Annotated in this window: 57 protein-coding genes and 1 tRNA gene (1 of these 58 cut by a window edge); 34 read left to right on the forward strand and 24 right to left on the reverse strand. The window is 61.5% G+C overall.

From position 1 onward, the window contains the following. The first annotated feature begins 246 nt into the window (after positions 1–246). The 4 genes from LSO07_RS09465 (at position 247) to LSO07_RS28345 (ending at position 3,984) form a co-directional block, all read left to right on the forward strand. Positions 247–1,335 carry an EAL and HDOD domain-containing protein gene (locus LSO07_RS09465; RefSeq protein WP_318526568.1) on the forward strand — a complete coding sequence of 363 codons (1,089 nt, stop codon included), beginning with the start codon at positions 247–249 and terminating at the stop codon, positions 1,333–1,335. A gap of 1 nt (position 1,336) precedes the next feature. Further along, on the forward strand, positions 1,337–3,382 hold the full coding sequence (locus LSO07_RS09470; RefSeq protein WP_151093530.1) for a putative bifunctional diguanylate cyclase/phosphodiesterase: 2,046 nt from the start codon (positions 1,337–1,339) through the stop codon (positions 3,380–3,382). Between the two features lie 93 nt (positions 3,383–3,475). Then, positions 3,476–3,565: transfer RNA gene (locus LSO07_RS09475), tRNA-Ser, on the forward strand. 287 nt (positions 3,566–3,852) lie between these two features. Further along, complete coding sequence (locus LSO07_RS28345) at positions 3,853–3,984, forward strand: hypothetical protein (RefSeq protein WP_263643045.1); 132 nt, start codon at positions 3,853–3,855, stop codon at positions 3,982–3,984. Between the two features lie 65 nt (positions 3,985–4,049). Here LSO07_RS28345 and LSO07_RS09480 read toward each other — a convergent pair whose 3' ends face one another. After that, a complete protein-coding gene (locus tag LSO07_RS09480) occupies positions 4,050–4,712 on the reverse strand; it encodes a hypothetical protein (RefSeq protein ID WP_151093532.1) in 663 nt (220 codons plus the stop codon). Positions 4,713–5,383: 671 nt separating this feature from the next. Between LSO07_RS09480 and LSO07_RS09485 the strand changes: the two genes are divergently transcribed. From LSO07_RS09485 to LSO07_RS09495, 3 genes are read left to right on the forward strand one after another with little or no spacing between them, the layout of a single operon-like run. After that, positions 5,384–5,773, forward strand: a complete 390-nt coding sequence (locus LSO07_RS09485; RefSeq protein ID WP_225317231.1) for a DMT family transporter — start codon at positions 5,384–5,386, stop codon at positions 5,771–5,773. Position 5,774: 1 nt separating this feature from the next. Continuing rightward, the gene (locus LSO07_RS09490; RefSeq protein ID WP_151093534.1) at positions 5,775–6,365 is read left to right on the forward strand and encodes a TetR/AcrR family transcriptional regulator; all 591 of its coding nucleotides are present in this window, start codon (positions 5,775–5,777) and stop codon (positions 6,363–6,365) included. Then, entirely contained in the window at positions 6,358–7,191 is an 834-nt protein-coding gene (locus LSO07_RS09495) for an NmrA family NAD(P)-binding protein (RefSeq protein WP_151093536.1), read from the forward strand. Before LSO07_RS09490 ends, LSO07_RS09495 begins: the two co-directional genes overlap by 8 nt. 1,064 nt (positions 7,192–8,255) lie before the next feature. Here the strand turns inward: LSO07_RS09495 and LSO07_RS09500 are convergent. Further along, entirely contained in the window at positions 8,256–8,405 is a 150-nt protein-coding gene (locus tag LSO07_RS09500) for a hypothetical protein (RefSeq protein WP_225317232.1), read from the reverse strand. An 8-nt stretch (positions 8,406–8,413) separates the two neighbouring features. Further along, positions 8,414–8,740 (reverse strand): DUF4265 domain-containing protein, encoded by a 327-nt coding sequence (locus tag LSO07_RS09505; RefSeq protein WP_225317233.1) that lies wholly within the window; start codon positions 8,738–8,740, stop codon positions 8,414–8,416. Positions 8,741–8,817: 77 nt separating this feature from the next. Between LSO07_RS09505 and LSO07_RS09510 the strand changes: the two genes are divergently transcribed. Further along, positions 8,818–9,510 carry a DUF4274 domain-containing protein gene (locus LSO07_RS09510; RefSeq protein ID WP_151093539.1) on the forward strand — a complete coding sequence of 231 codons (693 nt, stop codon included), beginning with the start codon at positions 8,818–8,820 and terminating at the stop codon, positions 9,508–9,510. 402 nt (positions 9,511–9,912) lie between these two features. Beyond that, positions 9,913–10,245 carry a GFA family protein gene (locus LSO07_RS09515; RefSeq protein ID WP_442905275.1) on the forward strand — a complete coding sequence of 111 codons (333 nt, stop codon included), beginning with the start codon at positions 9,913–9,915 and terminating at the stop codon, positions 10,243–10,245. Between the two features lie 524 nt (positions 10,246–10,769). On the opposite strand, the gene LSO07_RS09520 is transcribed toward LSO07_RS09515, so the two are convergent. Further along, a complete protein-coding gene (locus LSO07_RS09520; protein WP_151093543.1) occupies positions 10,770–11,153 on the reverse strand; it encodes a hypothetical protein in 384 nt (127 codons plus the stop codon). A gap of 321 nt (positions 11,154–11,474) precedes the next feature. Here LSO07_RS09520 and LSO07_RS09525 point away from each other — a divergent pair, with 321 nt between their 5' ends. The 5 genes from LSO07_RS09525 (at position 11,475) to LSO07_RS09545 (ending at position 13,882) form a co-directional block, all read left to right on the forward strand. Continuing rightward, positions 11,475–11,936: a GNAT family N-acetyltransferase gene (locus tag LSO07_RS09525; protein WP_151093545.1), complete on the forward strand. Its 462-nt coding sequence runs from the start codon at positions 11,475–11,477 to the stop codon at positions 11,934–11,936. 152 nt (positions 11,937–12,088) lie between these two features. Then, positions 12,089–12,496 carry a GNAT family N-acetyltransferase gene (locus LSO07_RS09530; protein WP_151093547.1) on the forward strand — a complete coding sequence of 136 codons (408 nt, stop codon included), beginning with the start codon at positions 12,089–12,091 and terminating at the stop codon, positions 12,494–12,496. 29 nt (positions 12,497–12,525) lie between these two features. After that, complete coding sequence (locus LSO07_RS09535) at positions 12,526–12,984, forward strand: hypothetical protein (protein ID WP_151093549.1); 459 nt, start codon at positions 12,526–12,528, stop codon at positions 12,982–12,984. A gap of 138 nt (positions 12,985–13,122) precedes the next feature. Next, a complete protein-coding gene (locus LSO07_RS09540; RefSeq protein ID WP_151093551.1) occupies positions 13,123–13,323 on the forward strand; it encodes a DUF3079 domain-containing protein in 201 nt (66 codons plus the stop codon). Positions 13,324–13,387: 64 nt separating this feature from the next. Beyond that, entirely contained in the window at positions 13,388–13,882 is a 495-nt protein-coding gene (locus tag LSO07_RS09545) for a prolyl-tRNA synthetase associated domain-containing protein (RefSeq protein ID WP_151093553.1), read from the forward strand. A 10-nt stretch (positions 13,883–13,892) separates the two neighbouring features. Here the strand turns inward: LSO07_RS09545 and LSO07_RS09550 are convergent, their stop codons facing one another. Next, positions 13,893–15,038, reverse strand: coding sequence for an MFS transporter (locus LSO07_RS09550; protein ID WP_208672488.1), 1,146 nt, complete (start codon positions 15,036–15,038; stop codon positions 13,893–13,895). Between the two features lie 236 nt (positions 15,039–15,274). Between LSO07_RS09550 and LSO07_RS09555 the strand changes: the two genes are divergently transcribed. Further along, positions 15,275–15,892 (forward strand): TetR/AcrR family transcriptional regulator, encoded by a 618-nt coding sequence (locus LSO07_RS09555; RefSeq protein WP_070255220.1) that lies wholly within the window; start codon positions 15,275–15,277, stop codon positions 15,890–15,892. Here LSO07_RS09555 and LSO07_RS09560 read toward each other — a convergent pair. Beyond that, positions 15,889–16,359: a GNAT family N-acetyltransferase gene (locus tag LSO07_RS09560; protein WP_099387083.1), complete on the reverse strand. Its 471-nt coding sequence runs from the start codon at positions 16,357–16,359 to the stop codon at positions 15,889–15,891. The genes LSO07_RS09555 and LSO07_RS09560 overlap by 4 nt on opposite strands. Before the next feature lie 49 nt (positions 16,360–16,408). Beyond that, a complete protein-coding gene (locus LSO07_RS09565; protein ID WP_208672457.1) occupies positions 16,409–17,068 on the reverse strand; it encodes an XAC2610-related protein in 660 nt (219 codons plus the stop codon). 165 nt (positions 17,069–17,233) lie between these two features. On the opposite strand from LSO07_RS09565, the gene LSO07_RS09570 reads away from it, so the two are divergent. Then, entirely contained in the window at positions 17,234–17,890 is a 657-nt protein-coding gene (locus LSO07_RS09570) for a tetratricopeptide repeat protein (protein WP_151093559.1), read from the forward strand. A 124-nt stretch (positions 17,891–18,014) separates the two neighbouring features. On the opposite strand, the gene LSO07_RS09575 is transcribed toward LSO07_RS09570, so the two are convergent. The 7 genes from LSO07_RS09575 to LSO07_RS09605 all read right to left on the reverse strand — a co-directional run bounded on the left by LSO07_RS09575 (position 18,015) and on the right by LSO07_RS09605 (position 27,216). Then, a complete protein-coding gene (locus LSO07_RS09575) occupies positions 18,015–18,983 on the reverse strand; it encodes a ribonuclease Z (protein WP_151093562.1) in 969 nt (322 codons plus the stop codon). Between the two features lie 46 nt (positions 18,984–19,029). Then, positions 19,030–20,529, reverse strand: coding sequence for a metal-dependent hydrolase family protein (locus LSO07_RS09580; protein WP_151093564.1), 1,500 nt, complete (start codon positions 20,527–20,529; stop codon positions 19,030–19,032). A gap of 155 nt (positions 20,530–20,684) precedes the next feature. Beyond that, a complete protein-coding gene (gene fdhD, locus LSO07_RS09585) occupies positions 20,685–21,536 on the reverse strand; it encodes a formate dehydrogenase accessory sulfurtransferase FdhD (RefSeq protein WP_151093566.1) in 852 nt (283 codons plus the stop codon). A 15-nt stretch (positions 21,537–21,551) separates the two neighbouring features. Next, a complete protein-coding gene (locus LSO07_RS09590; RefSeq protein ID WP_151093568.1) occupies positions 21,552–22,472 on the reverse strand; it encodes a bestrophin family protein in 921 nt (306 codons plus the stop codon). 27 nt (positions 22,473–22,499) lie between these two features. Then, complete coding sequence (locus LSO07_RS09595; protein WP_151093570.1) at positions 22,500–23,480, reverse strand: cytochrome d ubiquinol oxidase subunit II; 981 nt, start codon at positions 23,478–23,480, stop codon at positions 22,500–22,502. Between the two features lie 30 nt (positions 23,481–23,510). Further along, complete coding sequence (locus LSO07_RS09600; protein ID WP_151093572.1) at positions 23,511–24,890, reverse strand: cytochrome ubiquinol oxidase subunit I; 1,380 nt, start codon at positions 24,888–24,890, stop codon at positions 23,511–23,513. 13 nt (positions 24,891–24,903) lie between these two features. Continuing rightward, on the reverse strand, positions 24,904–27,216 hold the full coding sequence (locus LSO07_RS09605; RefSeq protein WP_151093574.1) for an FdhF/YdeP family oxidoreductase: 2,313 nt from the start codon (positions 27,214–27,216) through the stop codon (positions 24,904–24,906). A gap of 166 nt (positions 27,217–27,382) precedes the next feature. On the opposite strand from LSO07_RS09605, the gene LSO07_RS09610 reads away from it, so the two are divergent. Next, positions 27,383–27,658 carry a helix-turn-helix domain-containing protein gene (locus LSO07_RS09610; RefSeq protein ID WP_099388509.1) on the forward strand — a complete coding sequence of 92 codons (276 nt, stop codon included), beginning with the start codon at positions 27,383–27,385 and terminating at the stop codon, positions 27,656–27,658. A gap of 102 nt (positions 27,659–27,760) precedes the next feature. Continuing rightward, complete coding sequence (moaA, locus tag LSO07_RS09615; RefSeq protein ID WP_151093576.1) at positions 27,761–28,843, forward strand: GTP 3',8-cyclase MoaA; 1,083 nt, start codon at positions 27,761–27,763, stop codon at positions 28,841–28,843. 18 nt (positions 28,844–28,861) lie between these two features. Here the strand turns inward: moaA and LSO07_RS09620 are convergent, their stop codons facing one another. Then, on the reverse strand, positions 28,862–30,283 hold the full coding sequence (locus LSO07_RS09620) for an aminotransferase-like domain-containing protein (RefSeq protein WP_070278540.1): 1,422 nt from the start codon (positions 30,281–30,283) through the stop codon (positions 28,862–28,864). A gap of 160 nt (positions 30,284–30,443) precedes the next feature. Between LSO07_RS09620 and LSO07_RS09625 the strand changes: the two genes are divergently transcribed. The 6 genes from LSO07_RS09625 to LSO07_RS09650 all read left to right on the forward strand — a co-directional run bounded on the left by LSO07_RS09625 (position 30,444) and on the right by LSO07_RS09650 (position 36,830). After that, entirely contained in the window at positions 30,444–31,406 is a 963-nt protein-coding gene (locus LSO07_RS09625) for a Dyp-type peroxidase (protein ID WP_191909610.1), read from the forward strand. Between the two features lie 44 nt (positions 31,407–31,450). Then, on the forward strand, positions 31,451–31,834 hold the full coding sequence (locus LSO07_RS09630; RefSeq protein WP_139179371.1) for a hypothetical protein: 384 nt from the start codon (positions 31,451–31,453) through the stop codon (positions 31,832–31,834). 108 nt (positions 31,835–31,942) lie between these two features. Continuing rightward, positions 31,943–33,778: a lipid A export permease/ATP-binding protein MsbA gene (gene msbA / locus LSO07_RS09635; RefSeq protein ID WP_151093580.1), complete on the forward strand. Its 1,836-nt coding sequence runs from the start codon at positions 31,943–31,945 to the stop codon at positions 33,776–33,778. Between the two features lie 154 nt (positions 33,779–33,932). Further along, entirely contained in the window at positions 33,933–35,063 is a 1,131-nt protein-coding gene (locus tag LSO07_RS09640) for a toxin-antitoxin system YwqK family antitoxin (protein ID WP_191909611.1), read from the forward strand. A gap of 79 nt (positions 35,064–35,142) precedes the next feature. Then, positions 35,143–35,637, forward strand: coding sequence for a MarR family winged helix-turn-helix transcriptional regulator (locus LSO07_RS09645; RefSeq protein WP_034786664.1), 495 nt, complete (start codon positions 35,143–35,145; stop codon positions 35,635–35,637). A gap of 77 nt (positions 35,638–35,714) precedes the next feature. Further along, positions 35,715–36,830, forward strand: a complete 1,116-nt coding sequence (locus LSO07_RS09650) for a toxin-antitoxin system YwqK family antitoxin (RefSeq protein ID WP_151093584.1) — start codon at positions 35,715–35,717, stop codon at positions 36,828–36,830. Here the strand turns inward: LSO07_RS09650 and LSO07_RS09655 are convergent. From LSO07_RS09655 to nhaR, 3 genes are all read right to left on the reverse strand, one after another. Next, complete coding sequence (locus tag LSO07_RS09655) at positions 36,827–38,149, reverse strand: chloride channel protein (RefSeq protein WP_151093586.1); 1,323 nt, start codon at positions 38,147–38,149, stop codon at positions 36,827–36,829. The genes LSO07_RS09650 and LSO07_RS09655 overlap by 4 nt on opposite strands. A gap of 86 nt (positions 38,150–38,235) precedes the next feature. Next, a complete protein-coding gene (locus tag LSO07_RS09660) occupies positions 38,236–38,691 on the reverse strand; it encodes a LysR substrate-binding domain-containing protein (protein WP_208672458.1) in 456 nt (151 codons plus the stop codon). Between the two features lie 26 nt (positions 38,692–38,717). Then, positions 38,718–39,617 carry a transcriptional activator NhaR gene (gene nhaR, locus LSO07_RS09665; RefSeq protein ID WP_034786371.1) on the reverse strand — a complete coding sequence of 300 codons (900 nt, stop codon included), beginning with the start codon at positions 39,615–39,617 and terminating at the stop codon, positions 38,718–38,720. A 159-nt stretch (positions 39,618–39,776) separates the two neighbouring features. On the opposite strand from nhaR, the gene LSO07_RS09670 reads away from it, so the two are divergent. Beyond that, complete coding sequence (locus LSO07_RS09670; protein ID WP_151093588.1) at positions 39,777–40,739, forward strand: TerC family protein; 963 nt, start codon at positions 39,777–39,779, stop codon at positions 40,737–40,739. Between the two features lie 66 nt (positions 40,740–40,805). Beyond that, complete coding sequence (locus LSO07_RS09675) at positions 40,806–41,207, forward strand: tellurite resistance TerB family protein (RefSeq protein WP_034786369.1); 402 nt, start codon at positions 40,806–40,808, stop codon at positions 41,205–41,207. A gap of 6 nt (positions 41,208–41,213) precedes the next feature. Here LSO07_RS09675 and LSO07_RS09680 read toward each other — a convergent pair whose 3' ends face one another. After that, on the reverse strand, positions 41,214–41,567 hold the full coding sequence (locus LSO07_RS09680) for a YnfA family protein (RefSeq protein WP_034786368.1): 354 nt from the start codon (positions 41,565–41,567) through the stop codon (positions 41,214–41,216). An 89-nt stretch (positions 41,568–41,656) separates the two neighbouring features. Here LSO07_RS09680 and LSO07_RS09685 point away from each other — a divergent pair, with 89 nt between their 5' ends. Next, positions 41,657–42,925, forward strand: a complete 1,269-nt coding sequence (locus LSO07_RS09685) for a glycerate kinase type-2 family protein (RefSeq protein WP_151093591.1) — start codon at positions 41,657–41,659, stop codon at positions 42,923–42,925. On the opposite strand, the gene LSO07_RS09690 is transcribed toward LSO07_RS09685, so the two are convergent. Beyond that, on the reverse strand, positions 42,926–43,942 hold the full coding sequence (locus LSO07_RS09690; protein WP_151093593.1) for a zinc-binding alcohol dehydrogenase family protein: 1,017 nt from the start codon (positions 43,940–43,942) through the stop codon (positions 42,926–42,928). 226 nt (positions 43,943–44,168) lie between these two features. On the opposite strand from LSO07_RS09690, the gene LSO07_RS09695 reads away from it, so the two are divergent. Beyond that, positions 44,169–45,083: a LysR family transcriptional regulator gene (locus LSO07_RS09695; RefSeq protein WP_151093595.1), complete on the forward strand. Its 915-nt coding sequence runs from the start codon at positions 44,169–44,171 to the stop codon at positions 45,081–45,083. Positions 45,084–45,127: 44 nt separating this feature from the next. Here the strand turns inward: LSO07_RS09695 and LSO07_RS09700 are convergent, their stop codons facing one another. Then, a complete protein-coding gene (locus LSO07_RS09700) occupies positions 45,128–45,505 on the reverse strand; it encodes a c-type cytochrome (protein ID WP_151093597.1) in 378 nt (125 codons plus the stop codon). A 258-nt stretch (positions 45,506–45,763) separates the two neighbouring features. On the opposite strand from LSO07_RS09700, the gene LSO07_RS09705 reads away from it, so the two are divergent. From LSO07_RS09705 to LSO07_RS09715, 3 genes are all read left to right on the forward strand, one after another. Next, on the forward strand, positions 45,764–47,308 hold the full coding sequence (locus LSO07_RS09705; RefSeq protein WP_151093599.1) for a DUF1800 domain-containing protein: 1,545 nt from the start codon (positions 45,764–45,766) through the stop codon (positions 47,306–47,308). A 20-nt stretch (positions 47,309–47,328) separates the two neighbouring features. Next, entirely contained in the window at positions 47,329–48,528 is a 1,200-nt protein-coding gene (locus LSO07_RS09710) for a DUF1501 domain-containing protein (protein WP_151093602.1), read from the forward strand. 89 nt (positions 48,529–48,617) lie between these two features. Continuing rightward, positions 48,618–49,790: an AI-2E family transporter gene (locus LSO07_RS09715; protein ID WP_151093603.1), complete on the forward strand. Its 1,173-nt coding sequence runs from the start codon at positions 48,618–48,620 to the stop codon at positions 49,788–49,790. A 106-nt stretch (positions 49,791–49,896) separates the two neighbouring features. On the opposite strand, the gene LSO07_RS09720 is transcribed toward LSO07_RS09715, so the two are convergent. Beyond that, a complete protein-coding gene (locus tag LSO07_RS09720) occupies positions 49,897–50,121 on the reverse strand; it encodes a hypothetical protein (RefSeq protein WP_010396348.1) in 225 nt (74 codons plus the stop codon). Between the two features lie 141 nt (positions 50,122–50,262). Here LSO07_RS09720 and LSO07_RS09725 point away from each other — a divergent pair, with 141 nt between their 5' ends. From LSO07_RS09725 to LSO07_RS09735, 3 genes are read left to right on the forward strand one after another with little or no spacing between them, the layout of a single operon-like run. Beyond that, complete coding sequence (locus LSO07_RS09725) at positions 50,263–51,021, forward strand: phosphatase PAP2 family protein (protein WP_225317234.1); 759 nt, start codon at positions 50,263–50,265, stop codon at positions 51,019–51,021. An 11-nt stretch (positions 51,022–51,032) separates the two neighbouring features. Further along, on the forward strand, positions 51,033–51,941 hold the full coding sequence (locus LSO07_RS09730) for a diacylglycerol/lipid kinase family protein (RefSeq protein ID WP_151094139.1): 909 nt from the start codon (positions 51,033–51,035) through the stop codon (positions 51,939–51,941). Between the two features lie 9 nt (positions 51,942–51,950). Then, complete coding sequence (locus LSO07_RS09735) at positions 51,951–52,769, forward strand: metallophosphoesterase family protein (protein WP_034786361.1); 819 nt, start codon at positions 51,951–51,953, stop codon at positions 52,767–52,769. A 223-nt stretch (positions 52,770–52,992) separates the two neighbouring features. Here the strand turns inward: LSO07_RS09735 and cls are convergent, their stop codons facing one another. Beyond that, positions 52,993–54,369, reverse strand: a complete 1,377-nt coding sequence (gene cls / locus LSO07_RS09740; protein WP_370385374.1) for a cardiolipin synthase — start codon at positions 54,367–54,369, stop codon at positions 52,993–52,995. 11 nt (positions 54,370–54,380) lie between these two features. Beyond that, positions 54,381–55,406, reverse strand: the 3' end of a protein-coding gene (locus tag LSO07_RS09745) for a site-specific recombinase (protein WP_151093605.1). 1,086 nt of this gene lie beyond the right edge of the window; only the last 1,026 of its 2,112 coding nucleotides appear in the window; its start codon lies off the right edge, out of view; it ends in the stop codon at positions 54,381–54,383.

Below are 55,406 nucleotides of genomic sequence, written 5' to 3' on the forward strand. Positions count from 1 at the left end.
GGGGAATGTTCTTTTTGAATATTTATTGCCAAAATTAAACTGTTTCATGGGTGAGATTCGGATAGAATGATTCTCGCTGTCGAAATGGCATCCCTGTCGGGCCAGGGTTGCCAATGCTGGTCAGTTTATTTACTATGGCGCCCTACCCACACTGAGATACCGATGTCAGCGTCTGAATCAAACCTGTTTCCGTTGGTGGGATTACAAGCAGTTGCCAATGCTCATAACGAGTGGGTCGCTGTCACCTTGCATGTACCGCAGGCCTCGACGGCGCCGCTGCTGGCGGCGCTGGCCGCCGCCGATGCGTATGCCTTCCTGGCGCCGCTCGACTGCATTATTCCCCTGGCCGATCCGCATGGCGTGGACGAGGCCGTGCTGGCGCATCTGGCGCCGCAACGCACCATCTTCCGTTTGCCCGCCCATCTTGCCGGCGACAAGCAGATCCAGAAAAAATGCCAGCAATGGCGCGACGCCGGCTACCGCCTCATCCTCGATGGCGCCGATGCCGGTCCCGTGGCGGCGGCGCAAGTCGACGCGCGCGCGCTGAGCTTTGACGCGTCCGGCGCGCGCCCGGCCCTGCACCAGTTCCTGCCCTTGCCAGGGCCGCACCTGGCCTACAACATCGCCGACGCGGAGCAGCTTGCTGTCTTGCAAGAACTCGGCGTGAGCTGGTTTGCCGGCGACTACGCCCTGCACCATGCGCGCCAGCAAAGCGAGCCGGAAGACGCCACGTCGCGGCGGCGCCTGCTGGCGCTGCTGGGCTTGCTGGCCCGCGATGCCGACGCGCACGAGCTGGAAGTGCCGCTCAAGCAAGATCCATCGCTCAGCTATCATTTATTGAAACTGGTCAATTCAGCCGCCTTCGGCTTCACGGCGCCGATTACCAGCTTCAGCCAGGCCATCACCCTGCTGGGCCGGCGCCAGCTGCAGCGCTGGCTGCAACTGCTGCTGTATGCGCGGCAACAGGACGATGGCAAGATCCACGCGCTGCTGCCGCTGGCGGCCGTGCGCGCGGCGCAGATGGAAGCGCTGTGCCAGCTGCGCGGCGGCGACCGCGACGCGCAGGACCTGGCCTTCATGGCGGGCGTGTTTTCGCTGCTCGACGTCCTGCTGGGCATGCCGATGCAGGAAATCATCGCCACCCTGAATCTGGCGCCGGAAGTGAGTGCCGCCTTGCTCGAACGCAATGGCGAACTGGGCACCTTGCTGGCGCTGGTCGAAAGCGCCGCGCCGCCGCCCGAGGGCTTGCGTCGCGCCGGCATCGATGGAGAAACCTATTGGCGCAGCCTGCTGCAGGCCTACCAATGGGCCATCCAGGTCAGCCGGAACCTCTAGCATGACCCTGTTTCCGGTGTCGGATTTCCTCGGTGACAGCGCCGCCCTGTGCGACGCCGTCGTGCGTTTGCGCGGCCCTGCGCTGGTGGCCGAGCTGGGCCGTATCGCCAGCGCCGTGATGGCCAGCCCGCATGGCAGGTTCCTGCCGGCGGCCAACATGGACGCCGCTGCGCCGGTCGCGCTGTTTCCCGACGATACGCCCGCCTTGCTGCAGGAAATCAGTTTCGACGGCCACTGCTTCGGCCATTACAGCGTGGCGGGGCGCCCGCTGTATAACGACGCCGACCGCCGCCACCTGGCCAGCCTTGCATCGTTGACGGCCGGCGTCTTGCAAGTGCATTCGCTGGCGCAACGCTCGACCCATGCTTACGCGCAAGTCGAAGCCTTGCTGGCGCAGCAGACGCAAATCCTCGATCAATTGCACGAATCCGTGCTGACGATGGACTTGACCGGCTACATCACCAGCTGGAACAAGGGCGCCGAGCGCCTGTTCGGTTACACCTCGGTGGAAGCCGTGGGGCGCAACATCCTGTTCCTGTATGACGACGAAGACACGGGTTTCCACGACGCTTTCCTGGAGCAGGGAGGGCGCCTGATGGAGGTGCGCCGCCGAAAGAAGTCGGGCGAGATCTTCTGGGCCAGCCTGTCCTTGTCGCCGCTGCAAGACCTGGACGACAAGCCCATCGGACTCATCGCCTACCTGACGGACATCACGGAGCGCAAGCTGGCCGAAGAGCGCCTGCACCACCTGGCCTATTACGACCCCCTGACCAGCCTGCCTAACCGTACCTTGCTGGCCAAGCTGGTCGACCAGGCCCTCAGCGTGGCGCAGCGCAGCAAGATGCTCGGCTGCGTGCTGTTCATCGACTTGAACCGTTTTAAACTGATCAACGATACCCTGGGCCGGCGTATCGGCGACGAACTGCTGCGGCAAGTCTCGCTGCGTTTCCGCCACGCCTTGCGCGACCAGGACCTGGTGGCGCGCCTGGGCGGCGACGAGTTCGCCGTCGGCCTGTTCGACATCGGCCAGCATTTCGAGGCCAGCATGGTGGCGCAAAAGCTGCTGGCCTCGCTGGTGGAACCGTTTTTGATCGAAGGCCACGACTTGCGCGTGGGTGCCAGCATCGGCATCAGCGTGTATCCGCAAGACGGGCAGGACGCGGAAACCCTGCTGCGCCTGGCCGATATCGCCATGTACCGGGCCAAACAGGACAGCGGCGGCGAAGCGGAAAGCGTGGCCTTCTACAGCCAGGACATGAACCTGGGCATGCAGGCGCGCATGCGCCTGGAAACAGGCTTGCGCCAGGCCCTGTCTGAGCAGCAACTGCTGCTGCACTACCAGCCAAAGTATGCCTTGGCCAGCGGGCGCATCATCGGCGCCGAAGCCCTGGTGCGCTGGCACCACCCGCAGCACGGCATGATCCCGCCCGCCGAGTTTATTCCTTTGGCCGAATCGACGGGGCTGGTGGTGCAAGTGGGCGAATGGGTGCTGGAAGCGGCCTGCGCCCAGGCGCAAGCGTGGAAACTGGCCGGCCTGCCGCCGATCCGCCTGGCCGTCAACGTGTCCGCACGCGAATTCACGGCAGCCCTGCCCGCCAGGGTGGCCGCGACCCTGGCCCGCTACGGCCTGGAGGCGGCCTGGCTGGAGCTGGAAATCACGGAAAGCACCCTGATGCACAACATCGAGAGGGTCATCGGCATCATGGACCGCATCACGGCGCTGGGCGTGGCCCTGTCGCTGGACGATTTCGGCACTGGTTACTCAAGTTTGTCCTACCTCAAGCGTTTCCCCATCGACACATTAAAGATCGACCGCTCGTTCACCACCGGCATTCCGACAGATGCCAGCGACTGCGCCATCGCCAGCACCATCATCAGCATCGCCCAGCAGCTGCACCATAAAGTCATCGCGGAAGGCGTGGAAACGGCGGAGCAGCTGGCCTTCCTGAAGAGTTCTGGCTGCGACGAAGTGCAGGGCTACCTGTTCTCGCGGCCGTTGCCGGCGGGGGAGTTCGAAAGGGCGCTGCGGAAAAACTGGGGCGTGTAAGGCAGGCGTGTCCGCTGTTTCCTGTCGCGGAAAACGCCGTGACGGTACTAGCCATTGGTAAGCCACGGACCTTTATGTATAATGCTGCCATCTGGAAGCGTGGCCGAGTGGTTGAAGGCACTAGTCTTGAAAACTAGCGACGGGTTAAACTGTTCGTGAGTTCGAATCTCACCGCTTCCGCCAAGAAATAAAAAGAAGAGCCGCCCCTTTGGGCGGCTTTTTTTTTCTTGGCGGAAGCGAGCAGGGCGGCGCCCTGCGTGTGAGATTCGAAGGGCTGGGCCTACCGGCCCAGCCCTTCCTGAATCCTCCAACCGCTGCCGCTGCGCGGCAGCCCCGCGCGCCGTGGGCGCGCGTTCGTGGTTCCAATCAACTTTTCAACTGACCCAGCTGTCACAGCCGGCAACGCCTCAGTCCGTGTCTGAACGCCGCACCTGACCCTCGCGTCGTGGGCCTGGACAAGAGACAGCGCAATGAGCGACCATATCGACAACAACGGCAAGACCATTTTCGCGGAAGTGGCGCGCGGCTTGGCCGCCGTGCGCGGCACATGGCTGCTGCCACTACTGCGACGAGGCGCAGGCACCTGCGTTGCTGTTCTGTAGCGTGGAGTGCCGAGACGAGTATGACAAGGAACTGGCTTGCAAAGGCGCGCGCCGGCCACACAGGATTAATCACATGCCAGTGAATGATCTGGGAAATGACTCAACTTGAATTTTTTCAATTCTTGTGTGACGGACTCTACAAGACGTTGAGGCTCTAATAACGTCTTGATTTCACGCTCCCAGCCTATAGCTCCCCCTACGTGATGGGTTACACCTTCCGGCCATCCCTGCAAGATGAGTTTGTAATACTCAATACGTTCGGCGACCCTTGCCTCCTTTTTGCACCAAGCCAGCAACAAGACATTGTCGGTCATGGCTTGTATCGGGAAGTTATGCGTACTTGCTACAGCATTTTGATACAGCGTGTCCAGCGTGGAGCAGGAAAGTGTGTCGAGAAATGCAGTAGGGCACTGCAATCGAAACCGTTCAACTAGCTCATCAAACTTGCTTGAGTGGCGCAAGGGACTTATTGACTCATCTACGCCTTTACCATTCAATAAAGGACTCGGTGTGGCCAGCGAAACCACAGGAAACGGCGTCATCAGTGAGTGCGTGTGGAACACGGGAACATAATGTTCCTCGCCATACACAGGTTGTAGATAAATGCCAGTCAGCAGAGGGCCGTTACGCTTCAATAAGTGAAGTGGCTTATATATTTCATACGCACCAATCGCTTCTTTCCAGTCTTGAGTAATCGCCTTTTTTTCAGTCGCCGTCATCTTTTTCATAAGGTGTCTCAGGGTATATCGCTTTCAGCGAGGAGGTGTTATCGAGAGGTTATCATTGTTGGCCTCCGATTGTACGCTGGCCCGCCACTCCGCTACCCGTTCCTTCCGCACCTTCTGCCACTCCACGTTTGACACCGTTGCCTCCCGTATTGGTCGAGGAATAGTTTGGAGATAACGATCAGGAATTCTTAAACGGGATGGCTGGGCGCTTACGCACAGGATGACCGCCACACCGCTATAGTCGGCAGGGCAGAGTCCCGGACGTTCCCTGCACGCTGGAGATCCCTAGACACCGTGCAAGCCGCCCACGAGGCGGCTTTTTCACGCCCCAGCGAATGATGTTGCATCGGATGTAAGAAAAAAGCCCATTTCGGCCCGGCGCGCGCAGTTGCCCCCCCCTTCCACACCTGCCCGCTATACAGGGGTCTTTTGACTCAAATGTGCGCCATGGCCGAAGGCGCATGAGGACTGGCGCGGCGGGGCGAAGAGGGGGCATGCGATTTGACGCATTTTGACGCACTGTGAGCGGTTTTTCGTACAGGTGATGTGATGGCGTGAAACGGATGATGTTTGTGTGCTGAAGAGGCTGTATCGCAGCCGCATAGAGGTTGTAGTGAAGGGCTTTGATGATGGTGATAGTACACACTTTCAATTGAAAGATACCGGGCGGTATGTTATCTTTGCACCCATCTTCAATTGTGAAAATTTTTCTTCAAATGAATCCAAATTTATTATCGTGGGTGGCTTTGGGCGGCGCCATTGCATGCGAGGTGGCCGGCACCGCGTTTCTCAACAAGTCCGAGCAATTCAGTAAATTGGCGCCGACCTTGATCTCCCTCGGGCTGTATGGCGTCTCATTCTATTTACTGGCCCAGGCACTTAGGACTTTGCCGATTGGCGTGGCATATGCGATATGGGGCGGCCTGGGCATCGTTCTTACCGCGATTGTCAGCATCGTGGTGTTTAAGCAGCGGCTCGACTGGATTGCCATGGTCGGCATCGGCTTCATCGTGGCCGGGGTGATTATCGTCAACGGCTTCTCTAAAGCAAGCGGGCATTGACATGGCATCTGCTTACGAACGTCGAAAGGATCCCGAAGCGGTGCGTCGTGCCTTGCTCAATTGTGCAGCGTTGATCGCTGGTAGCGAGGGTCTCGCTGCCGTGACAGTTGCAGGTGTGTCGGCAGCTGCAGGCGTGACCAAGGGCGCGCTCTTCCACCATTTCGCTAATAAACAGGCGATGGTCGATGCGATGGTCAATGAGCTGATGCAGGAGTTGGACGCGGCGCTTGACGACTTGATCGCCGCCGATCAGGAGCCGCGCGGCAGCTTTACCCGCGCCTATGTTCACGCCGCACTCTCTATGGATGACGACACCACGCGCATTTGGTCTGCTCTTTTTAGTTCGCTGACTGCGGAGACGTTGATGGCAGCCCAATGGCACGCCTGGCTGGCGCAACGATTGCGCCGCCATGCTGACACCGACGCTGGAGAACTTCTAGAGGTCGTCAGACTGGCGGCCGATGGCGCTTGGTTTACTTCGCTGAGCGTTGGCGCTTCGGCAAGGGTTCTGGACCTGCCAGCGATCAGAGCGCGTTTGATAGCCATGACTTTTTTAACCACCGCAACACCATCAGGAGAGCATCATGTCTGACAGTCCAATTCTCGTCATCGGCGCCACCGGTAAGACCGGCAGCCGCGTCGCCGCCAATCTCAGGCAACGAGGGTTCGCCGTCCGCGCCGTTTCGCGCAAATCGGCCGTGCGCTTCGACTGGGACGATGCCTCGACCTGGCAACCGGCGCTGCAGGGCGTACGCGCTGTGTACATCGTGCACCCCGGTTTGGGCTTTGACGGCGCGACTGAGCAAGTGGGAGATTTCGCCCGTGCCGCCGCTGCTGCCGGCGTGAAAAAGACTGTGCTGGCTTCGACTCCGGACGACGGTAGCGAGTTTTCACAGGCCATGCGCGCTGCAGAGCATCATATAGTCAGCGCCGGCTTAAACCTGACCAGTCTGCGTCTGCGCTGGTTTTTCCAGAATTTCAGCGAGGATTTTCTGCTCCAGTCCGTACGCTCGGGCGAGCTGCGTTTGCCAGCAGGGTCCGGAAAGGAAGCGTTTGTCGATGCGGATGACATCGCTGAAGTGGCGGTCGCCGCGTTGACGGATGATCGCCACAACGGCTGCAAGTACGATCTGACTGGCCCTGGCCTGCTGAGCTTTGCAGAGGTGGCGCAGGAAATTACCTCGGGGGCGCAACACCCTCTCTCGTATGTGCCGGTCGATCCTGCTATCTACGTCGCCGAGCAAATCGCGCAACAGGTGCCGGAGGAGTGGGCCTACTCTTTCAGCGTTCTCTATCAGGACATCGCTAACAATAAGCTGGCGCAAGTCTCGGGTGACGTCGAGGCTGTGCTTGGCAAGCCGGCGCGCGATTTTTCCACTTTTGTTTCGGCGATGGGGAAGGCTGGAGTCTGGAAGTGATCCGGCCTGCTTCATAGTGTTAACGCCTAGGTGATTCCGTAGTGGCTCCCCCAGTCGCTACGTTTCATGCGCAGTACCATCCAAGCCAGTGGCACGCATCCATGCGTGTGCCAGCTTGGTGTCATTGCGCTTCAGGTACGCAAAGGCTTTTTTATATCGATGTTTGTGCGTAGGTGGACGCTGCCACTGCGCGGCAGTTCCGCGCGCCGTGGGCGCGCGTTCGGGGTTCCAATCAGCTTTTCAACTGACCTAGCTTTCACAGCCGGCAACGCATCAGTCCGTGTCTGAACGCCAAACCTGACCCTCGCGTCAGTGCGCGTGGTGTGTCCTAGCCAAGGGATTTGCAGGGGAAGTGGGAGAGTCTCCCTTACAATACTAGGTGTTTTGCCCCCATGCTTCCTTACGTTCTTGTCAGCATGATTTTTGCTTGTTAATAGTTAATTTTTTACTTTTTCAACAACTTGATTAAAGAAAATATTTACTCAAAAATGGAAATTTAAGTTATCTTTAAGACAAAAAAGGAGACATTTTTCTCTTTTATTGATGAGGCAAAAATGCACGTTAACAACCTTGATGAACCCATATTTGCTATTGCAGCCAACCAAAATTATGACTGTTTAAGGCATGACGGTCTAACAGCGCAAAAAGTCGATGTCGGAGTCATTTTTCAAGAAATGCTAGGCACAGCGACTGCGGCCGCCTACTTGGCGAAAAACAACGTTCCTATGCACATAGCGCTCAGGGTCTTGACGCAAACCCATCGCAAGGCTACGAAGTGAGGGGATGGCTGTTGTTGCTGAGTCGCTAACGTACGAAACAAAGCTGTCATTTTGTTGTCATTCCCAGGCTAAAACACCCCAAAAACACCTCAAATAATGACAGCTTTCTTCTAGCTGCCTAGTTGATTCTAAAATTCAGTGGTGGAAACATCTGGGACCGAACTTGCCTCGCCAAGTGGCCCAGGCGCTATAAACCTTTTCTACGGTTTTGGTGTTGGTATGAGGTAGCCTTTGATGACGTGCTGGACCAAGGCTTGCGGCGCCTCGTTAAGGCAGTCAGTAAACTTACATATCCACCCACCAGTTGAGTAGGGTTTCATCATTGTCGTCATCGAGGTTGGCGTAGATATTGGCGAAGTACCATTCCACGCCCGTTGCTTCGCGGAAGGCGTCGAAGGGACTGTTGACGTTGTAAATGCCGTGGTGGCCTGACACGCTGAAGGTCAGATTTGGCCGTCCATGGTGCCGCCAAGCTGCTTTTGCACGTCGTACTCGAGCTGCTCGACTGCGGACTGGCTCACGGCGTCGGCATCGTAGATCTGGATGCAGAAGTTGCCGCCGCGCTTTAATACTTGTGCAGGGGAGAGCGGGTCGGCGATGTTTACGATGTCGCCGCGCGCCAGGTTCAGGGCCAAGCCGGGCGACGCCAGCAGTTCGAAGACGTGCTCGTCAATCTGGCGCGCCGGCAGAGTTTCGTATGTGGGGCCGTCGGTGTCTTCGTCTGCCAGTACGCGGATGTGTGGCATGCCTTTACAATTGATGTTTTCCATTAACTCTTTCATATTGCTGGTACGTTGCGGTGCGGGTCGCGCCAGCTAAATAGTTACGACAATATTGTGCAGGCTGCATGAGGAACGACATTTCTTTTCCATTTGTCGCATTCACTCATCCTGAAGTTTTGTCAAACCGTCTACTCCAAGGAATGCAAATTTTAACAAAACTGGAAAAAGCGCTGGGACTTAAACAGCCGAACGGCTCGGATGCCGAGCAAGATATCCTAATCCTGGCCCTGAAAGGAAAATGTACCGGCGACACCTATTACCACAACATGGATCAGTCCGTTTTTGACAGCGCTATGGAAGGTAACGAGGAGGAAGATTTTTATCACTTCTATGTTCGGCAGAGAACGATAGGTATTCAAGCGTTCAAAAAAGAAGTAGAAAACGATCTCTTGACTCTGTCTGGATGTCAGCTTCATGCCATCGTCCAGCATCATAATTATGATAGTGGCATATGGCTTCTAACGCAGATCATAGCGCAAGCAAAGTGTGAATTTGCTACAGCGCTGTGCATCTACTGGGCCAATCAGCCGGGCGATCACTATGCGCGATACGAGACACTCGATCTTGCTTGCGAGGACATCCATGCTCTATCCCATGCGAATGCCATGTTGCTCAATAAAATCGAATACAAGACAAAGCTAGGAATATTTGCACAGATCCTTCCCATTCCCGACGTTGCTTGTTTCTTGGATCGCAAGCCAGATTATTCAGTGAAGCCATTGATAAATATTCCAGTTGAACCCCGTGTACACTGGTGAAGAATAAAGCTTGGGCTACAGGCTGGGCCTATGGGGCCAGCCCGCCCAGAATCATCTCCTTGCTTTTTTGACTCCAGTGCACGCTCATCATCAACACCAGCACGATCTCCCGGCCTGTCCCAACAGCAGGATAGATCCACAGCTACCGTTCGCAAACTTTACGCAGAGCTCTAATCAGTTTTCGACTGAACAAGCTTTCACGGCACTCAACGCATCAGTCTGTGCCTGAATGGCAGAGCTGCCCCTTCCTCGCTTCGGTCCTGAAAAATTTCCCCATATGTAACTTGCCTGTCCAAAAGTACTGTGTAAAAATACAGTATCAACTTTCAAAAAGGACATCTCATGATCAGAGGCAGTTGCTGCTGTGGCTCAGTAAAGTTTGAACTGGCGTCGCCCCCGGGCATGATGGGCATGTGTCACTGTTCTCGTTGTCGGAAGGCCGGCGCGAGTGCCTTGGCCTTCGTTGATAAGAATTCATTTACCTTGCTGGAGGGGCGAGAATTTATTCAGCGATATGAGCCAGAGACTCCCTTTAAATATGCAAGAACTTTTTGTAGACACTGTGGGACTTCTTTGGGGGAAATTGACTCAGAAAATGATTCGTTTCCGATATCAGTTAACTGCCTGGATGATGACCCTGAGGTCAGCATACAATTTCATGTTTATGTCGGCTCCAAGCCCGCATGGTATGAAATTTGTGATAATGCAAAACAGTTTCAAGAAAGTCCTGCATAATAAAAAAGCCAGTCATTTGACTGGCTTTTTTATCGCACAAAATGTTGGGCAATGAATTAAGAAGATGGCGTTTCTTGGCTACGCAAGGAATTTATTTAGTTTCCCCAAGGATCAGTATACGGATCGCCTGAGCGGCAAGATTCGCGTGTTTGCTCCAATTTGTAAGAGGTCGACTGCCCCCACAGGACAATGGTTCTTCCATTGCAATTGAATTGTCCTTCGCCCACTTGCTCGCTGTAGCTGGCATCGGAATAGTATGCGTATGAAATGGAGTACGCAGCTGCCGCATAAGCATAGGCTGAAAAAGCTAATAATCCTACGGAAAACGTTGCAAAAATCGACTTTTTAAATGGCATTGTAAACCCTTTTAAATTGATGCGGTCAATGTTCTAGTGTGAAACGAAGTCCTGATAAGTGTATGACTTTTCAGAAATGCAAATCGATACTACCCAAATGAAATATTTGGGTCAATGATTATTCTTTGGTCATTTTTTACGTCCGCGGCTCAAAATAAGCGGTGTCACTCAGGAGTTTCCTGGAATAACTGTGACGTGTTGTGGATCCTTGACGATTGGCACAAACACTTCCCATTTATGTTGTATCGTGGGCTTTATAGTCTTGGCGCAGCTCACCGCAACATTTGATCCAGACAGGCCACGGCTCTTCGGAACCCATTCCACACGCAACAATACCGCGCATTTCGTCACCAGAATCTTCCGGTTCGGCTCCAAGACCCGCCACCGTGTGCCGTTTTTGGAATTCTCTGCTGCCATGAACTTTACTGCAGCATCCCTGATCTCAAATAAGCCATGTATATCACCGCGTGTCCTGTCCTCGTCAAGCGTGGTCGCGCGCGCCGATGAGACGCCAGCAACAAGAAAAACGGCGGCGACAAAGGAAGCGTACATGCGTCTATTCAAACGTAACGGTGCCAACATATTTACAATCCTTGCCAAGTCTGTTCGATATCAGATAGAGATATGGAAGCTTCCACATTTCCAATGTCTGCATTGTCACACAAGCTGCCGACAGCCTGCTCGTTTGCTGGCAGTATTGCCTCACGCATGTTGACTCTGCCTTCACAGTCTTGCGAATGCAGGAAGGATGGAACTGCCCCGTCTACAGTCAACAATCCCGGCTCCAGCTTTTTTGTTCTCCACTGGTGAGTGTGTAGTTTTCGTGGCACGATGAGAGGTTCATCGGGTTCTCATTAAACTGACAAGACGCACATGGCTTTTACTTTTCACCCGCTCTCCGATATTGCCAATGAAGAATGGCTCGTTCTGTTGAATCACCCGGACGTCATCCGCCACATGCCGCTCGCCACCGAAAGCTGGGATGAGCACGCTGTGATGGAATGGGCGAAAGGCAAGGACGCGCAGTGGCAAGCAAATGGCTATGGGCCGTGGGCTATCCGGAGTGATGGCGCGTTTGCCGGCTGGGGCGGTTTTCAGAAGGAAGGGCGCGAAGCTGACCTGGCACTGGTATTGCTCCCCGCGTTCTGGGGACATGGTCCTGCGCTGGTTCGCCGGTTCATGCACCTCCGGCTGGAACTGGGTATTGGCCCGGTCAGTATCCTGCTGCCGCCCAGCCGCACTCGCGTCAAGGGGCTTGCAAGAATCGGCTTCGCATTGGATTGCGAAGTGGAGTATAAAGGACAATGTTTTTTAAAGTTCCGGGCAATTGACTGAAATACAGGTGCGTGGCGGGGACGGAAACAGCCCTCATTTCCCGCAACTGCCATACTATGAATACGCCGACATGAGCGATACTTGTCGAAACAGGCTGCGGCCATATCATGGGTACAGCACGCCCAAGCGCGCTTACCTCCACCTTTGAAACCATGAAAAACATTACCGTAGAATATCGTCACAATTTTCCCCTTGATCCGGTCGATGTCGTCCGGGTTTTCGATCAGTCCGGAATCAAGCGCCCCACCGACAATCTCCCGAGAATCGCGCGCATGTTCGCCGCACCTTGCCTCTTGCTGTCGGCTTGGGTGGATAATGAGCTGGTGGGATTGGCCCGCTCGCTGACCGATTATGCCTATTGCTGCTATCTGTCGGATCTGGCCGTCAACAAGGATTATCAGGGCCTGGGAATTGGCAAGGAACTTGTCAAGCGGACCCGGGCCGTCATCGGCGACGATGTGTCCTTGATACTGCTCTCCGCCCCGGACGCCATGTCTTACTATCCGACGCTCGGTTTTGAGCCTGCCGGCAATGCCTACGTCATTCGGCGCAAACATTGAGCGATCGCTTCCAGGAACTTCTGCGCCCTATGAAACGCATCTACATCCTTGCCGAAGCCCTGGCAAAAGATCCCGGCCGTGTTGCCAAAACCCAGGCCCTCACCCTTGACAGTGCCAGGCCCTACATGGGCCTGAAAGGCAGGCACGGCCTGTTCGCTTCCACAACATGGTGGAAAAGCATCGAGGCCAAGCGCCTCCAGACGCAAACCTTGACGGGCATCATCGAAAGAACGTATTTCGCGGGCCAGGACAGCCGCCGTGGCGATCAGGTCAACAGCGTTACCTTGCGCCTGGCGGATGGCTCGGCAGTGGACGAGAGCATCTACATGAACGACAAACAGGACATCAAGCTGTTCGTGCCTGGCGCCATGGTGACGATGGTCTACGTGCTCGATGAGCTCAAGGCACAGCCAGCCGTCGACGGCAGCATCCACTACGCGCGAACCGTGCTGGAAGTGGCCATCTCCGTTAGACAAGATAAAGAGTAAGGGGGCCGCGCCATGCCGATGCTCCACTATCTGCACAAGCTTGATATTGGACAAGTTTTTAGCTGAAATTGGTTTGACCGCCCACCGCGCCAGGTCTAGAGTCATCAACAAGACCCAACCGACCCCGGCGCCCACACCATGGCCAAGCCTTTTCCCTTGAATCCCAAGAACCCCGAACGCATCTGCTGGGGCTGCGACAAGTATTGTCCGCCGGACGCCATGCGCTGCGGCAATGGTTCCGAGCGCACGCAGCATCCGATCGAGCTGTTTGGCGAGGGCTGGAATGACTGGGGGCTGGCGGCGGCCGACAAGGACGACAAGGACGAGAACCCGCCCTGATGGCAAGCGCAGCACGCGGCGCGCCGCTACAATCTCTTCATCGCGTCCGAGCTGAGGAGTCTCCATGCAAGAAGCCCTGTCCCGCTGGCTGGCAAGCAGCGCCGGCGATTACACCCTGGCCGAACACCCGGCCGTCCACACCATCGACGAGGCGCTGATCCACGTGCCAGCCATGCCCGGCCTGATGGTGAAGAACCTGTTCGTGCGCGATGAAAAGGGCCGGCGGCATTATCTCGTCATCGTGCCTTTCGACAAGCGCATCGACTTGGCGGCGCTGGGGCGGCTGTTGCCGGCCAGTAAGCTGAGCATGGCTTCGCCTGAACGCTTGCTCCAGCATCTGGGCATCACGCCGGGGTCCGTCAGCCTGTTTGCGCTGATCCACGACAGCGCGCAGGCGGTGGAACTGGTGCTGGACCATGCCGTATGGGAAGCTGGTTCTGTGCAAGCCCATCCCTTGCGCAATACGGCCACGGTGGCGCTGTCGCATGCCACCCTGGTCGATTTCCTCGCCCATACTGGACACGTACCCCGCATTCTGAGCGTGCCGGCGGCTGATTAAACGCGTTGTATCAATGCCCGGCCACGGACGCGCCGCCGCTGCGCCGTCCCGGCCGGAAACCGTGCGCGCGGGCCGACCAGGCGACGAGGAGCGCCAGCACCAGCAAGCTGACCATGGCCCACGGGAAGGCGTCCGCGCCCCACGTTTCCAGCAGGGCGCCGCCCACCACGCCCGCAGCCGCAATCGCGCCATTCCACGCCACCACGTTCATCGATAGCGCCACGTCGGCGCCACTGCCTGCCGTGTCGGCCAGCGCCGTCTGCAACAGCGTTGCCGCGCCGCCAAAGGACAAGCCCCAGACGGCCATGCCCAGGTAGATGACAGCGGGAATGTGCGATGCGACGCCCAGCACGAGGGCCGTCGCGGCGAACACGGCCAGGCTGGCCAGCACGGTGGCGCGCAAGTGGCGCTCGACCAGCTTGCCCGTGATCCAGATGCCGGCCATGGCGGCGGCGCCGAAGACGAGCAGCACCAGGTCGACTCGCTCCGTCAATCCGGCCGGCGCCACGAATGGGGCGATGTAGGTGTAGAGAATATTGTGGGCCAACATCCAGGCGATGACGACAGCCAGCACGGGGCGCACGCCCGGCGTCGTGAAGACGCGGCGCAAGGGCAGGCGCTCATGGACGGACTGGCCCGGGTAGTCCGGCACCTTGGCCAGCACCCAGGCGATGAGGATCAATGTCAGTGCGGAAATGATCCAGAACGCGGCGCGCCAGCCGACGAGCGAACCGAGCAAGGTGCCCAGCGGCACGCCCAGGGACAGGGCGACCGGTGCGCCCACCATGGCCAGCGCCAAGGCGCGGCCTTGCTGGTGTGGCGCCACCATGCGCCGCGCATAGCCGGCCAGCAAGCTCCACGCCAGTCCGGCCGCCATGCCGGCAAAGAAGCGGGCCGCCAGGGTCAGCCAGTAGTGCGACGACAGGGCCGTGACGGTATTGAACACGAGAAAGCCGATGATGGTCAGCAATAGCACGTTGCGGCGGCGCCAGCCGCGCGTGGCGATGGTGAGTGGAATGGCTGCCAGCAGGGAGCCGAGGGCATAGGCCGTGACCATTTGCCCGGCCAGCGCGGCGCTGATGCCGAGTCCAGAGCTGATCTGCGGCAGCAAGCCGGCGGGCAAGGTTTCCGTGACGATGCAGATAAAACCCGTCATGGCCAGGGCCAGCAGGCCGGCGACGGGGAGGCGGTCGGCCAGCGCGGGGCTGGCTCCGGTGGTGATAGTGGCGAGATTCACGGCAAACATCCTTGTAAAGAGATCAGGCGCAGGAGCGCCCCTGACCGTCGTTGCGGTACATATGTATCGATCGGTATAAATATAGGTGATGACGTGCCGCGTTGTCAATGACTTCTGTATCGAGTAGTATGTAAGTAAATGAGGAGGAGCGAAGGATGGCGCAAATGGGACGGCCGCGCACGTTCGACCGGCAGGCAGCGGTCGAGCAGGCCATGTTTTTATTCTGGCAGCAGGGATATGAATCGACGTCCTTGAGCCAGCTCAAGGCGAGCCTGGGCGGCGGCATTTCCGCGCCCAGTTTTTATGCGGCGTTCGGTTCGAAGGAAGCGCTGTTCCGCGAAGCGGCACAATGCTATCTGGACACGTTTGCCCGCGTGACGGAGTGCCTGTGGGATGATAGCCTTGCGCCGCGCGCGGCCATCGAGCTGGCCTTGCGCCAGTCGGCCAGCATGCAGTCCGAGCCGGGACATCCGCCCGGCTGCATGGTGGCGCTCGGCTGCATGAGCGCGCCGACGGCCGAACACGCGGCCGTGGCCGCGCCCCTCACGCAATCGCGCGCCCGCACGCGCGCCGGCTTCGTGCGCTGCGTCGAGCGGGGCATGGCCAGCGGCGACCTGCCTGGTGATATGGATGCCGTGGCGCTGGCGTCCGTCTTCGACAGCTTTCTGTCGGGCGTGGCTATCCAGGCCCGCGATGGCGTAGGCTACGCCGTGTTTGACTCTGCCATCACGCAAATCATGCGCGTGTGGGATGCCAACCGCTTGGCAGCCTAGGCCGTAAAGCGGAACTCCAGCACATCGTCGCCGTACTTGTCCGTCTCGCCCGTCGCGGTCCAGCCCAGGTAGCGGTAAAAACCGTAGGAGCGCGAGGCGGGGTCGTTGGAGCAGCCGAGGAACAGCCGTTGGTGGCCTTGCGCGCGCAGTTCCGTCATCACCAATTCCAGCAAGGTCTTGCCGATACCTAAGCCTTCGAATTCCGGCAGCAGGGCCAGGACGATGATTTCGCCCGTGTCGCGCTCGCCAAAGCAGTAGCCGACCAGCTGGCCGTCGTGATGGCAGACCTGGCCAGGCAGGCTGCCCGAGCGCATCATCTCGGCCCAGGAGTCGGCCGTGATGCCCACTTCCGCCAGGCGTTCCGCGGGAATGGCGTTTTGCCGCGTCTTGCCGCGCAAGTCGATGAAGGCGGGGGTGTCTTCCGCCTTGGCGGGATGGAAAGTAATCGATGTTGGGTGTGTCGTCATGTCTTTGCTCGATGGTGTGGGATGAATGGCGGGCAGGGCAGGATAAAAATCATTCCCAGGGTTTGCGCATGATTTTCGCGTGACGCTGCCAGTCAACTACTTTTGTATTCTCGATGGCCTGCTGGCCCGGGTTGCTGCTATCGATGATTTCATCCTTGACGATGATCAAGTCGTTTTTGTCATTCAGACGATATTCCCGATAACGCTCGCAATCCTGTCCGCGCCGCGCGGTGGCGATTAATGTGTCAGCCCGCCACGCATAGCTGTCTTCATAAAAGCATTGCGCCGCGCAGCCGCAATTGGCGATGCCGCCTTCGATTCTTTGATCGTTCATGCCGATATCCAGATTTGGAATGGCTGATAATGGCTTGTTGAAACTGTATTGCTTCGCCGGCGCATCCCATAGCCATACATCGGAACAGCGGATGCGCCCCTGGCTATCCGTATAGCCGGTGACCCACAGGTCGGCATGGCCGTCGAAATTCATGTCCAGCAGCAGCGCGTGCAAATTGCCCGTGCCGCTGCTGCTACAACTGCCATTGAGCCACTGTTTCCCGACTTTCAGCTGATACGTCTGTTTTTCATCGTGATTCGCATAACGGATATCGGCCGCTTGCCACACTTTGCCTGTCACTGCTTTATCCAGATGCAAGGTGCCAGCATAAACCGAGGTGGAAATCAGGGATAAAAGCAGAGCAATCAATTTCATGGCGATATTCGTGGACGGGCGTTGGGGCACAATACCCCGATTGCATCAGGCGGAGAGTGATCATACTGCAGGATTTGGGCAGTGCGCCACACCATTCCCTATCGTGCATTCTGCGCGGAACAGGGCTGTGTACAATGCCAAAAAATCCATGAACAAGGAATCTTTATGACATCCTCTCCCGAATCTTTGAATGAAGCGGGCATCCTCGCTTATAACGACGGTCATCATGCCGAGGCATTCAAGCAATTCGATGCGGCCGCGCGCACCGGCGATCCGGCCGGCCAGCATTTATTGGCCAGCCTGTATTACCAGGGCCATGGCGTGACGCAAGATTTGCCGAAAGCGGTGGAATTGTTTACGGCGGCAGCGCAGGCGGGTTTTCCGCCATCGCTGGCCAATCTGGCCCTGATGTATGCGAGCGGCGATGGCGTCGCGCAAGACATGGCGCAATCGCTCGCGTACGGCCGCCAGGCGGCCGAGGCGGGCGATGGCCAGTCGCAATTCAACCTGGCGCAGGCTTACCGCAAGGGCGATGGCGTACCGCAAGACTTTGCCGAAGCGGCGTTCTGGTACAAGCAGGCGGCCGAAGCCGGTTCCCTGTCGGCGCAGAATGAATATGGCTTGCTGTACGCGCAAGGGCAGGGCGTGGAGCTCGACTACGTGCAGGCGTATGCGTGGATCGCCATGCCGGCCGAGGCAGGCAGCGTGCAATCGATCAAGAACCGCGACCAGTTGCTGGAAATCCTCACGCCGTCACAGCAGCAGGCGGCGCGCGCGCTGGCTGCCGAGTATGCGGCGCAGTATGGCGTCAATCCCCACTAAAGTAACACCTAACAAAACCTACTGCGCGTCGTAATTTGCGGTCTGCGATGCTCACTGTACCTTCGTACAGTTGCGCTTCTCAACCACAACTTACTTCCGCTCGCTACGGTTTTGTTAGGCGTTGTTATTGGGATTTCCCAGGTAGTTTGCTCAGCACGCCGGCCGCGTCGAGTTCATAGCTGTCGAAATCGCGCGCCAGGAACAGTTCACCCGAATAATGCAGCCGGGCTTCCGCTTCCAGCTCGGCCATGCCGTCCGCATTATGGTAGCGGGCGCTGAAGTGGGTGAGGATCAGGTTCGGCAAGCGGGCCGCTTCGGCAAACTGCGCCACGCGCTGCACGGAGCTGTGCGTGGGGCCGGGCCCCACTTTCTGCAGCATGGCTTCCGTGTAGGTGGCTTCATGCACGAGCAATTGCGCGCCCGTGCAAGCCTCCGCCAGCAAGGCCGGCGTGTCGTTGTCGCCGCCTATCACCACCGTGGCGCGCTGCGTTTCCAACTGGCGGAAAGTGGCGGCGTTCAATACCGTGCCATCGTCGAGCAGCGCATCCTGGCCAGCTTGCAAGAGTCCCCACGCGGGGCCGGGCGGCACGCCCGCTGCCTGCAGGGCCGCCTTGTCCAGCTTCCACCTGCTCGTTTCCAGCGCGAAACGATAACCGACGCTCGGTGCGCGGTGCGACAGCGCATGGCGCGAAACGGTCAAGCCCGCTTCCTCGTAGACCACTGGCGCGCTGTCCACGTCGATGTGGATCAGCGGATACGTCAGGAACAGTTCCGTGTGCAGTAGCGTCGCGTCGATCCAGGCCTTGATGGCGGCCGGGGCGATCAGCAGCAAGGGCTTCTTGCGCCCCGTCATCGAGGCGCTGGCCAGCAGGCCCGGCAGCCCGTAGCTGTGGTCGCCATGTACGTGGGTGATGCAAATGCCCACCAGGTCGTGCACGGACAGGGGCAGGCGCTGCAGCCGGTGCTGCGTGGCTTCGCCGCAATCGATCATCCACCAGTCGCGGTTGTGCGTGGTTTGCAGGGCCAGCGACGTGACGTTGCGGTGGCGCGTGGGCACGCCGGAAGACGTGCCGAGAAAAGTCAGTTTGAACATGGGCGCATTATGCGGCAAGCCACCGCCGTTGCCAACGCGCCAGTCTTCAGCCTGCCAATGGCGCGCTCAATTTGTCCTTGTAGATACGCCCGTTCTTCATGATCAGCAGCAGGTTTTCTTCCGGCCGGGCCAGGAAATCGAGATTCTTCGCGGGGTCGCCATCGGCCACCAGCAAGTCGGCCAGCGCACCCGCGGCCAGGCGGCCCAAAGTGCCCGGGTAGGGCGAGCGCTGGCCGGACAGGGCCAGCAGTTCGCCATTTTGCCCCGTCGCCTGCGCCAGCAAGGTCAGGGGATCGTAAAAGCGCGTGAGTTTCGCCAACTGGCGGCCCTGCGTGGGCGTGTTTTTCGCGTTGAACAGGATATCCGTGCCCCAGCCCGTCCTGATGCCGTACTTTTGCGCCAGCGCATATGCCTTCACCGTGCCTTCCGAGACAATGGCCTGGCTGGCCTTGCGCGCCGCATCGGGGTAGACATTCGCATCCGCGTCTTGCAGGAAAGGCTGCAGGCTCCACCACGTGCCCGTGTCGCGCATCATGCGCACGGATTCGTCGTCCGCCAGCTGGCCATGCTCGATGCTGCGCACGCCTGCGCGGATGGCCCGCTGTATGCCTTTCGGCGTGTAGACGTGGGTCATCACATACGTGCCCCAGTCGGCGGCCGCTTCCACGCCTGCGCGCAGTTCGCGTTCCGAATACTGCGTGCTGTCGAGCGGGTCGTACATGGACGCGACACCGCCGCCAGCCATCATCTTGATTTGCGTCGCGCCCAGCATCAATTGTTCGCGCACGCGGCGCAGCACTTCCGCCTCGCCATCGGCGATCATGGCCATGCCCGCCGTTTCCGCCATGCCCAGCGGTGCATTCGCCGCACGGGGGATGTCGGAACGCAAACGGAAGTCGCCATGGCCCGAGGTTTGCGAAATCATGGCGCCCGACGGAAAGATGCGCGGACCGTCGACGATGCCTTCATCGATGGCGCGTTTCAATGCAAAGGCGGGGCCGCCAGGATCGCGCACGGATGTAAAGCCCCGCAGCAGGGTGCGCTGCGCTTCCTGCGCCGCCACCAGGTACAGATAGCCCACATCGGACGTCATGGCCGTCACCTGGTTGATGGCGGCGAGCATGGTGTGCCAGTGGGCGTCGATCAGGCCCGGCATCACCAGCTTGCCCTGGCAATCGATCACTTGCGCGCCGTCCACCTTTTCGCCGGCCGGCAGCAGGGCCGTAATGGTCGGGCCCGTCACCAGCACGTGGATGCCGGAGCGGGGCGCCTTGCCCGTGCCGTCGAACAGGCGCAGATTGGTCAACAGCAGGGGGCGCTGGGGCGTTTGCGGCTGCTGGGCGATGGCGTTGCCGGTGGACAGGCCGAGGCCGACGAAGGGTGCCAGCATGGCGGCCGCGCCGCCGAGAAATTGCCGGCGCCGCATGTCGGCCATCACCCGCTGGTGCAGGATGGTAAAGACGGTGCCGCCGCAGTCGCAGGCGCGCGGCTTCAAGCCGCCCGTTTGCCACGTATCGATCAGATGCTGCTCCTGTGCCAGTGCCATCGCCGCCATCCTTTCATCGCTGCCGCGCCAGGAGAGTGGCCGCAGGCAAAGTTAACAATAGAAAACTATTCCCATTGAAAGCCCGCAGCGTCGGCAAGTCAAGCGTGCACTTGCTTTACAGCAAAGAATGTAGCATCTGCCGTTAAAGGTACATGCTAAGGTGCATGCTGGCCGCCATCTTCCCCGTCGTCGGCCGTGTAGTCGACAAAGCCGTCGCGGCGGCAAAAGCTGGCCAGCTGCATGCCGGCCTGGCGCGCGATGCGGATGGCCAGCGAGGTGGGTGCCGAGATGGTGGCGACGAGCCCGATATGCATGCGCGCCGACTTGCGCACCAGTTCATAGCTGGCGCGGCTGGAGAGGAAGACGAAGCCGTCGTGCATGGCGATGCGGTGCAGGGCCAGGTAGCCGATCAACTTGTCCAGGCCGTTATGCCGGCCCACATCCTCGAACACTTTCACGATGGCACCTTCGGCCGTGCACCAGGCGGCCGCGTGCACGCCGCCCGTCTTGTGCATCAGCTCCTGGTACGGCAGCAGTTCGCGCGCGGCGCGGCCGAGGATGGCGCTGCTGGCCACCAGCGGCGGCAGGGGACGCGTGATCTTTTCCGGCACCAGGTCCAACAGGGCCAGGCTTTCGATGCCACACACGCCGCAACCGGTGCGCCCGGTCAGCGCGCGGCGGCGGGCCTTGAGCTTGACCAAATCCGGCTGCGCGATGGTCAGCCGCACTTCTGCGCTATCCTCGCCGCAACACACATCGAGGTCGTAGATGTCGCGCACGCTGCCGACGATGCCTTCGGTCAAGGTGAAGCCGACGGCGAATTCCTCCAGGTCGCGCGGCGTGGCCATCATCACCGCGTGGGCGATGCCGTTGTAGACGAGGGCCACCGGATACTCCTCGGCCACCATGTCGCGGCCCGCCGTGGCCACGCTCCCCTGGTGGCGTACCATGGGGACGTCCAGGTAACCGTCGCGTTCGATGGTGCTGATGCCGATATCGCATTCCATGATTTTTTCCTCCGGTTAATCGATCTGATAGCGCGGGCAGGGCCGTATCGACGGTGGCAGCGGGGCGCCATGCAATTCCAGCAGCGAGCGTTCCGTTTCCCGCGTCGTGGCGTTCAGGGCCAGGCAGTTGGGCGCCAGGCCGAACGGTTCGGCGATCTGCTGCGCGATGGCTTCCAGCGCAAACAGGGTGTAGGCGACAAAGACGGAAATGAGGGGCGTGGCCACGCCGATGGCGTCCACCAGGCCCAGCGGCAGTAAAAAACAGTACATGTAGACGGTGCGGTGCACCAGCACGCCGTACGGATATGGAATCGGCGTGTTCTTGATGCGCTCGCAACCGGCCACGGTGGCGGCCAGGTCGTTGAGCTGGGTGTCGAGCATCCACAGCAGCTGCGCCTGGCCCGGCTGGCGCTGCACGGCGTCGTGCAGCATCGCCCGCACCGTGTGCAGCACGGCGACGGGCCTGAAGTTCAGTCCCTGCAAGCGCTGCACTTCTTCGGCCGGCAGGTAGCGCGCCATGTCTTCCTGCGGGTCCGTCTGGCGCAACTGGTGCTTGAGCGCGTAGACGAAGGCGATCAGCCGGTTCATCAGCAACTCATGGTCCAGGCCGCTCGTTTCCCGTGGCAGATACGTGATCGCTTGCGAAGCCAGGGCCCGCGCGGCGATCAGCAATTGCCCCCAGATATGCCGCGCCTCGACAAAGCGCGCATAGCTGGCGTTATTGCGAAAGCCGAGAAAGATCGCCAGACTGATGCCGACCATGGGAAACGGCGCCGTATCGAGCGGAATCTTGATGCCGAAGATGCGGCCATCCGTCAGCAGGGCCAGCGAACTGACGACCAGCATCAGCAGCAATTGCGGGATGATGGCTTGCAGCACCGAGCCATCCCAGACGAACAGCATGCGAAACCAGTTGGTGGTGGGGCGGATAATCATGATGGAATGCGCATGCCGTGATGCCGGTTAATGTTTCCGAGGCACGACTTTGCCCTCGAAGACGTAGTATTGGAACAGGTTGTAGCCGATCATGATCGGCAGCATGGAACCCATGCCGATCAGCATGAAGATCAAGGTCGGTTCATCGGATGCGGCCGCCGCGATGCTCAGCTTGCCCGGCACGAGGTCGGGGAAGAAGCTGATGGCCAGGCCCGCGAACGAGGCCAGGAACAGCACGATGGCGCCGCGGAAGGGGCCGCGCACGCCGTTCACATGCACGGCCCACAGGATGTAGATGAAGGCGCTGGCGGCGATGGCGGCCAGGGCCAGCAGCACGCCGAACACGCCCGGCTGCGCCCAGCGGTCGTGGCCGATGGCGCTGAAGACCATGGTGCCGGCAGACAGCACGATGGCGGCCGCGACAGTCGCCAGCACGCTGGCCGTGGCATAGCGGCGCGCCGCCGCTTCCAGCTGGCCGCCCGTCTTCTTGATCAGGTAAGTGCTACCCAGGAGGCAATAACCGGCCACCACGCCCAGCGCCGTGCAGGCCGTGAAAATACCGCTCAGCCAGCCCGGCTGCAAGCCCGTGATGACCTCGCCCAGCACCACGCCTTGCGCCACGGCGGCCAGCAGGCTGCCCACGCCGAAGACCACGTCCCACAGGCGCTTGTTGCCGGCCGCATGGCGGAACTCGATCGAGGCGCCGCGCATGATCAGGCTGGCGATCAGCAGCATGATGGGAATGTACAACTGCTCCAGCAAGGTGGCATAGGCGCTGGGAAAGGCGCCGAACAGGGCGCCGCCCACCACCACCAGCCAGGTTTCGTTGGCGTCCCACACATGGGCGATCGATTGAAAGATCAGGTTGCGTTCCTGCTCGCGGCGGGTGAACAGGCTGAGGATGCCCACGCCCAGGTCGAAGCCGTCCGTGACCACGTAAAAGATCAGCATCAGGCCGATCAGGCCGAACCAGGCATTGCCCAGCATGGCATGCGAATTCATATCCATTACACACTCCTCGTCAGATAGCGGCGCATTTCAATACCCCGCGGCATGGGCGGCGTCCGGCAGCGGCAGCGCCACGTCCGGGCCTTGCTGCAGCCATTTCTTGGCAAACACAAAGAAGGTGACGAACAGCACGATGTAAAACAGGAAGAACATCAGCATGCTGCCGGCCACGGCGTGGGCCGCCACGTCGGAGACGGCGTCGCGCGTACGCAGCAGGCCATACACGACCCACGGCTGGCGTCCCACTTCGCGCACGATCCAGCCGCACTCGACGGCGATATACGGCAGCGGTATCGTCAGCACCCAGGCCAGCAGCAGTGTGCGCTTGCGCACGAACTCTTCCACGCGCCCGCCTACCTTGCGCCAGGCCATGAAGGTCCAGAACGACAGCAGCACGAACCACATGCCGATGCCGGCCATGGTGCGGAAGGCGTAGTACAGCAACGGCAGCATGGGCGGCTGGTCTTCGCGGGCGATGTCGGCCAGGCCCGTGATCTTGCCCGTGGCGCTATGCGTGGCAATCACGCTGAGCATGCCGGGCACTTCGATGGACCAGTCATTCTTTTGCTCCGCCTGGTTAGGCCAGGCCAGCAGGGACCAGGCCGCACCCTCGCCATCAGGATTCGTGTGCCAGTGGCCTTCGATGGCCGCGCCCTTGGCTGGCTGGGTCTTGAAGACGTCGACGCCGCTCGAATCGCCGAGCCAGACCTGCAAGGGTGCGATGACCAGCAGCAACATCAGCGCCAGCTTGAACGAGCGGGCGAAGAAGGCCGGTTCGCGGCGCTTGAACATATACCAGGCGGAAATGCCGGCGATGACGAACAAGCCCGTTTCCACGGCGGCCACCCACATGTGGCCCACGGCCCAGGCCATGTCGGGATTGAAGATGGCAGCCACGTAATCGGTGACGATGATCTTGCCGTCGACCACGCGCACGCCGGCCGGCGTCTGCATCCAGGAATTGGCGACCATGATCCAGAACGAGGAAATGCTCGACCCGAGCGCCACCATGCCGGTGGCAAACAGGTGCACGCCCTTCGGTACGCGGCCCCAGCCGAACATCATGATGCCGATGAAGCCCGCTTCCAGCATGAAGGCCATGGCGCCCTCGAAGCCGAGGATGTTGCCGATGAACTGGCCGGAATGGTGCGAAAACGGCGCCCAGTTGGTGCCGAACTGGAATTCCAGGGGAATCCCGCTGACGACGCCGACGGCAAAGTTCAGCACCAGCAGCTTGCTCCAGAAGCGCGCGTGACGGTAGTAGACGGGGTCGCTGGTGCGCAGCCACAGCGCCTCGACAACAAACAGGAACAGCGACAGGCTGATCGTCAATATGGGCCACAGGATGTGGAAGATGGCCGTCATCGCAAATTGCGCGCGCGACAGGTCCAGGGTATCGAAACCGAACATGGCGTTCTCCTGTTCAGCTGACTGCGGCCGAAGGCGACAGCAGCACGGGAATGGATTTGAAGGTCGGTGTGCGCGAGCCTTCGCCCACGCTGTCGAGCGGCACCAGCGGATTGGTTTCCGGGTAGTAGGCGCCGATGCAGCCGCGCGGGATGTCGTACTCGACCAGCAGGAAACGGTCGGCGCGGCGGGCTATGCCGTCATCCCACACGCCGATCAGGTCGACCCAGTCGCCGGCCGCAAAGCCCAGCATGGCCAGGTCGTCCTTGTTGATGAAGACGACCCGGCGCTGGCCGAACACGCCACGGTAGCGGTCGTCCATGGCGTAGATCGTCGTGTTGTACTGGTCGTGCGAACGCGTGGTCATCAGCACCATCAGGCGCTCGCCATATTGCTGGCGCGCACGGTGGATCGGCGTATCGAGTTCGATGGCATTGACGAGGAATTGCGCCTTGCCGCTTTGCGTCTTCCACACGCGTTCGCGCGAGGCAATTTCCAGATGGAAACCGCCGGGCTTGGCCACGCGCAAGTTGTAGTCGAAAAAGTCGTCGAACACTTGCTCGATGGAATCGCGCAACAGCGCATAGTTGCCGGCATAGCGCAGCCAGTCGATCTTTTCGCTGCCCAGGGTCGCCTGCGCCATGCCGGCCACGATGGCGATTTCCGAACGCAGATTGGGTGAGGCGGGCTGGTTCATGCCGAACGAGATGTGCACCATGCTCATGGAATCCTCCACCGTCACGCCTTGCGCCACGCCCGCCTGCACGTCGATTTCCGTGCGTCCCAGGGTGGGCAGGATCAGCGCATCCTTGCCGTGCACGAGGTGGCTGCGGTTGAGCTTGGTGGCGATGTGCACGGTCAGGTCGCACGAACGCAGCGCGTCCCACGTGCGCGGCGTGTCCGGCGTGGCCATCGAGAAATTGCCGCCGAGCGCGACAAACACTTTGACCTTTTTCTCCAGCATCGCTGCTATGGTGCCGACGGCATCGTAGCCGTGGTGGCGCGGCGGCTCGAAGTTGAAGACCAGGCCCAGGCGGTCGAGGAATTCTTTGGTCGGCTGTTCCTCGATGCCCATGGTGCGGTCGCCCTGCACGTTCGAGTGGCCGCGCACGGGGCACAGTCCCGCGCCGCGCTTGCCGATATTGCCGCGCATCATCATCAAGTTCGACAGGATTTGCACGGTGGCCAGCGAATTCTTGTGCTGCGTCACGCCCATGCCCCAGGTAGAGATGACGGCCTTGCCCTTCACATAGATTTGCGTGAGCTCTTCGATCTTGTCGCGCGCCACGCCCGATTCGGCCAGCAGCAAGTCCCAGCTTTCCGCGCGCAGGTCGGCCGCGAAGGCGTCGAAGCCCGTCGTGTGTTCGGCGATGAAATCGCAGTCGAGCACGCGCTCCTGGCCGTGGGCGCTGGCCTCGTCATCGAGTTCGACGACGCGCTTGGCCATGGCCTTGATCAGTGCGAAGTCGCCGCCCAATGTCGGGCAGATGAACAGCGAACAGATGTTCGTGCTGCCGCCCGTCAGCATTTCCAGCGGATGCTGCGGGCTGGTGAAGCGTTCCAGGCCCCGTTCGTGCAATGGGTTGATGGAAACGATGGTGGCGCCGCGGCGCGACGCTTCGCGCAATTCGCCCAGCATGCGCGGGTGGTTGGTAGCCGGATTCTGGCCGAACAGCAGCAGGGTGTCCGCATGCTCGAAGTCGTCCAGCAGCACCGTGCCCTTGCCGATGCCCACGGTTTCCGGCAAGCCGCGGCTGGTGGCTTCGTGGCACAGGTTGGAGCAATCGGGGAAGTTATTGGTGCCGTAGGCGCGCACGAACAGTTGGTACAGGAAAGCCGCTTCGTTGCTGGCGCGGCCCGACGTATAGAAGGCGGCCTGGTTCGGGTCGTCCAGCGCATGCAGGTGGTGCGCCACGAGGGCGAAGGCGTCGTCCCAGGAAATGGCCTGGTATTTGTCGCTTGCGGCGTCGTACACCATGGGGTCCGTCAAGCGGCCATGTTGCTCCAGATCATAGTCCGACTGCTCCATCAGTTCGGTGACAGTGTGTTCCTGGAAAAACTCGGGGCGCACGCGCTTGCTCGTCGATTCGGCGGCCACGGCCTTGACGCCGTTTTCGCAGAATTCGAACGTCGACGCGTGTTCGCGGTCGGGCCAGGCGCAGCCGGGACAGTCGAAACCGTCGGGCTGGTTTTGCTCGAACAGGGAGCGGTAATTGCCTGCGCTGACTTTTTCCTTGAACAGATTGATGGCCACATACTTGAGGGCACCCCAACCGGCCGCGGCATGGGTGTAGGGCGCGATGCGCGCGTCGGACTTTGGCTTGCTCATGATGACTCTCCTGGTGATGTGCGATGGGACAATCACATGGTAGGGGCGGCGGCCTGCCCCGTAGGCGCACAGTTCCGGACAAAAAAACAGAGTACAGATGGCAAGACGACGATGCCGGTCGCGCCGGCGCCGGCCGTGATCTATGATGTGGACAAGGAGAAAAAATATGCAAAAGGAAGAAGGAATCGATGCGGCGCTGATCGCGCTGCTGGCGCTGCTGTGGCAAGCGCGCCAGGAGGCGCCGGTGAGACCATGGTCGCTGGCCAAGCTGGCCAAGCGGGCGGGAGTACAGATGAGCACTTTGCTGCGCCAGCTCAATGCGCTGTCCAGCGCGGGACTGGTGGTGGTCGCCACGGCGGAGAGCGGCGGCGGCAGCGCGCTACTCAGCGCGGCGGGCGCGGAACTGTGCGCCAGCGTCTTTACTGCACCGCCAGCGGAATAGATCGCGTCTGTACTCTATCGGCTGGCGCCGGACTGTACCTCTTTGCCTGCTTCCATTCGTCCTATGCTGGACACAGACGAATGCACATCAAGGGGAAGCACAATGAACACCATCCTGTATCCGCAGCCAGCGCTCCGGCAGCCAGACTATAGTGAGCCATGCGTGGATATGCTGGGCCGCCCCCTGACGGACTTGCGCATTTCCGTCATCGACCAGTGCAATTTCCGCTGCACCTATTGCATGCCGGCCGAACTGTACCCCAGCGATTACCCGTTTCTTCCCTCCAGCGAGCGCCTGTCCTTCGCGCAGATCGAAACCATGGCGCGCGCCTTCGTGCGCCTCGGCGTCGATAAAATCCGCATCACGGGCGGCGAGCCGCTGCTGCGCAAGAACCTGGAACGGCTGATCGAAATGCTGGCGAGCCTCACCACGCCGGACGGGCGCGCCGTGAGCATCGCGCTGACGACGAATGGCAGCTTGCTGGCGGCCAAGGCGCGTTCGCTGAAGGATGCGGGCCTGGAGCGGGTCACCGTCAGCCTCGACAGTCTTGACAATGGTATTTTCCAGCGCATGAATGGCGTCGATTTTCCTGTCGAGAAAGTGCTGCACGGTATCGAGGTAGCGCAAGCCGTGGGCTTGACTCCCGTGAAGGTCAACATGGTCGTGCAGAAAGGCGTCAACGATAGCCAGATCGTGCCGCTGGCGCGCCATTTCCGCCACACGGGCGTGATCCTGCGCCTGATCGAATTCATGGACGTGGGCGGCATCGGCGCCTGGTCGCGCACGCACGTCGTCACGTCCGAGGCGGCGCGCGCGCTGATCGCCGCCGCATTTCCCCTCGTGTCGCTGGGCGAAGGCAAGCCTGTCTTGCACGAAACGGCCAGCCGCTACCGCTACCTTGATGGCGGCGGCGAAGTGGGTTTCATTTCCAGCGTGTCGCAGCCGTTCTGCGGCGACTGCAGCCGCGTGCGCGTGTCGTCGGACGGCAAACTGTTTACCTGCCTGTTTGCCCACGACGGCCTCGACCTGCGGCCCCGGCTTGACTCGGTGAAAGGACTGGAAGCCCTGCTGCGCCAGCACTGGCAGCGACGTGGCGACCGCTACTCGGAAGTGCGCGGCGCGTTGGCCCAGGTTGGCGGGCGCAAGCAGTATCCCACCGTGCGCATGTCGCTGGTGGGAGGGTGACGGGACTGCGTGAAATGCCTACAGGAATTCGGTGATGAGCTTACCGAGCAGAATAATGGCTTGCTCGACGCCCACGCTCCAAGGATAACTGTAGTTGAGGCGGATGCAATGCTTGTAGGCCTGGCTGACGGAAAACATGCGGCCCGGACCCACCGTGATCTTGCATTCCAGCGCGCGCCGGTACAACTGCATGGAATCTATATTGCCGGGCAGCTCCACCCACAGCACGTAGCCGCCCTGCGGGTGCGAGATTTTCGTGCCGGCAGGAAAGAAGCGCAGCACGGCGGCCGCCATGATGCGCGCTTGCTGGGCATACGCCTTGCGGGTGCGGCGTAGATGCTGTTCGTAGCCGTCGTTTTGCAGGTATTCGGCGATGGCCAGCTGGGGAAACGAGGACGTGGCCAGGGTATTGAGGAATTTGAGCTCTTCCACCTTGCCCCGGTAGCGTCCGGCCAGGGCCCAGCCCACGCGCTGCGCCGAACTGAGGCTCTTGGAAAACGAGGAGCAGTGCAGCACCAGGCCCTTGCGGTCGTACGATTTGAGCGAGGACGGATGGGCATCGCCGTAATACAGTTCGTTGTAGACGCCGTTTTCGATGGCGGGCACGTCGTGCTGCTCCAGCAGCTGGTACAGGGCCCGCTTGCGCTGGTCGGACATCTGGAAGCCCAGCGGATTCTGGAAGTTCGGCATCACCATGACGGCGGCGATGGGCTGGCGGGCCATGATGTCGGCCAGCGCCTCGATGCTGATGCCGTCGTACGGATCGGTGGATACTTCCACCACCTTCATGCCCAGTCGTTCGACGGCCATCAGCATGGCATAGAAGGTGGGCGACTCGACGGCGATGGTGTCGCCCGGCTTGGCCACGGCTTGCAGGCACAGGTTGATCGCTTCCGTGGCGCCCACGGTGACGATGATTTCGTCGGGATCGACGGCCAGGCCGTTCTCCATGTAGCGGCGGGCGATTTCGCGGATCAGCTGCGGATTACCCGGCGGCAGGTCGTCCGTCACGTTCCACGCGCGGTTGCGGCGCGCCACGGCGCCCGCATACTGGTTGATGCGCTCCCAGGGAAACAGCGAAGGGTCGGGGTAGGGCGAGCCCAGCGGGATGGCGTCGTGCAAGCCGATCGAGCGCAGGGTCGACAGCACCAGGCGGCTGACGTGCACTTCCGCCGGCACGGGGCTGGGATGCGACGCCTGCATGCACATGGCGGGCGCGGCCGTGTCGCTGGCGCGCGGGCGCACGAAGTAGCCGGACTGGGGCCGGCTTTCGATCACGCCCATGCTTTCCAGCTTGACGTAGGCGCGCAGCACCGTGGTGATGCTCAGCTTGTGCTGCTGGCTGGTCTGGCGCACGGAGGGAATGCGTTCGCCGGGCAAGAGCACGCCCTTGGCCACCAGTTGCTCGATGTCGCTGACGAGCTTTTCATACAATTTCATGCAATGGTATCCATTCTTTGATTCTTGCTCTACGTCATTGCATTATCGTCCAATTCATGACTACCTATAGTTACAGTTATCGCATGTTGCCAAAATGAAACTGCCATCCGGCACTTCTGGTTTACCATCCACATAGAAAATGAAAAAAGGAATATCGGTCATGGCAATTCCACAAAGCATGCTGTCCGTCGTCGCGCGCGACGAAGTGCATTTGCAGTTCAATGTGAAGGCCGGCGTTGAACCGGAGCAGCTGTTCAAGGTGCTGGGCAAGCTGTGGGAGTCCGAGGTCACGGGCATCCTGGATCCCACCCTGAATCGCCACCATCAGTTGACGGGCGGCACGGCCAACGTGGTACTGGGATTCAAGCCCGAGCTGTGGCGCGCCGCTTGCCCGGGTTGCGTGCCGGACAATATGGCGTCGTTCGGCCAAGACCTGGTGGGCGCCAACGGCAAGATGGCGCCGGCCACCCAGCACGATTTCTGGGTCTGGATCACGCAGTCGAACGCGGCCACCCTGTACGACAGCATGCGCACGACGCTCACCTTGCTGAGTCCTTTCGCCGAGCTGGCCAGCGAGCAGGTGTGTTTTCCGTATCACAATAACGTGACGTTCGACGGCTTTGCCGACGGCGTCGCCAACCCGAATCCGTTTCGCGCCAAGGGCGTGGCCATCATTCCGGACGGTGAAGTGGGCGCGGGCGGCTCCACCGTGCTGCTGCAAAAATGGCGCATGGATGTGGAACGCCTGCGCGCCTTGCCCGTGCACGCGGCGGAGCAGGTGTGGGGCCGCACCAAGGCCGGCAGCCATGAACTGTCGCCGCTGCCCGTCGATTCCCACGTGGGCCGCAACCAGTTCATCCGCGATGGCGAGGAAGTCGATATCGTGCGCCGCAATGCCAATTACGCCAATGCCAGCGAGGCGGGCGTCATGTTTGTCGGTTTCTGCAAGGACATCACGGTGACCATGGGCATGCTGCGGCAAATGTACGGCGTAGGCTATGATGGCGTCACCAAGACGGACCGGCTGCTGGATTTTTCCACGGCGCTGTCGTCGGCGATCTATTTTGTGCCCAGCATCGATGCCTTGCTGGCCGTGGGTATTTCGCCGGCGGATCCCGGCTGAGGGCCGTCCCGGCGGTCCCTATTTTTACTTTAAAGGAGTTTTCCATGCGTATTCGTCCCGCCACATTGCTGTCCGCCCTGATCTTCGGCAGCGTCGTCTTCAGCGCTTCCGCTTCCGCCGTCGGCCTGGGTTTCCTGGCCGATACGCCCATGGCTTACCTGAACAAGAACGACAAGCCCGTCTTCGTGAAGGCCGTCACCGACGTGCTCAATGACAAGAAGGATGGCGAAACCGTGCAATGGAGCAATGAAGGCTTGCGCAATTCCGTGCGCATCGCGGCCGAGATCACGGCCAGCGACACGGAAAAGACGGATGCGCAAACATGCCGTAAGGTGCAGGTTGCCTTGAACGCCAAGGGCCAGGAACAGACCCTCAAGCTGAAGGTCTGCAAGGCCGGCGCGGCCGCGTGGAAAGTGGCGAAGAGCTGATTGCCCGTGCATTTCCCTTGCCGGTTCTGCACCGGCAAGGTGCGACTTTCTCATAAGTAAGTGTTGCAGCGGTTAGAATCACGCTTTACCCTCACTTTTCTCACCTGCATGCAGCAAAGTCGCCTCCTGTTTTTCCGCCTGGCCGGCCAGTTTCGCCGCTATGGCGCCATCGTTGCCGCCACCTTGCTGGCCGTGGGCGTGGCGTCCGCCACCGATGTGTTGTTAATCCGCCAGTTGCAAAACGTCGTCGATGCCATGCGCGCGACGGCCAGCACGCAGGTCGCGCCCGTGTCCGGCGTGATGGGCATGTTGCAGGGCTGGGTCGACCGTTTCTTGCCTGCACAGGCGGGGCAGGTGGACCTGTGGGTGATTCCCGCCACTATCCTGGGCCTGGCCGTGCTGCGCATGGTGTCGAGCTTTGCCGGCGATTATGGTTCCGTCTGGCTATCGAGCCGGGTGCAGGCCGACCTGCGCGAAAAGATGTTCGCCACCATCATGCGGCTGCCCAGCCGCTTTTTCGATACCACCACCACCAGCCTGACGCAGTCGCGCGTGGCCTTCGACGCCAGCCAGGTGTCGCAGGCGGGCTTGAACGTGCTCAACGTGATGGTGCGCGACTCCGTCGCCACCGTCGGCTACCTGATCCTGCTGTTCAGCATCGACGTGAAACTGGCCCTGTTCTGCATGGCGTCGATGCCCATCGTGGCCATCGTCGTGACCCTGGCGGGACGCCGCATGCGCCACCTGAGCAAGAGTTCGCAGCAAGCCGTGGGCGAGCTGACGTCCGTGCTGGACGAAAGCATAGCCGGCCAGCGCGTCGTGAAAATCTTTGGAGGGCAAGATTATGAACAGGCGCGCTTCGTCGACGTGGTCAAGCGCAACCGCCAGCTGGCCGTCAAGCACGCGGCTACTTCGGCCATGAATTCCGGTTTCATCATGATGCTTGTCGGCATTACCCTGTCGTCCGTGATCTATTTCGCCATGCTGCGCGCGCAGAGCGGCGCCATCACGCCGGGCGCCTTCGTCGCGTTCATGGGCGCGCTGATGGCCATGCAGTCGCCGATCAAGAACTTGACGAAGATCAATGAACCGCTGCAGCGGGGCCTGGCGGCAGCCGAGTCCGTCTTCGGCTTGATCGACATGCCGCTGGAACCGGACCCGGGCACCATCGCGCCGGTCACGGTGCAGGGCAATTTGTCCTTGCAGAACGTCCATTTCCGCTACAACAGCGACGATCCCGATGCACCCACGGCCTTGAGCGATATCACGCTCGACATCCGCGCCGGTGAGACGGTGGCCCTGGTGGGCGGTTCCGGCGGCGGCAAGACAACCTTGCTGGGCTTGCTGCCGCGCTTCTATGACGTCAGCGGCGGCCAGATCCTGCTCGACGGCGTCGACGTGCGCGACTACGCCTTGCTGGCCCTGCGGCGCCAGTTCGCCCTCGTCAGCCAGGATGTGATCCTGTTCAATGATACGATGGCGGCGAATATCGCCTACGGCGATCCGGCCCCGGACCAGGACAGGATCGAAGCATCGGCGCGCGCTGCCTACGCCCACGACTTCATCATGCAACTGCCGCAAGGCTACGACACGCAGGCGGGGCAGAACGGTTCGCGCCTGTCGGGCGGACAACGCCAGCGCCTGGCCATCGCCCGCGCCCTGTACAAGGATGCGCCGATTTTGCTGCTCGACGAAGCGACCAGCGCGCTGGACACGGAGTCGGAGCGCTCCGTGCAGGCCGCGCTGGAAGTGCTGATGCGCAACCGCACCACCATCGTCATCGCCCACAGGCTGTCGACCATCGAAAGCGCCGACCGCATCGTCGTCATGCAGGGCGGGCGCCTGGTGGAATCGGGCAGCCATGCGGACTTGCTGCAGCAGGGCGGCGCGTATGCGCGCCTGCATGCGAGCCAGTTGTCGCCCGTCAAGGATGCCCTGGGCTGACGCCTGGCCCATCCTGCGCCTGCCCATGCGCCAGGCCGGAGCCGGACCAGCAGGTCCGTCCCGGCCTTTTTTCATGGGGCGGCAATCGTGCCTGTGGCGACCGGCGCTTGCCTTTATGATGGCAGCCGCAAAGCAACATGAACAATGGAGCAACATGAAGAATCAACAGACAATGCGCTGGCTGCTGGCCGCCGCGCTGGGTATGAGTACGGCCTTGCCGCTGGCGGCACAGGAAGATACGCCGTCGCCGGCAACGGCTTCCCATCACGCGCAAGAAGAGGACAGGACCATGTATCTGGATGAAAATTTCATGCCCAGCAACGAGCGTCGCGCCGTGTATGCGCTGCGCACGCCGCCCGTGCGCGACGAGGCGCTGGGCGCCTGGCATGTACGGCTCGAATTTCCCGATACGCCGGGCGTGCTGGCCTTTGAAACCTATGCCACGGACCTGGACTTGAGTCAGGTCAAATTCGTGAAGTTTCGCAAGTACTACCACGAGAATGGCCAGCTGCTGCGTGAAACCTATTTCAATGCCCAGGGCGAGGAGCTGCTCGGCGGCTCCGTGTACTTCGAGAGTGGGCAGGTCCAGCAGCGGGTGACCGCCTTGCCGAACGGGCGCGACAGCATATCGGAAACGTATCACCAGAATGGCCAGCTGATGAGCCGCACGCTGTATCACGGCGACGAGATGGCCGATGGCGAGCAAGTGTCGTATGGCGCGAACGGGGCCGTCAGCAACCGCTCGTATCGACGCCATGGCCAGATGGATGGTGTGGAGGAATCGTTTTATGCCGATGGCAAGCTGTTCCGGAAGGGGCGGTACGTCGATGGCCAGCGCGAGGGCGAGTTCGTCATGTACGCGCAGGATGGCAAGGTGCTGGCCCGGACCGTCTGGGTGCACGGCCAACCCGACGGCTGGTCGTTTGAAAGCCATGGCAATGGCGTCGTGTCGAACAAGACGCTGTACCAGAAAGGCGCCGTGCTCAGCTTGCAAACGTGGGCCCCGAATGGCCGGCCCGTGTTTGCCTGGCAGAAAGACGCGCAGGGGCGCGACCACGGCGACACGACGGATTGGCATGCCAACGGCGCGCGCGCCAGCGTGACCCCGTTTGTCGAAGGCCAGCGCCATGGCTTGCTGCAGACGTGGTACGACGATGGCAGCCTGCGCCAGATCGTGCCGTACGAACACGGCAAGAAGCACGGCATCGAGCGCCAATGGGACAAGGCCGGCAAGCTGGTGCTGGAACAGGCGTGGCAAGCCGGAGAGCCAGTTTCCATGCGCTAGGAGTCGTCCGCCTTTGCAGGTATCATGCAGGGATTCCGGCCCGCCAGCAGGCGTGAAGCCGGCGGGATAACTGGAGGCAATGGTGGTGGAAGCGGAAGTATCGGCGATGGCCAGGGCGCAAGGCATGGCCTTGCAAAACATGCGCGTCGTGATGCGCGCGGCGCAGCGCCACTCGGCGCAGATCGAGAAGCAATGCGGCGTATCGGGCGCGCAATTGTGGGTGATGCAGGAATTGCTGGAGCGGCCGGGCTTGCGCATGGGCGAGCTGGCCAGCAAGATGTCGATCCACCAGACGACGGCCAGCAACCTGGTTGAGGCGCTGGTCAAAAAAGCCTATGTGCGCAAGGCGCGCGACCAGCCCGACCAGCGCGTGGTGACCTTGACCCTGACGGCGGAAGGGCAGGCCGTGATCGCTGGCGCGCCGCAGCCGGCGCGCGGCTTGCTGCCCAGCGCGCTGAGCCAGCTCGATGCCGACAGCCTGGCGCACCTGAACCAGGGCTTGAGCGCCTTGCTGGCCGTCGTCGCTCCCGATGACAGGCAGGCGGGCATGCAACCGTTTCCGTTCACCATGTAATCCCTGGCAAGCGTGCGGCTGGACCGCCGCGCTTGCCATTATCATCGGCGCTGTCGCACTGTTGATGAAAGCACGCATTGAAGATATTCACATCCGTTTTGCTGGCCACCGTCCTGGCCGGTTCTTCCACCATTTGCATGGCCAACGAGTTGGCCATCCCGGCCTTGCCTTCCGGGCAATCGCCGGCCTCCCTCTATTTCGACGCGGATTACCAGCCCGCTGCGCCCGCTGCGGCCATGTACGAGCAGCGCGCACCGTTGCACCACGATGCGGCCCGCCAGGCCTGGCATTGGCAGCTGCATTTCGCGCAGCCGCCAGGCAGGCTGCACATGGATGCCTGGCTGCGCAGCCCGGATCTGGCGTCGCCCGGTTACGTCTACCAGCGCAGCGTGTATTTCGCCGATGGCCAGCTGGGCTTGCTGGAAGAGCGCAATGGGGAAGGAGACTTCGATGGCGTGACCGTCGCGTACTATGCGGACGGTACGGTGAAAAGCCGCAAGGCTTACCGCGCAGGCGAGTACGAAGGCTTGCATAGCCACTATCATGCGAATGGCCAGCCGAGGCATGCATTGCTGTATCACGCGGGCCAGCCCGCCGATGGCGAATTCCTGAGCTTTGACGAGCATGGCCAGGTCAGCAACCGCGCGCATTTCGTCGATGGCGTGCTGACCGGTGAAGTGACGGCGTTTCATCCGGATGGCAGGCTGGCCGAGCGGGGACCGTATCTGGACGGCCAGCGCAACGGCCTGCACCAGGCCTGGTGGCCGGACGGCAGTGAAATGTCGCGCCTCAATTTCCTGCATGGCAAGCCGCAGGGCTGGTCGCTGCTGTATTTCGCGAATGGCCAGCTGGACCAGAAAAACCTGTTCGAGGATGGCGTCATGCTGAGCACGCAAAGCTGGCGCGACGATGGCACGCCGCTGCGCCAGCGACAGCAGGATGAGCAGGGCCGCGCGCAGGGCGAGGACAGGCAATGGCATGCGAACGGCAAGCTTGCCCGGCTCGTTGCCTACCATGATGACGTGCCGCATGGCGTCTGGCGGGAGTGGCATGCGGACGGCTCGCCCCGCCATGCCGTGGACTACGTGCACGGGCGCAAGCAGGGCCTGGAACGGGCCTGGGCCGGCGACGGCACGCGCACCATCTGCGAGTGGCAGGATGGCCGCTTGCTGCGTGCCTGCCGCAGTTTCTAGCTTGCTGCCGCTGGCAACCGTTGCAATTGCAGCTGCGCCAGCGCCCCGTACAGCGGTTCGCTGAGTACGCGCGACACCGTGCTGGCGACGACGGCGCAGGCCATCAGGCTCAGCACCATGCCGTGGCCGTCGACCATTTCCATGACAATGATGAAGGCTGTCAGCGGCGCCTGCGTGGCGGCGGCCAGGAAGCCCACCATGCCCAGCGCGATCAGGGCCGGCGCGTGCGGATAGTGCAGCAGCACGGCGATATCGTGGCCAATGCCGGCGCCGATGGCCAGGGACGGCGCGAAGATGCCGGCCGGCACGCCCGACCAGACGGTCAGCCACGTCGCCACATACTTGAAGGCAACAAAGGCAGGGGAGGCGTCACTGGCGCCTTCCAGCATGGCGCGCGTGGCCACAGTGCCGCTGCCGAACGTGGCGCCGTGGCTGGCGATGCCGATGGCCGCCACCAGCACGCCGCAGACGGCGGCGAACAGCACGGGCCGGCCTGTTCTCCACGCAGACAATTTTCCCAGCGGATTGCCCCGGGCGGACGCCAGCAGCAGCCGGGCGAACAGGCCGCCCGCCACGCCCGCGACCAGGGTCACGAGCAAGCCCGGCAAGGCCAGCGCCAGGCCGATGGGGCCGGGGTGGATGATGCCGAAATGGGTGGCGTTGCCGTGGATCGACACGGCCATCATGCCGGCCAGCACGATGCCGGCCACGATCAGGCCGCTGTTGCGCTGTTCCGGCGAGCGTGACAGTTCCTCGATGGCAAACATGACGCCGGCCAGCGGCGTGTTGAAGGCGGCCGCGATGCCGGCCGCGCCACCGGCCACCAGCAGGGAATGGGCGCTCACCTGCGAGTGACGGGGCAGCCAGCGGCGCGCGGCCAGCATCACGCCGGCCGCGATCTGCACGGACGGCCCTTCGCGCCCCAGGGACAATCCCCCCAGCAAGCCGCCGGCCGTCAGGCAGATTTTCGCGGCACTGAGTTTCAACGAGACAAACAAGGAGCGCTGTTCCGGCGCCACGGCAGGGTCCAGGGTGGCCATCACTTGCGGGATGCCGGAACCGGCCGCGCCCATCGCGTAGCGGCGCGTCAGCCAAACCAGCAGGGCGGCGCAGGCCGGTGTCCACAGCAGGGCAAACCACCAGGCCTTGCCGTTAAAAAAGAGAAACAAGTCCAGCGCTTCTTCCGCCAGCCACGTAAAGCCCACGACGACGAGGCCCGCGATGGCAGCCATGCCGACGACGACGGCGCGCGACCACCACAGGCGCGGGTTGGCAAATTCATGCTTGAAGGCAGAGGGAATATCGTGCAAGTGCTTCATTGCGGCAAGTCCAGGAAGGGGCGCGCAGGGCGTCGGGGAGACTTGCCATTATATAGATGTATTTGTTCAAATGTATTTCCTGTGCCTTATTTGTGGGCAATTGACGACAACAGCTGCGCCTCGGCCAGGAAATCGACGAGCGCCCGCACTTTCGGCGCCAGGTGCGGCCCGGACGGCCACAGCAGCCAGCAACTGTGGGCTGGATGGTCGGCGATCGCGTAGTCCCTCAGCACCTCGACCAGGCCGCCGTCGGCCAGCGCGCTGCGCACATGAAAGTCGGGCAGCCAGGCGATGCCCAGGCCTTGCCGGGCGAAGTGCAGGCGTGCTTCCACGTTGTTGCAGATCATGGACAAAGGCAAGTCCGGCGCAGCCTGGCCATCGTCCTGGCGCAAGCGCCACTGTTCGACCTTGCCGCTGTGGCGGAAGCGGTAGTGCAGGCAAGTATGGTGTTGCAGATCAAGAGGACAGCGCCTGTCGCCGATGGATGCCGCCACTTTACGGCGCGCGCATGCGCTGCTGGAGCGGGGCGGGCAGCCGGGCAAGATCGTCGTCAGCGATTGAATCTGGCTTACACGAACAGCTCGTGTCGCGCGCTCTGGCTGATGGCGATGGTGGCCGGGTGGCTCAGGCGCCGTTCCGTGGTGATCGCGTAGACTTGCTCGACGAGGCTGTCGACCCGGCCCAGCGCCACCACGGCGTACTGTTCGCAGACCTGGGGCGCGATCACGGTGGGCGCAAAGAACAGGCCGGCGCCGGACTGGCCGAAGGCTTTCATCATGGCGCTGTCGTCGAACTCGCCGACGATGCGCGGGTGCAGGTTGTTGTCGCCCAGCCACTGCAGCAAGCGTCCGTAAATGGCGAAGTCTTCGCCGGGCAGCAGCAGCGGCGCGCCATCGAGGCATTGCGGGAAGCTCCCCGTCAGGGTGGCGGCCAGCGCTGGCGTGCCGAACAGGGTCATGCCGCTTTCGCCCAGCAAATGGTTAAAGCCGCGCACGCTCAAGTGGGCCGGCATGGGACGGTCAGCCATGATCAGGTCGAGCCGGTGCACGGCCAGGTCCGCCAGCAGGCTGGCCAGCCGGCCTTCGCGGCAAATGATGCGCAGCGGCTCGGCCAGTCCCAGCGCCGGCGCGACGAGGCGGCAGGCGATCAGTTTTGAGACGGAATCGGCGCAGCCCACGCGGAAGGTCGTCGTCGTGGTGCGCGACTGGTCGCGCACGATTTCCAGCAATTCATCGCCCGTGCTGAAGATGCTTTCGGCATGGCTGAGGATGCGCCGGCCCGTGTCCGTCAATTCCAGCTGGCGCCCGCTGCGGCGGAACAGTTCCACGCCCAGGGTGTCGGCAAACTCGCTGAGCTGGCCGGAAATCGATTGCGGCGTCAGGTGCAGCTGCTCGGCCGCGCGGGCGATGCTGCCCGTCTTTGCCACCATCCAGAAATAGCGCAAGTGCTTGAAGTTGAGTGTCGACATGGTATTTCCCGGCAGATTAATACATCGAATTTTTCGATGTATTCTTAAATTATATTCGATTTGTTCGATGTTTATATTCGGACTATGATGGCTGCTCAATTCATGCAAGGAGAGTGCCATGGACTTCAGGATACAAACAGAGCATTGCGGAGGCCGCCGATGAACGGCCTGGAAAGTATTGCAACGGCCCCCATGTGGGCCGGCTTCATCGCCTTTGTCCTGGTGATGCTGGCGCTGGACTTGTTCGTCTTTGGCGGCAACAAGGCGCACAAGGTCAGTGTCAAGGAAGCGGCGACATGGTCGCTCGTGTGGGTCAGCCTGGCCCTGCTGTTCAACGGCGGCCTGTGGTGGTATCTGAACGGCACGGCCGGTCCCGAGATCGCCAACCAGAAGGCGCTGGAATTTTTCTCCGGCTACCTGATCGAGAAAGCCCTGTCGGTCGATAACGTGTTCGTCTTCCTGCTGATCTTCAGCGCCTTCCAGGTGCCGATCCAGTACCAGCGCCGCGTGCTGATCTATGGCGTGCTGGGCGCGATCGTCATGCGCGCCGTGATGATCATGGCCGGTGCATGGGTGGTGAGCGAGTTCAGCTGGGTGCTGTACCTGTTCGGCGCCTTCCTGTTGATTACAGGCATGCGCATGCTGGTGGCGGCCGATGCGGAACCGGACGTGGCGAACAACCCGGTGCTGCGCTTTGCCCGCCGCCACTTGCGGGTGGCCGACGGCGACCATGGCGAGCGTTTCTTCGTGGCCAAGGGTGGCTTGCGTTATGTCACGCCGTTATTCCTGGTGCTGATCCTGATCGAGGTGACGGACCTGGTATTCGCGGTTGACTCGATCCCGGCGATCTTCGCCATCACGACGGACCCGTTCATCGTCTTCACGTCGAACCTGTTCGCCATCATGGGATTGCGGGCCCTGTACTTCCTGCTGGTGGACGTGGCTGACCGCTTCCACATGCTCAAGTATGGCCTGGCGATGGTGCTGGTGTTCATCGGTGCAAAGATGCTGATCATGCCGTGGTACCACGTGCCGGTGGAAGCGTCGTTGCTGGTGGTGGCAGTCCTGATCGTGTCGAGTTGCGTGGCCAGCGTGTTCATCGCCCGCAGCGACAAACAGTAAAACAGCAGTACGGCGCGCCCCGCACGGCGGTGGCGCGCTTTTTAAACTCACAATGGAAAAGAGATTATGCGTACGTATGAAGTAAACAGTCCCCAGGCAGCGGGACGTATCCTGGCCCTGATGATGGTGGTCGACGGCAACCTGGCCAGCGCCGAGCTGCAAGCCATGCACCGCAGCAAGATCCTCGAGCATATCGACCTGGCGCCGGCCGCCTTCCAGCAACTGCTGCAAGACTTGTGCGACGACATGCTAACGTCGACCGTGCATGGCGCCGTGCAGCTGGCCAATGGCGTGATCGACAGCCTGCTCGATGAAATCGATGACCCGGACTTGCGCCGCAAGCTGTTGCAAGCCATGTGGAAGATCGCCGATGCGGACGATTGGCTGGCCGATGGCGAAGCCGTCTTGCTGGCCCGCGCCAGCGCGGCATGGTCGGCGGAAACGAACTTCCGCGCGCATGCCGCGTGATGCGCATCAAGCCGTCTTGTGACCCATGGCAATGACGGCGGCGCCGGCCAGGGCCAGGCCCACGCCGGCGATGTCCGTCCAGGCCGGCGTGACGCCGTCCACCAGCCACAGCCATCCCAGCGCCGTGGCGATATAGATGGCGCCATACGTGGCATACACCCTGCCGCTGGCGGCCGGGTGCAAGGTCAGCAGCCAGACGAAGATCAAGAGGCTGACGGCGGCCGGTAACAGCAGCCAGGCGCTGCCCTTGTTGCTCAGCCATAGCATGGGCAGGTAGCAGCCCAGCAGTTCGGCCACGGCCGTGACGGTAAACAGCCCGAAGGTGCGGGCCAGTCCAGTCCATTCAATTGCATCGTTCATTGCATTCCTGTTTTTACCGTCGAGTAGCCATTGTAGCTGCCAGGCTGCCGGCCCTGCTATGATCGGAACCGGATCCCGGAGGAAACAAAATGACGACCACCCCAGCGCCACGCGCCTTGCTGCAAGCCATGTTCCAGGCCGCCATCGAAGCGGCCCAGCCATCGCACTGCATACCGCCCCATCTGCCGCCCGCGCCCAAGGGCCGCCTGATCGTCATTGGCGCCGGCAAGGCGTCGGCCGCCATGGCGCAAGCCGTGGAACGGCACTGGCCGGGGCCGCTGTCGGGCCTCGTCGTCACGCGCTATGGCTATGCCGTGCCGTGTGAGCGCATCGAGATCGTCGAAGCGTCGCATCCCGTGCCGGATGCGGCCGGCATGGAGGCGGCCCGGCGCATGCTCGAACTGGTTGCCAACTTGCAGGCCGACGACACGGTGCTGTGTCTGATTTCGGGCGGCGGCTCGTCCCTGCTGGCCTTGCCGCTGGAGGGCATCAGCCTGGAAGACAAGCAGGCGCTGAACCGCGCGCTGCTGGCGTCGGGCGCCACCATCGGCGAAATGAATTGCGTGCGCCGCCATTTGTCCGCCATCAAGGGCGGGCGCCTGGCAGCCGCCTGCCATCCGGCGCAAGTCATCACTTTGGCGATTTCCGACGTGCCCGGCGACAAGCTGGGCGATATCGCGTCCGGCCCCACGGTGGGCGACGCCACCACGTGCGAGGACGCGCTGGCCATCGTGCGCCGCTATGGCATGGACTTGCCGGACAGCATACGCAAAGTGCTGGAAAGCGGGCGCGGCGAATCCGTGAAGCCCGACGATCCCCGTCTGGCGCGCACGCACACCACCCTGATCGCCACGCCGCAGATGGCGCTCGAAGCGGCAGCCGCCGTGGCGCGCGCGGCCGGCGTCACGCCGTATATATTGGGCGACAGCCTGGAGGGCGAGGCGCGCGACGTGGGCAAGCTGATGGCCGGCATCGCACTGCAAACGGCCGTGCGGGGCCAGCCGTTTCCCGCCCCGTGCGTGCTGCTGTCGGGCGGCGAAACGACCGTCACCGTGCGCGGCAACGGCCGTGGCGGGCGCAACGTGGAATTCCTGCTGGCGCTGGGCATCGCACTCGATGGGCACGAGGGTATCCACGCGCTGGCCGGCGACACGGATGGCGTCGACGGCCAGGAAGACATCGCCGGCGCTGTTCTGGCGCCCGACACCCTGCAACGGGCCTGGACCCAGGGTATCAAACCGCGCGACAGCCTCGACGACAACGATGGCCATGGCTTCTTCCAGGCGCTGGGAGACAGCGTGGTCACGGGCCCGACATTGACGAACGTCAATGATTTCAGGGCTATCCTGATTACCTGATTACTGGAAACCTTCCAGCACAATCTTCCCTTTTGCCGTATTGCTTTCCAGCAGGGCATGTGCGCGCTTCAAATTCGCCGCATTGATCGTGCCGAAGCGCTCGGCCAGGGTGGTCTTGATGATGCCCGCATCGACCAGCTGCGCCAGCTCTTCCAGTAGATCATGCTGCTTGACCATGTCGGCCGTCTGGAACAGCGAACGGGTAAACATCAGTTCCCAGTGCAGCGACACGCTCTTGCCCTTGAACTTGCGCACGTCGATGTGCTCGGGGTCGTCGATCAGGGCGAACTTGCCCTGCGGCGCGATCAGTTCCACGATCTGCTCGAAATGCTTGTCGGTCTGGTTCAGGCTGATCACATAATCGACGGGCGGCAAGCCCAGGCGCGTGATTTCTCCCGCCAGCGGCAGGCTGTGGTCGATCACGTGGTGCGCGCCCAATTCCTTCACCCAGTCCGCCGTTTCCGCGCGCGAAGCCGTGCCGATGATGGTGACACCCGTCAATTGCCGCGCCAGCTGCACCAGCACGGAGCCGACGCCGCCGGCTGCGCCGATCACGAGCAGCGACTTGCCCGTCAAACTCTTGTCGCGGCTGAGCTGCAGGCGGTCGAACAGCAGTTCCCAGGCCGTAATGGCCGTCAGCGGCAGGGCGGCGGCCGGGGCAAAGTCCAGGCTGGCGGGCATGTGGCCGACGATGCGCTCGTCGACCAGCTGGAATTCGCTGTTGCTGCCGGGGCGGTTGATGGCGCCCGCGTACCAGACTTTATCTCCCACCTGGAACAGGGTCACGTCGGGGCCGACGGCGGTGACGACGCCGGCCGCATCCCAGCCCAGCACTTCCGGCTGGCCCTCTTTCGGGGCGCGGTTCTTGCGCACCTTGGTGTCGACGGGATTGACGGAGATGGCGCGCACGGCGACGAGCAGGTCGCGCCCCGTGGCGACGGGCACGGGCAGCTCGATGTCGAGCAGGGCGTCGGCATCCGTGATGGGCAGGCTGTGGTGGTAGGCGATGGCTTTCATATTCTTCCTTTGGTAAAACAGTGATGGAGTCGGGTAGGTCGGATTAGCGCGGCTGTACCGCGCGTAATCCGACACCACCATCGGCCACGCCAACAATGTTGTCGGATTACGGTCCTTCGGACCTAATCCGACCTACGCCATACAGGCTTGATGACGTATCATGGCCATTTTCTCGCCAGGGAAAAAGAGGGTACGTACCGAAACACTTTCAAAGGAATGCTGAAAATTGCTGCGACTCGATGACTTGCAGGTATTTGTGCGCACGGCCGACCGGGGCAGTTTGTCGGCGGCCGCGCGCGAGATCGGCATTTCGCCCGCGCTGGCCAGCGCCGCCGTCAAGCGCCTGGAAGGGGAGCTGGGCTTGCGTTTGCTGGCCCGCACGACCCGTTCGCTGAGCCTGACGGCGGAAGGCACGCAATACCTGGAACACGCGCGGGAAGCCTTGCGCCTGCTGCGCGCAGGCCACGATGCGCTGCTGGCCGGCAAGGACAGTTTCGGCGGAACCTTGAAAATTGCCATGCCCTCCGACCTGGGCCGCAACCTGATGCTGGGCTGGCTGGACGAATTCCAGTCGCGCCATCCGAAACTGCACTATCAGCTCAGCGTCAGCGACCGGGTGGCCGACATGGTGCGCCAGCAAGTCGACGTGGCCATCCGCTATGGCCAGCAAGACGATTCGAGCATGGTCGCCATGCCGATCGCGCCCGCCAACGACCGGGTGCTGGTGGCGTCGCCCGCCTACCTGCGCGAACATGGCCCCCTGCTGGCGCTGGAAGATTTGTCGCAGCGTAATTGCCTGCGCTTTGCGCTGGAAGACGGTTTGCACGACCGCTGGACCTTTTACCGCCTGCCCCAGCGCGAGCAAGTGACGGTATCCGTGAGCGGCAACCGCAGCGCCGACGACGCCGACCTGGTGCGGCGCTGGGCCGTAGCGGGGCTGGGCATCGCCTACAAATCACGGCTCGACGTGGCGGGCGACCTGGCCGCCGGCCGCCTGCAAGCGCTGTTGCCCGGCGTGGCGGGCGAAGCCACGCCCTTGCACCTGGTCTGCACGCACCGGGCGCAGGTGACGCCGCTGGTGCTGCAGCTGCGCGATTTCCTGCGCGACCAATGTGCGGAGCTATTGAGACAGCATGATTGACGGTGGATTGCTCATTTGCGATGTTCTCGCCGCTTAGCCCGATTTCATCGATTTTTTAAAATCACGTCACTCATGTATTGATTCAAATCGCGAAAATCCTTCACTCGCCAGGCATATGGCGCGATCTTGACACCATTCTCTTTCAAGGTCTTTGGAATCAAATCGCCATTCGGACGCAGGATGACCGACGATACAATCACGCCCGGATAATCTTTCAGGCGTTTTTTGAAAGCGGCGGTGGTCAGGTCCGGCGTGGGAGGACTGCTTTTATTCGCCAATGGCCCGGTTCCCTTGATCTCCGCTCCATGGCACACGGCGCATCTCTGTACATACAGCGTTTTCCCGTTGAGATTTTCCGCGAAGGAGGATGGTGTTTGAATCAGCGATAACATTCCGAATGCAGCGATAAACAATATTTTCATCTATTTTCAATATGACTTTTGTATGGATAATGTCTGGTTCGAGAGAAAATACGCAGCTGCCATTGCAATACGCCATTCTCCCGATAATATTTTATCCGAGATTATTCATTCGTAATGGTACGCGCGGCACTCTTGCCGGCGAAAGGTTGGCCGGAAAACTATCGTGCTGGATTACAACTCGTTGCAAATGGCAATCATGCGCAGGTCAACCTGGGCGTACCCTCAGGCATTCTGCATGAAACCGCTTGAAGGACTGCCATGACCCCGCACCGACTGTTGCCGACGACCTTGATTTCCCTGCTCTTGCTGGCCGGCTGCGCCGCAACCGAACCTGCCGTGCAGGCCGGTCATCGCGCGCAAACCAGTTCCGCGCAGGACATCGCCATGCTGGAACGGGTCAGCTGGGGCGTGAACGGGGGCAGCGTGCGCCAAGTGCAGGTGCAAGGCTGGAACGCCTACTTGCAGGCGCAGTTGCATCCAGGAAAAGCGGCCTTGCCGCCGGCCATCGCCGCGCAAATCGACGCCATGACCATCAGTCAGGTGCCGCTCGATCAGTTGGTGTTTTCTATCGAGCAAAAGCGCAAGGAGTCGGCCGGCGTCATGGACGACATGGCGAAGCAGCAGGCGCAAAAGGAGTACCAGCAGGAATTGAACCGCCTGGCGCGCGAAGCGGCCACGCGCTCGCTGTTGCTCGATGTATATTCGCCGAACCAGTTGCAGCAGCAACTGAGCTGGTTTTGGCTCAACCATTTCAGCGTGCACCAGGGCAAGCACAACTTGCGCGCCATGGTCGGCGATTACGAGGCGAACGCCATCGCGCCGCACGCGCTGGGGAAATTTCGCGACTTGCTGGGCGCCACCGTCCACCATCCGGCCATGCTGCGCTACCTGGACAATGAAGCCAACGCCGCCAAGCGCATCAATGAAAACTATGCGCGCGAGCTGATGGAGCTGCACACCCTGGGCGTCAACGGCGGCTACAGCCAGGCGGATGTGCAGGAACTGGCGCGCATCCTGACGGGCGTGGGCGTGAATTTGGGCGCGGACACGCCGAAGGTGAAACCGGCGCTGCAATCGCAATACGTGCGCCGGGGCTTGTTCGAGTTCAATCCGAACCGCCACGATTACGGCGATAAACAATTCCTCGGACAGACGGTGAAGGGCAGGGGATTGGCCGAGCTCGATGAAGCGCTGGACCGCCTCAGCCGCAGTCCGGCCACCGCGCATTTCATCAGCGGCAAGCTGGCCCAGTATTTCGTCGGCGATAATCCGCCCGCGCCGCTGGTGGCGCGCATGGCCGCCACCTTCCAGCAGAGCGATGGCATGATCGCCGACGTGTTGCAAACCATGTTCAGCAGCCCGGAGTTCAAGCAGTCGCTGGGCAAGAAATTCAAGGACCCCATGCATTATGTGGTGTCGGCCGTGCGCCTCAGCTATGACGACAAGCCCATCCTGAACGCGGGCCCCATGCTGAGCTGGCTGTCGCGCATGGGCCAGCCCCTGTACGGACGCCAAACGCCGGACGGCTATCCGCTGGCGGACGCCTCCTGGGCCAGCCCCGGCCAGATGACGACGCGTTTCGATATCGCCCGCACCATCGGCTCGGGCAGCGCCGGCCTGTTCAAGACGGATGGCCCGCAGCCGCAGGAAAAAGTGGCGTTCCCGCAACTGGCCAGCGCCCTGTATTACCAGTCGTTGCAGCCAGCCTTGAGTCCCGCCACGCGCCTGGCCCTGGAGCAGGCCGCCTCGCCGCAGGAGTGGAATACCTTCCTGCTCTCGTCACCCGAAATGATGCACCGCTAAGTTGAAACCGGAGGATTGCCATGAATCGTCGTGACTTGTTAAAAGCCCTGGCCGCCGCGCCCTTGTTGACCCATGCGGGCAGTCTGCTGGCGGCGCCCGCCACGGATGCGAAGCTGCTGTTCGTCTTTTTGCGCGGCGGCTATGATGCGAACAACTTGCTGGTGCCGGTCGGCAGCGATTTTTACTATGCGGCGCGGCCGAATATCGCCATTGCGAAACCCGGTGAGGAAAACGGCGCGCTGGCCTTGAACGCTGACTGGGCCTTGCATCCAGCCTTGCGCGAGACCATCTATCCCATGTTCACGGGCGGCGAGGCGGCCTTCATCCCGTTTGCGGGCACGACGGATTTGACGCGCAGCCATTTTGAAACGCAGGATACGATCGAGCTGGGGCAAGAGATCAACACGCGCCGCGACTTCCGTTCGGGTTTCCTGAACCGCCTCGTGCAGACCTTGAATGGCAGCAAGGCCAATCCGCTCAATCCCGCCATCGCCTTCACGGACCAGCTGCCGCTGATCTTCCAGGGCGGCGTGCAAGTGCCGAACATGGCGTTGCGCTCGGTGGGCAAGTCCGGCATTGATGCGCGTCAAAGCCAGATCATCGCCGCCATGTACCGGGGCACGCCCCTGCAGCAACCCGTCAGCGCGGGCTTTGTCGTGCGCGACGACGTGACGAAGGAGTTGACGGGGGAGATGCAGGCGGCCAACCGCAACGCCATCAGTACCAAGGGCTTTGAGCTGGAGGCGCAGCGCATCGCCCGTTTGATGAAGGATAAATACAACATCGGCTTCGTCGATGTGGGCGGCTGGGATACGCACGTGGGGCAGGGCGGCGCCAGCGGCTACCTGGCGGGACGTTTTGACGAGCTGGGACGGGGGCTGTCAGCGTTTTCGCAGGAAATGGGCAGCGCCTGGCGCCATACCGTGGTGGTGGTGGTTAGCGAATTTGGCCGCACCTTCCGCGAAAACGGTAACCGCGGCACGGACCACGGCCACGGCAGCGTGTTCTGGGTGCTGGGCGGCGGCATCAAGGGCAAGCAGGTGGCGGGCGAGCAAGTGGCGATTGCGCAGGCAAACCTGTTCCAGAACCGCGACATGCCCGTGCTGAATGAATACCGGGCCGTGCTGGGCGGCTTGCTGCGCCGCACGTTCGGCTTGACCTCGGCGCAGCTCGATCACGTGTTTGCCGGCGTGAAACCGGCGGAGCTGGGGCTCGTGTAAATCGGAATGCCACCGTGTTACGCTACGCCTGCGCAACTGGCGCGTAGCGAAAACCGGCGGCTTGTGGCGCCGGGCATGAATGGAGTGGCATGAACGATACCCAGCGCGATATTGTCAGCGCAGGCTTTTCCCTGGCCTTGATCGCCGTGACGGCCTTCGTCATGCAGCGTTTCTTTTTGCCGCTCGTGTGGGCCGGCATCCTGTGCGTGGCTACCTGGCCCTTGTACCTGCGCGTGCGCGCGGCGCTGGGGCAGCGCCCCATCATTGCGGCGGCCGCGCTGACCCTGGCGTTCGCCTGCATCTTCATCATTCCCGTGCTGTTCGGCGTGGCGCAGGCGGCGCGCGAAGTACCCGTGCTGGCCAATTTCATCGTGCATGCGAATGCCGATGGCTTGCCCGTGCCTGACTGGGTGGCGCATATTCCGCTGGCCGGCAGCGCCATCGGCGACTGGTGGCTGGCCACCCTGAGCCAGCCGCACGGCCTGGGCCACTTCTTTGCGGGCAGCGCCGTGGGCGGCTTTCATTCCGCGCGCGACATGCTCAAGGTGCTGGGGGCGGACGTGTTCCATCGCCTGGTCGACTTTGGCCTGGCGTTTTTATGCCTGTTTTTCTTTTACAAGGATGGCGAAGCGCTGACGCGCCAGATCACGGCCGTCGGCAGCCATTTTTTGCGCCCCGAACGGTGGGGCCGGTATGCGCAAAAGATCCCCACGGCCATCCGCGCCACCGTCAACGGCCTGGTACTGGTGGGCCTGGCCGAAGGCGTGCTGATCGGCATCGCCTATGCGATTGCCGGTTTGCCGTCGCCCGCCCTGTGGGCCTTTGCCACGGGCATCCTGGCCATCATCCCGTTCGGCGCGCCGCTCGCTTACCTGTGCGCGGCCGCCTTGCTGGTCTTCCAGGGCAATGTGGGCGCCGCCATCGGCGTGGCCGCGTGGGGCACCATCGTGCTGTTTGTTGCCGACCACTTCGTGCGCCCCGGCATGATCGGCAACGCTACCCGCTTGCCCTTCCTGGCCGTGCTGTTCGGCATCCTGGGCGGCGTGGAAACCCTGGGCCTCGTGGGCCTGTTCATCGGCCCCGTCGTGATGGTGCTGTTTGTTACCTTGTGGTACGAAGCGAATGCGACTGACCGCGTACCGCCGGCCAACATGCCTTCCAGCACAGCTGCCGATGCAGGTGCCGACGCACTTGCCGGTACGGTTGCTGGCACAGCTGCCGAAACACCTGCCAGCCCGGCCGCGCCGGAACGCACACAGTAGTGAGGGGTCGGTCAGCGTGCCGCTGGCCGGTACTGAGGCGTTCCCGGCGTGGCCGGACGGAGCTGACTTGATAACAGGGTGCGAACACCTTGTTTTAAAGTCATTCTTAATGTGCCTTGGATAGAATAAGCAACCAACGGCGCATCAGCAGCACTTCAACATAGCCCGGCTCGATGCCCGTACCGCACTCGATCAAGGGATTGACGGTGTAGTAGCGCTTGCGGAAGTCGCGGCAGACGAGGATTTCGCGCTTGCCCATGCGGACGAGGAAAGAGCTTGGGGCGTATTCCAGGCCGAACCGTGAGCCAAAACCGCTATTCAATGTTGCCATGACAATTCCTTTGAGGGAGATGTGTTGAACGAGTCATCAGAATAGCATAAGTACTGTATGAATACACAGCTACTGTATGAATAAACAGTATTTTTTTACTGGTGTGGTTTTTTTGATCAGCACCAGGAACATGAAAGAGAGATGAGTTTGCAAGAGAAAAATGACATGGGCATGACCACGGGCTGGACCACGAAACTGCGCCGCTTCGTCGAGGCGCGCCTGTCGCCCGAAGGCGAGCTGGGCCTGCATATGACGGTGGGCGTGGCGCTGATGCTGGTGGCCATCGTGGTATTTCACGAAATCGCCGAAGCCGTCATGGGCATGGCCCGGATCACGGTGATCGACTTGCAGGTGGCGCACTGGTTCAACCAGCATGCCGTGCCGTGGATCACCAGCTGCCTGCTGGTCGTCACGCACATGCATGGCGTGGTCGGCGCCATCACCCTGGCTGTCTTGCTGGGCTGGTATCTGCACCGCAAGGGCGCCGATTACTGGCTGTTTACCCTGGTCATCACCATGCCGGGCGTCATGTTTTTGAACCTGCTGCTAAAGTACATTTTTGTGCGCGCGCGGCCCAGCTTTGACGAGCCCATCTTGCAGACGGCCCTGAGCACGTACAGCTTTCCCAGTGGCCATACGGCCACCTCGACAGCCCTGTACGGCTTGCTGGCCGCCTACCTGATTTGCCAGACGGCGCCGGGCGCGTGGGGCAAGCGCATCGCCATCGCGCTGGGTGCTTTCCTGATGGCGTCACTCGTGGGCTTCAGCCGCATTTACCTGGGCGCGCATTACTTGAGCGATGTGCTGGCGGCCATGGCGGAAAGCTATGGCTGGCTGGCCATCTGCATCGCCGGCGTGTCGACCCTGCGCCGCCGCCGGCATATCCGGCAAACCAAATAAGGGGTACGATCCTGAGCAAGATTGCAGTCATCATCAATGCGGGCGCCGGTTGCGGCTATGCGCCCGACTGGGCGCAGCAGCTCGAAGCGGCTTTTGCCGCCGTGGGACTCGACGCCGCCATCACCCTGGCGCAAGGCGGCGCCGACATGATCGCCACGGCCGAGCAAGCCCTGCGCGATGGCGCGCCCATCGTCGTGGCCGGTGGCGGCGACGGCACTATCAATGCCGTCGCATCCGTCGTTGTCGGCAGCGGCACGCCGTTTGGTGTCTTGCCGCTGGGTACCCTGAACCATTTCGCCAAGGATTTGAATATCCCGCTCGACCTCGATGCGGCCATTGCCAATGTAGCGCAGGGCGTGCGGCACCAGGTCGACGTGGGCGAAGTCAATGGCCGCATCTTCCTGAACAATTCCAGCCTGGGCCTGTATCCCGATATCGTGCGCGACCGCGAAAAGCAGCAGCGCCGGCTGGGACGGGGCAAGTGGCTGGCCTTCAGCTGGGCGCTGGTGGCCGCGCTGCGCCGCTACCCATTCCTCAGCGTGCAATTGAAGCTCAACGACGCCGTGCATGCGCGGCGCACGCCTTTCGTCTTCATCGGCAATAATGAATACCTGATGGAAGGCTTGAATATCGGCGAGCGCGAGCGGCTCGACGGCGGCCAGCTGAGCTTGTACGTGGCGCAGCGTCCGGGCCGCCTGGGTTTGCTGAAGCTGGCTCTGCATGCGCTGTTTGGCAAGTTGTCGCAGGCCAAGGATTTCGACGTGTTGACGGCCACCGACCTGGAGATTGCCACGCAACACCGCCGCCTGCGCGTGGCCACCGATGGCGAAGTGACCGTCATGAATACGCCGCTGCATTACCGCATCCGCAAGGCCGCGCTCGATGTGATCGTGCCGGCGCCCGTACCCGCAGCCAGCTAGGAGAACGCCATGCGTACCATCGTGCATTTGTCCGACTTGCATTTTGGCAGGGTCGATGCTGACCTGCTGGCGCCTTTGCGCGCGCTCGTCGAGCGCCTGGAACCGGACGTGGTGGTGGTCTCGGGCGACCTCACGCAGCGCGCCCGCAGCGCCCAGTTCCAGGAAGCACGGCATTTTCTCGACAGTTTGCCGGGGCCGCAGATCGTCGTGCCGGGCAACCATGACGTGCCACTCTACAACGTCGTTTCCCGCTTCCTGACGCCGCTGGTGAAGTACCGGCGCCATGTAACGGACGATTTGTCGCCCGAATATGTGGATGAGGAAATCGCCGTGCTGGGCATCAATACGGCCCGCTCCATGACGTTCAAGGATGGCCGCATCAGCCACGAGCAGATCGATTTCCTGCGTGAACGCCTGGGCAGTTTGCCGCCCGGTTTGACGCGCATCATCGTCACGCACCATCCATTTGACTTGCCCGAGCACTTCGACGAGGATGACCTGGTCGACCGCGCCCCGCAGGCGCTGCAAATGTTTTCTGAATGCGGCGTGGATCTGCTGCTGGCCGGGCACTTGCACGCCAGCGTGGCGGGCAACACGGCCGAGCGCTACAAGATCGCCGGCTACGCTGCCCTGATGGTGCAGGCGGGCACGGCCACGTCCACGCGGGGCCGGGGCGAGTCGAACTCCTTTAACGTGCTGCGCGTGGAAAATAGTTGTATTCGCGTCGAGCGCTACAGCTGGAATGAAGACAGCGCCGACTTTGAAAAGGTCAGCACGGAAGCGTTCGAGCGCCAGGGCGGGGTGTGGGCCAGCTTGCGGCCGCTGTAGGTCGGATTGGCGGGGCAAGGCCCCGCGTAATCCGACGCTATTGTTGGCTTTGGTAATAGCTGTGGTGATGTCGGATTACGCTGCGCTAATCCGACCTACACCGACCTGCACCTGTCGTCGAGTGGCCGTCAAAATGGCCAGGGCTAGGCGCGTTGCCGAAGACAGTACGAATAGTACGGCGAGGCAATGCAACAACGCCCTGGACTTTTTGATGGCTACTCCGCTACAGCCAGTAGTTCATGAAACGGGCCGCCCACTCCTTCATGCGGTCGGCAATCGGCCGCGTTTCCCATTTCGCCCTGGTGATCTCTTCCGAGTCGCGCAAGTCTTCCTGGAAGGCGTTTTCCATCTCCCTGCCGAAGCTGTCGCCCAGCACGATCACGTTCAGTTCGCTGTTATGCAGGAAGCTGCGCATGTCGATGTTGGTCGAGCCCACTGTCGACCAGGCGCCGTCGATGACGGCCGTCTTGGCGTGCAGCACGGCCAGTTTCAAGTGGAAGATGCGGATGCCGCCGGCCAGCAGCTGGTCGTACAGCGCGTGTCCCGCATGGAATACGAGGCCGCTGTCGGACACGCCCGGTAGCACGACGGTGACATCCACGCCCCGTTTCGCGGCCGCGATCAGGGCGTCGACCGTCTGCTGGTCGGGCACGAAATAGGCGGACGTGATGTGGATGGATTTCTTGGCTTCCTGGATGGCCAGGATATACGCCTTGTAGATCTCGAAGCCGCCCTCCGGCTCGCTGGCCACCACGCGCACCAGCTTGTCGCCCACTTCCGACAAGGTCGGGAAATAATTGGCGTCCGGCAAGTCGGCCTGGTCTTGCTGGGCCCAGGTGCGGATGAACAGCCACTGGAAGGCGGCCACGGCCGGGCCTTCCACTTTCACGTGGGTATCGCGCCAGCCCACGTCCTTCTTGTCGGTGGGTTTCGATTTCGAGCGGAACAGCGAGCTTTTCGCATAGGTATCGCTGATATTGATGCCGCCCGTAAATGCCATCTTGCCGTCGACGATCAGCACCTTGCGGTGGTCGCGGTTATTGATCTTCCAGTCGTCGCCCTTGAGCTTGGCGGGATTGACGGGGTTGAAGGCCACCAGGTGCACGCCGGCCGCGCGCATGCGGTCAAAGAACGCTTGCGGCACGCCGAGGGTGCCCACGCTGTCGTAGATGACATTGACCGTCACGCCCGATTGCTGCTTTTCGATCAGCATGTCGGCAAATTTGAGGCCCAGCGGATCCTGGTCGAAGATATACGTTTCCAGGTTGATGCTGTTTTTCGCTTCGCTGATGGCCTGGAACATGGCGGCCATCGTTTGCGGGCCGTCAAACAGCAGGGTCACCTTGTTGCCCTTGATCAAAGGCACGCCCGTGGCCGCCTCTTCCAGCGCCGCCTGGGTTTTCAAGTCCATGCCGGACTTGGCCCAGCGCTTGTTGAGCAGGGCTGCGCGGCTGTTGACGTTCAGCACGGCACCCTTGCCCGTGATCACCTTGGGCTTGGCCACCGGCTCCAGGGTGGTGTTGAGGTTCTTGACATTGGGCAGCGAGGCGCATGCAGCCAGGGTCCAGCACAGCAGTAGGGCGGTGAGGCAGGGTTGCATGCGCCGAGCGGTCATTTTTGAGCCTTGGTTGTGGGTGACAGGTTTGCCGACTCATCGGCCAGTGCCAAAGGTGGCGGGTTTTTTGAACCGAAGAAGAAGACGATGGGCGACCGGAGGAAGCGCTTGCCCAGAATCTTCAATAACTGCATGCCGTGCTTGAAGCGCACCTGGCGCGAACGCAGAGCCACCCACAGGGCCAGGCCGAAGCTGACCAGCAGGTTGGCCGTGCCGATGGCGAAGATGCCCGACAGCGACTTGACGGCCAGTTGCCAGCTCATGTTGTGGTCCAGACCCACCAGGGCCGTGGCGAAGTTGGCGGCCGAGAAGGTGATGTGGCGGATATCGATGGGCAAGCCGATCAAAAAGCCCAGGGTGCCGATGGAGCCGAGCAGGATACCGAAATAGAAGTTACCCATCAGCCCGCCCAGGTTGTTTTCCAGGTACATGCCCAGCCGTTGCAGGCGTTCCTGGCCAATCACGCTGCCCAGGCCGCGCAATTGCGCGATGCGCTGCGCCCAGCGCGTGTACAGGGCCTGGTTGTCATAGTAGCCGGAAATCAGGCCGGCCACGAACAGGCATACGCCGGCGATCATGGCGTAGAAGATGGCGGGGCTGCCGATGGGGTCGATATCGTGCAGCAAATGCATGGCCTTCTCGGGCGTCACCAGATTGTGTCCCGTAATCGCCTTGTAGCCGAGCGCGATCAGCCAGGCCGTGGGAATGGCGGTCGCCAGGTTGCCCAGCACGGCCATGTTTTGCGTGCGGAAGACCTTGTTGATCAGTTCCGCCATGCTGTCGAGGTCGATATTCCTGCCATCCTTGCTGTGCAGGCCGGCGGCGATGCGCGACGCCGTCATGGCCGGCTGCTTGGTGGCCACCGTGAAATGCAGCAAGTGGATGAACATGAAGCCGATCGAGTAATTCATGCTGAACATGAACGCTTCGACCAGCGGCGCCGAGCGCAGGTAGGACATCAATATCTTGAACAGGGCCATGAAGCCGATGATCACGCCCGCGCCCGCGGACGAGAGGAACAT

The sequence above is a fragment of the Janthinobacterium sp. PLB04 genome (assembly GCF_021165895.1).
Taxonomy (GTDB): domain Bacteria; phylum Pseudomonadota; class Gammaproteobacteria; order Burkholderiales; family Burkholderiaceae_D; genus Janthinobacterium; species Janthinobacterium lividum.

Excerpts from the sequence above, each read along its gene's own strand:
- LSO07_RS09495 (WP_151093536.1), top strand. The coding sequence starts at position 6,358 with ATGTCTGACAGTCCAATTCTCGTCATCGGCGCCACCGGTAAGACCGGC.
- LSO07_RS09605 (WP_151093574.1), bottom strand. The coding sequence starts at position 27,216 with ATGAGCAAGCCAAAGTCCGACGCGCGCATCGCGCCCTACACCCATGCC.
- LSO07_RS09690 (WP_151093593.1), bottom strand. The coding sequence starts at position 43,942 with ATGAAAGCCATCGCCTACCACCACAGCCTGCCCATCACGGATGCCGAC.
- LSO07_RS09720 (WP_010396348.1), bottom strand. The coding sequence starts at position 50,121 with ATGGCAACATTGAATAGCGGTTTTGGCTCACGGTTCGGCCTGGAATAC.
- LSO07_RS09625 (WP_191909610.1), top strand. The coding sequence starts at position 30,444 with ATGGCAATTCCACAAAGCATGCTGTCCGTCGTCGCGCGCGACGAAGTG.
- moaA (WP_151093576.1), top strand. The coding sequence starts at position 27,761 with ATGAACACCATCCTGTATCCGCAGCCAGCGCTCCGGCAGCCAGACTAT.
- LSO07_RS09590 (WP_151093568.1), bottom strand. The coding sequence starts at position 22,472 with ATGATTATCCGCCCCACCACCAACTGGTTTCGCATGCTGTTCGTCTGG.
- fdhD (WP_151093566.1), bottom strand. The coding sequence starts at position 21,536 with ATGGAATGCGATATCGGCATCAGCACCATCGAACGCGACGGTTACCTG.
- LSO07_RS09530 (WP_151093547.1), top strand. The coding sequence starts at position 12,089 with ATGAAAAACATTACCGTAGAATATCGTCACAATTTTCCCCTTGATCCG.
- LSO07_RS09595 (WP_151093570.1), bottom strand. The coding sequence starts at position 23,480 with ATGGATATGAATTCGCATGCCATGCTGGGCAATGCCTGGTTCGGCCTG.
- LSO07_RS09715 (WP_151093603.1), top strand. The coding sequence starts at position 48,618 with ATGAACGATACCCAGCGCGATATTGTCAGCGCAGGCTTTTCCCTGGCC.
- LSO07_RS28345 (WP_263643045.1), top strand. The coding sequence starts at position 3,853 with ATGAGCGACCATATCGACAACAACGGCAAGACCATTTTCGCGGAAGTG.
- nhaR (WP_034786371.1), bottom strand. The coding sequence starts at position 39,617 with ATGTCGACACTCAACTTCAAGCACTTGCGCTATTTCTGGATGGTGGCA.
- LSO07_RS09570 (WP_151093559.1), top strand. The coding sequence starts at position 17,234 with ATGACATCCTCTCCCGAATCTTTGAATGAAGCGGGCATCCTCGCTTAT.
- LSO07_RS09480 (WP_151093532.1), bottom strand. The coding sequence starts at position 4,712 with ATGAAAAAGATGACGGCGACTGAAAAAAAGGCGATTACTCAAGACTGG.
- LSO07_RS09540 (WP_151093551.1), top strand. The coding sequence starts at position 13,123 with ATGGCCAAGCCTTTTCCCTTGAATCCCAAGAACCCCGAACGCATCTGC.
- LSO07_RS09610 (WP_099388509.1), top strand. The coding sequence starts at position 27,383 with ATGCAAAAGGAAGAAGGAATCGATGCGGCGCTGATCGCGCTGCTGGCG.
- LSO07_RS09580 (WP_151093564.1), bottom strand. The coding sequence starts at position 20,529 with ATGGCACTGGCACAGGAGCAGCATCTGATCGATACGTGGCAAACGGGC.
- LSO07_RS09550 (WP_208672488.1), bottom strand. The coding sequence starts at position 15,038 with ATGACGGGTTTTATCTGCATCGTCACGGAAACCTTGCCCGCCGGCTTG.
- LSO07_RS09700 (WP_151093597.1), bottom strand. The coding sequence starts at position 45,505 with ATGAAAATATTGTTTATCGCTGCATTCGGAATGTTATCGCTGATTCAA.
- msbA (WP_151093580.1), top strand. The coding sequence starts at position 31,943 with ATGCAGCAAAGTCGCCTCCTGTTTTTCCGCCTGGCCGGCCAGTTTCGC.
- LSO07_RS09675 (WP_034786369.1), top strand. The coding sequence starts at position 40,806 with ATGCGTACGTATGAAGTAAACAGTCCCCAGGCAGCGGGACGTATCCTG.
- LSO07_RS09710 (WP_151093602.1), top strand. The coding sequence starts at position 47,329 with ATGAATCGTCGTGACTTGTTAAAAGCCCTGGCCGCCGCGCCCTTGTTG.
- LSO07_RS09600 (WP_151093572.1), bottom strand. The coding sequence starts at position 24,890 with ATGTTCGGTTTCGATACCCTGGACCTGTCGCGCGCGCAATTTGCGATG.
- LSO07_RS09490 (WP_151093534.1), top strand. The coding sequence starts at position 5,775 with ATGGCATCTGCTTACGAACGTCGAAAGGATCCCGAAGCGGTGCGTCGT.
- LSO07_RS09670 (WP_151093588.1), top strand. The coding sequence starts at position 39,777 with ATGAACGGCCTGGAAAGTATTGCAACGGCCCCCATGTGGGCCGGCTTC.
- LSO07_RS09705 (WP_151093599.1), top strand. The coding sequence starts at position 45,764 with ATGACCCCGCACCGACTGTTGCCGACGACCTTGATTTCCCTGCTCTTG.
- LSO07_RS09680 (WP_034786368.1), bottom strand. The coding sequence starts at position 41,567 with ATGAACGATGCAATTGAATGGACTGGACTGGCCCGCACCTTCGGGCTG.
- LSO07_RS09520 (WP_151093543.1), bottom strand. The coding sequence starts at position 11,153 with ATGTACGCTTCCTTTGTCGCCGCCGTTTTTCTTGTTGCTGGCGTCTCA.
- LSO07_RS09725 (WP_225317234.1), top strand. The coding sequence starts at position 50,263 with ATGAGTTTGCAAGAGAAAAATGACATGGGCATGACCACGGGCTGGACC.
- LSO07_RS09655 (WP_151093586.1), bottom strand. The coding sequence starts at position 38,149 with ATGAAGCACTTGCACGATATTCCCTCTGCCTTCAAGCATGAATTTGCC.
- LSO07_RS09685 (WP_151093591.1), top strand. The coding sequence starts at position 41,657 with ATGACGACCACCCCAGCGCCACGCGCCTTGCTGCAAGCCATGTTCCAG.
- LSO07_RS09640 (WP_191909611.1), top strand. The coding sequence starts at position 33,933 with ATGAAGAATCAACAGACAATGCGCTGGCTGCTGGCCGCCGCGCTGGGT.
- LSO07_RS09645 (WP_034786664.1), top strand. The coding sequence starts at position 35,143 with ATGGTGGTGGAAGCGGAAGTATCGGCGATGGCCAGGGCGCAAGGCATG.
- LSO07_RS09735 (WP_034786361.1), top strand. The coding sequence starts at position 51,951 with ATGCGTACCATCGTGCATTTGTCCGACTTGCATTTTGGCAGGGTCGAT.
- LSO07_RS09510 (WP_151093539.1), top strand. The coding sequence starts at position 8,818 with ATGAGGAACGACATTTCTTTTCCATTTGTCGCATTCACTCATCCTGAA.
- LSO07_RS09470 (WP_151093530.1), top strand. The coding sequence starts at position 1,337 with ATGACCCTGTTTCCGGTGTCGGATTTCCTCGGTGACAGCGCCGCCCTG.
- LSO07_RS09545 (WP_151093553.1), top strand. The coding sequence starts at position 13,388 with ATGCAAGAAGCCCTGTCCCGCTGGCTGGCAAGCAGCGCCGGCGATTAC.
- LSO07_RS09485 (WP_225317231.1), top strand. The coding sequence starts at position 5,384 with ATGTTATCTTTGCACCCATCTTCAATTGTGAAAATTTTTCTTCAAATG.
- LSO07_RS09560 (WP_099387083.1), bottom strand. The coding sequence starts at position 16,359 with ATGACGACACACCCAACATCGATTACTTTCCATCCCGCCAAGGCGGAA.
- LSO07_RS09525 (WP_151093545.1), top strand. The coding sequence starts at position 11,475 with ATGGCTTTTACTTTTCACCCGCTCTCCGATATTGCCAATGAAGAATGG.
- LSO07_RS09515 (WP_442905275.1), top strand. The coding sequence starts at position 9,913 with ATGATGGGCATGTGTCACTGTTCTCGTTGTCGGAAGGCCGGCGCGAGT.
- LSO07_RS09575 (WP_151093562.1), bottom strand. The coding sequence starts at position 18,983 with ATGTTCAAACTGACTTTTCTCGGCACGTCTTCCGGCGTGCCCACGCGC.
- LSO07_RS09620 (WP_070278540.1), bottom strand. The coding sequence starts at position 30,283 with ATGAAATTGTATGAAAAGCTCGTCAGCGACATCGAGCAACTGGTGGCC.
- cls (WP_370385374.1), bottom strand. The coding sequence starts at position 54,369 with ATGCAACCCTGCCTCACCGCCCTACTGCTGTGCTGGACCCTGGCTGCA.
- LSO07_RS09535 (WP_151093549.1), top strand. The coding sequence starts at position 12,526 with ATGAAACGCATCTACATCCTTGCCGAAGCCCTGGCAAAAGATCCCGGC.
- LSO07_RS09630 (WP_139179371.1), top strand. The coding sequence starts at position 31,451 with ATGCGTATTCGTCCCGCCACATTGCTGTCCGCCCTGATCTTCGGCAGC.
- LSO07_RS09555 (WP_070255220.1), top strand. The coding sequence starts at position 15,275 with ATGGCGCAAATGGGACGGCCGCGCACGTTCGACCGGCAGGCAGCGGTC.
- LSO07_RS09565 (WP_208672457.1), bottom strand. The coding sequence starts at position 17,068 with ATGAAATTGATTGCTCTGCTTTTATCCCTGATTTCCACCTCGGTTTAT.
- LSO07_RS09505 (WP_225317233.1), bottom strand. The coding sequence starts at position 8,740 with ATGGAAAACATCAATTGTAAAGGCATGCCACACATCCGCGTACTGGCA.